This is a genomic window from Pseudomonas sp. VI4.1, from assembly GCF_002029345.1.
Taxonomy (GTDB): domain Bacteria; phylum Pseudomonadota; class Gammaproteobacteria; order Pseudomonadales; family Pseudomonadaceae; genus Aquipseudomonas.
Genome location: NZ_MULM01000180.1, coordinates 113,905 through 166,380, shown reverse-complemented (window position 1 = coordinate 166,380; position 52,476 = coordinate 113,905). Strand labels below are relative to the sequence as shown.

General features: G+C 61.2%; 46 protein-coding genes and 1 pseudogene (1 of these 47 only partly in view). 23 read left to right on the top strand and 24 right to left on the bottom strand.

Annotation, left to right across the window (positions count from 1 at the left end; all coding sequences use genetic code 11):
* Positions 1–355 precede the first annotated feature (355 nt).
* From BZ163_RS29100 to rlmF, 5 genes are all read left to right on the top strand, one after another.
* Positions 356–1,846 carry a leucyl aminopeptidase gene (locus BZ163_RS29100; protein ID WP_128873786.1) on the top strand — a complete coding sequence of 497 codons (1,491 nt, stop codon included), beginning with the start codon at positions 356–358 and terminating at the stop codon, positions 1,844–1,846.
* A 149-nt stretch (positions 1,847–1,995) separates the two neighbouring features.
* Positions 1,996–2,424, top strand: a complete 429-nt coding sequence (locus BZ163_RS29095; protein WP_128873785.1) for a DNA polymerase III subunit chi — start codon at positions 1,996–1,998, stop codon at positions 2,422–2,424.
* 8 nt (positions 2,425–2,432) lie between these two features.
* Complete coding sequence (locus BZ163_RS29090) at positions 2,433–2,816, top strand: DNA polymerase III subunit chi (RefSeq protein ID WP_128873784.1); 384 nt, start codon at positions 2,433–2,435, stop codon at positions 2,814–2,816.
* A 223-nt stretch (positions 2,817–3,039) separates the two neighbouring features.
* A complete protein-coding gene (locus tag BZ163_RS29085; protein WP_128873783.1) occupies positions 3,040–5,886 on the top strand; it encodes a valine--tRNA ligase in 2,847 nt (948 codons plus the stop codon).
* A gap of 238 nt (positions 5,887–6,124) precedes the next feature.
* A complete protein-coding gene (gene rlmF, locus BZ163_RS29080) occupies positions 6,125–7,147 on the top strand; it encodes a 23S rRNA (adenine(1618)-N(6))-methyltransferase RlmF (RefSeq protein WP_128873782.1) in 1,023 nt (340 codons plus the stop codon).
* A 191-nt stretch (positions 7,148–7,338) separates the two neighbouring features.
* Here the strand turns inward: rlmF and BZ163_RS29075 are convergent, their stop codons facing one another.
* Entirely contained in the window at positions 7,339–7,620 is a 282-nt protein-coding gene (locus BZ163_RS29075; RefSeq protein ID WP_007905514.1) for an HU family DNA-binding protein, read from the bottom strand.
* A 394-nt stretch (positions 7,621–8,014) separates the two neighbouring features.
* Between BZ163_RS29075 and yejK the strand changes: the two genes are divergently transcribed.
* Positions 8,015–9,019 (top strand): nucleoid-associated protein YejK, encoded by a 1,005-nt coding sequence (gene yejK / locus BZ163_RS29070; RefSeq protein WP_128873781.1) that lies wholly within the window; start codon positions 8,015–8,017, stop codon positions 9,017–9,019.
* Positions 9,019–9,369, top strand: coding sequence for a glutaredoxin family protein (locus BZ163_RS29065; protein WP_128873780.1), 351 nt, complete (start codon positions 9,019–9,021; stop codon positions 9,367–9,369). Before yejK ends, BZ163_RS29065 begins: the two co-directional genes overlap by 1 nt.
* 148 nt (positions 9,370–9,517) lie before the next feature.
* Here BZ163_RS29065 and BZ163_RS29060 read toward each other — a convergent pair whose 3' ends face one another.
* From BZ163_RS29060 to BZ163_RS29020, 9 genes are all read right to left on the bottom strand, one after another.
* Positions 9,518–10,453: a glutathione S-transferase family protein gene (locus tag BZ163_RS29060; protein WP_128873779.1), complete on the bottom strand. Its 936-nt coding sequence runs from the start codon at positions 10,451–10,453 to the stop codon at positions 9,518–9,520.
* 202 nt (positions 10,454–10,655) lie between these two features.
* Entirely contained in the window at positions 10,656–10,964 is a 309-nt protein-coding gene (locus BZ163_RS29055) for a GIY-YIG nuclease family protein (RefSeq protein WP_128873778.1), read from the bottom strand.
* A 40-nt stretch (positions 10,965–11,004) separates the two neighbouring features.
* A complete protein-coding gene (locus tag BZ163_RS29050) occupies positions 11,005–11,475 on the bottom strand; it encodes a nuclear transport factor 2 family protein (protein WP_128873777.1) in 471 nt (156 codons plus the stop codon).
* A 113-nt stretch (positions 11,476–11,588) separates the two neighbouring features.
* Positions 11,589–12,905, bottom strand: a complete 1,317-nt coding sequence (locus BZ163_RS29045) for a CynX/NimT family MFS transporter (RefSeq protein WP_128873776.1) — start codon at positions 12,903–12,905, stop codon at positions 11,589–11,591.
* Positions 12,895–13,554, bottom strand: coding sequence for a FadR/GntR family transcriptional regulator (locus BZ163_RS29040; protein ID WP_128873775.1), 660 nt, complete (start codon positions 13,552–13,554; stop codon positions 12,895–12,897). The genes BZ163_RS29045 and BZ163_RS29040 overlap by 11 nt, the downstream gene beginning before the upstream one ends.
* Positions 13,555–13,821: 267 nt before the next feature.
* Positions 13,822–14,586, bottom strand: a complete 765-nt coding sequence (locus tag BZ163_RS29035) for an amino acid ABC transporter ATP-binding protein (RefSeq protein WP_064676004.1) — start codon at positions 14,584–14,586, stop codon at positions 13,822–13,824.
* Positions 14,587–14,597: 11 nt separating this feature from the next.
* Entirely contained in the window at positions 14,598–15,695 is a 1,098-nt protein-coding gene (locus BZ163_RS29030) for an amino acid ABC transporter permease (protein ID WP_128873774.1), read from the bottom strand.
* Between the two features lie 10 nt (positions 15,696–15,705).
* Complete coding sequence (locus tag BZ163_RS29025) at positions 15,706–16,887, bottom strand: amino acid ABC transporter permease (protein WP_064676002.1); 1,182 nt, start codon at positions 16,885–16,887, stop codon at positions 15,706–15,708.
* 65 nt (positions 16,888–16,952) lie between these two features.
* Positions 16,953–17,981, bottom strand: coding sequence for an amino acid ABC transporter substrate-binding protein (locus tag BZ163_RS29020; protein WP_128873773.1), 1,029 nt, complete (start codon positions 17,979–17,981; stop codon positions 16,953–16,955).
* A gap of 466 nt (positions 17,982–18,447) precedes the next feature.
* Here BZ163_RS29020 and BZ163_RS29015 point away from each other — a divergent pair, with 466 nt between their 5' ends.
* The 5 genes from BZ163_RS29015 (at position 18,448) to BZ163_RS28995 (ending at position 23,786) form a co-directional block, all read left to right on the top strand.
* Entirely contained in the window at positions 18,448–19,104 is a 657-nt protein-coding gene (locus BZ163_RS29015; RefSeq protein ID WP_128873772.1) for an alpha/beta hydrolase, read from the top strand.
* A 98-nt stretch (positions 19,105–19,202) separates the two neighbouring features.
* Positions 19,203–20,690 carry an ATP-dependent RNA helicase RhlB gene (rhlB, locus tag BZ163_RS29010; protein WP_128873771.1) on the top strand — a complete coding sequence of 496 codons (1,488 nt, stop codon included), beginning with the start codon at positions 19,203–19,205 and terminating at the stop codon, positions 20,688–20,690.
* A 124-nt stretch (positions 20,691–20,814) separates the two neighbouring features.
* Positions 20,815–21,762: an ornithine cyclodeaminase family protein gene (locus BZ163_RS29005; RefSeq protein ID WP_178110513.1), complete on the top strand. Its 948-nt coding sequence runs from the start codon at positions 20,815–20,817 to the stop codon at positions 21,760–21,762.
* Between the two features lie 150 nt (positions 21,763–21,912).
* Positions 21,913–23,040 carry an FAD-binding oxidoreductase gene (locus BZ163_RS29000; protein WP_128873769.1) on the top strand — a complete coding sequence of 376 codons (1,128 nt, stop codon included), beginning with the start codon at positions 21,913–21,915 and terminating at the stop codon, positions 23,038–23,040.
* 116 nt (positions 23,041–23,156) lie between these two features.
* The gene (locus BZ163_RS28995; protein WP_371916837.1) at positions 23,157–23,786 is read left to right on the top strand and encodes a transcriptional regulator; all 630 of its coding nucleotides are present in this window, start codon (positions 23,157–23,159) and stop codon (positions 23,784–23,786) included.
* Between the two features lie 343 nt (positions 23,787–24,129).
* On the opposite strand, the gene hmpA is transcribed toward BZ163_RS28995, so the two are convergent.
* On the bottom strand, positions 24,130–25,311 hold the full coding sequence (hmpA, locus tag BZ163_RS28990; protein ID WP_128873767.1) for an NO-inducible flavohemoprotein: 1,182 nt from the start codon (positions 25,309–25,311) through the stop codon (positions 24,130–24,132).
* Between the two features lie 154 nt (positions 25,312–25,465).
* Between hmpA and norR the strand changes: the two genes are divergently transcribed.
* From norR to BZ163_RS28965, 5 genes are all read left to right on the top strand, one after another.
* Positions 25,466–27,019, top strand: coding sequence for a nitric oxide reductase transcriptional regulator NorR (gene norR / locus BZ163_RS28985; RefSeq protein WP_128873766.1), 1,554 nt, complete (start codon positions 25,466–25,468; stop codon positions 27,017–27,019).
* A gap of 146 nt (positions 27,020–27,165) precedes the next feature.
* A complete protein-coding gene (locus BZ163_RS28980; RefSeq protein WP_128873765.1) occupies positions 27,166–28,068 on the top strand; it encodes a chemotaxis protein CheV in 903 nt (300 codons plus the stop codon).
* A 27-nt stretch (positions 28,069–28,095) separates the two neighbouring features.
* Complete coding sequence (locus tag BZ163_RS28975) at positions 28,096–28,554, top strand: N-acetyltransferase (protein WP_128873790.1); 459 nt, start codon at positions 28,096–28,098, stop codon at positions 28,552–28,554.
* 179 nt (positions 28,555–28,733) lie between these two features.
* Positions 28,734–29,057 carry a hypothetical protein gene (locus BZ163_RS28970; protein ID WP_128873764.1) on the top strand — a complete coding sequence of 108 codons (324 nt, stop codon included), beginning with the start codon at positions 28,734–28,736 and terminating at the stop codon, positions 29,055–29,057.
* Between the two features lie 83 nt (positions 29,058–29,140).
* On the top strand, positions 29,141–29,890 hold the full coding sequence (locus BZ163_RS28965) for a YkgJ family cysteine cluster protein (protein ID WP_128873763.1): 750 nt from the start codon (positions 29,141–29,143) through the stop codon (positions 29,888–29,890).
* Between the two features lie 143 nt (positions 29,891–30,033).
* Here the strand turns inward: BZ163_RS28965 and BZ163_RS28960 are convergent, their stop codons facing one another.
* Positions 30,034–30,291, bottom strand: a complete 258-nt coding sequence (locus tag BZ163_RS28960; protein WP_007943495.1) for a hypothetical protein — start codon at positions 30,289–30,291, stop codon at positions 30,034–30,036.
* Positions 30,292–30,636: 345 nt separating this feature from the next.
* Between BZ163_RS28960 and BZ163_RS28955 the strand changes: the two genes are divergently transcribed.
* From BZ163_RS28955 to BZ163_RS28930, 6 genes and pseudogenes are all read left to right on the top strand, one after another.
* A complete protein-coding gene (locus BZ163_RS28955; RefSeq protein ID WP_128873762.1) occupies positions 30,637–31,797 on the top strand; it encodes an efflux RND transporter periplasmic adaptor subunit in 1,161 nt (386 codons plus the stop codon).
* A pseudogene (locus BZ163_RS28950) lies at positions 31,794–34,894 on the top strand (multidrug efflux RND transporter permease subunit). The gene BZ163_RS28955 and the pseudogene BZ163_RS28950 overlap by 4 nt, the downstream one beginning before the upstream one ends.
* 9 nt (positions 34,895–34,903) lie before the next feature.
* Positions 34,904–35,581: a heavy metal response regulator transcription factor gene (locus tag BZ163_RS28945; protein ID WP_128873761.1), complete on the top strand. Its 678-nt coding sequence runs from the start codon at positions 34,904–34,906 to the stop codon at positions 35,579–35,581.
* Positions 35,571–36,935, top strand: a complete 1,365-nt coding sequence (locus BZ163_RS28940) for a heavy metal sensor histidine kinase (RefSeq protein ID WP_128873760.1) — start codon at positions 35,571–35,573, stop codon at positions 36,933–36,935. The genes BZ163_RS28945 and BZ163_RS28940 overlap by 11 nt, the downstream gene beginning before the upstream one ends.
* A 210-nt stretch (positions 36,936–37,145) precedes the next feature.
* Positions 37,146–37,370 carry a hypothetical protein gene (locus tag BZ163_RS28935; protein WP_128873789.1) on the top strand — a complete coding sequence of 75 codons (225 nt, stop codon included), beginning with the start codon at positions 37,146–37,148 and terminating at the stop codon, positions 37,368–37,370.
* Between the two features lie 308 nt (positions 37,371–37,678).
* The gene (locus BZ163_RS28930) at positions 37,679–39,175 is read left to right on the top strand and encodes a sensor domain-containing diguanylate cyclase (protein ID WP_128873759.1); all 1,497 of its coding nucleotides are present in this window, start codon (positions 37,679–37,681) and stop codon (positions 39,173–39,175) included.
* Between the two features lie 102 nt (positions 39,176–39,277).
* Here BZ163_RS28930 and lpxC read toward each other — a convergent pair whose 3' ends face one another.
* The 12 genes from lpxC to BZ163_RS28870 form a co-directional block, all read right to left on the bottom strand.
* Positions 39,278–40,189, bottom strand: coding sequence for a UDP-3-O-acyl-N-acetylglucosamine deacetylase (gene lpxC, locus BZ163_RS28925; protein WP_095130494.1), 912 nt, complete (start codon positions 40,187–40,189; stop codon positions 39,278–39,280).
* A 112-nt stretch (positions 40,190–40,301) separates the two neighbouring features.
* Complete coding sequence (ftsZ, locus tag BZ163_RS28920) at positions 40,302–41,495, bottom strand: cell division protein FtsZ (protein ID WP_064675982.1); 1,194 nt, start codon at positions 41,493–41,495, stop codon at positions 40,302–40,304.
* A 71-nt stretch (positions 41,496–41,566) separates the two neighbouring features.
* Positions 41,567–42,826: a cell division protein FtsA gene (gene ftsA, locus BZ163_RS28915; RefSeq protein ID WP_128873758.1), complete on the bottom strand. Its 1,260-nt coding sequence runs from the start codon at positions 42,824–42,826 to the stop codon at positions 41,567–41,569.
* 15 nt (positions 42,827–42,841) lie between these two features.
* Positions 42,842–43,711, bottom strand: a complete 870-nt coding sequence (locus tag BZ163_RS28910) for a cell division protein FtsQ/DivIB (RefSeq protein ID WP_128873757.1) — start codon at positions 43,709–43,711, stop codon at positions 42,842–42,844.
* Between the two features lie 4 nt (positions 43,712–43,715).
* Positions 43,716–44,708, bottom strand: coding sequence for a D-alanine--D-alanine ligase (locus tag BZ163_RS28905; RefSeq protein ID WP_128873756.1), 993 nt, complete (start codon positions 44,706–44,708; stop codon positions 43,716–43,718).
* Positions 44,705–46,165: a UDP-N-acetylmuramate--L-alanine ligase gene (gene murC, locus BZ163_RS28900; RefSeq protein WP_128873755.1), complete on the bottom strand. Its 1,461-nt coding sequence runs from the start codon at positions 46,163–46,165 to the stop codon at positions 44,705–44,707. Before murC ends, BZ163_RS28905 begins: the two co-directional genes overlap by 4 nt.
* A complete protein-coding gene (murG, locus tag BZ163_RS28895) occupies positions 46,158–47,228 on the bottom strand; it encodes an undecaprenyldiphospho-muramoylpentapeptide beta-N-acetylglucosaminyltransferase (protein WP_128873754.1) in 1,071 nt (356 codons plus the stop codon). Before murG ends, murC begins: the two co-directional genes overlap by 8 nt.
* Positions 47,218–48,435, bottom strand: coding sequence for a putative lipid II flippase FtsW (gene ftsW / locus BZ163_RS28890; protein WP_128873753.1), 1,218 nt, complete (start codon positions 48,433–48,435; stop codon positions 47,218–47,220). The genes murG and ftsW overlap by 11 nt, the downstream gene beginning before the upstream one ends.
* Positions 48,432–49,778, bottom strand: a complete 1,347-nt coding sequence (murD, locus tag BZ163_RS28885; RefSeq protein WP_128873752.1) for a UDP-N-acetylmuramoyl-L-alanine--D-glutamate ligase — start codon at positions 49,776–49,778, stop codon at positions 48,432–48,434. Before murD ends, ftsW begins: the two co-directional genes overlap by 4 nt.
* 5 nt (positions 49,779–49,783) lie before the next feature.
* Positions 49,784–50,866, bottom strand: coding sequence for a phospho-N-acetylmuramoyl-pentapeptide-transferase (mraY, locus tag BZ163_RS28880; RefSeq protein ID WP_128873751.1), 1,083 nt, complete (start codon positions 50,864–50,866; stop codon positions 49,784–49,786).
* On the bottom strand, positions 50,866–52,233 hold the full coding sequence (murF, locus tag BZ163_RS28875; protein WP_128873750.1) for a UDP-N-acetylmuramoyl-tripeptide--D-alanyl-D-alanine ligase: 1,368 nt from the start codon (positions 52,231–52,233) through the stop codon (positions 50,866–50,868). Before murF ends, mraY begins: the two co-directional genes overlap by 1 nt.
* Positions 52,226–52,476 carry the final stretch of a UDP-N-acetylmuramoyl-L-alanyl-D-glutamate--2,6-diaminopimelate ligase gene (locus tag BZ163_RS28870; protein WP_128873749.1) on the bottom strand. The gene runs 1,213 nt beyond the window's last position, so the window shows 251 of its 1,464 coding nt (coding positions 1,214–1,464); its start codon lies off the right edge, out of view; it ends in the stop codon at positions 52,226–52,228. The genes murF and BZ163_RS28870 overlap by 8 nt, the downstream gene beginning before the upstream one ends.

Below are 52,476 nucleotides of genomic sequence, written 5' to 3'. Positions count from 1 at the left end.
CGATGAATTCCTTATCGGCGCTTCGGGTAGAAAGGGCGGGACGAGAAGTCTCCCACGGTCCGTACTGGTCAGAGTCGGAATCGAGCTTTTAGTCCCGCCCACCCCTTCAAGTCTAAACATACAAGCGAGCTCGCTCGCGATGGACGTCAACGATAACGCAGGTAGCCTGATCCCCCCCAGCGGCCTCGGGTTTTTCGCGAGCAAGCTCGCTCCTACAATCGTAAGGCCAAGGGTTGTCAGGCGCGGGCAGCGAGGTTCAAACTGCGGCCTTTGTCGCAGACCGCGTCTTGCGTCTTTCTATTTATAAGCAAGTTCATACGCTTGCGTTGTTGACCATTCATTCAGGGACCCGGACATGGAACTGGTTGTAAAAAGCGTTAACCCAGAAACGTTGAAGACCGCCACGCTGGTAGTCGCCGTTGGCGAAGGCCGCAAGCTTGGCGCTACTGCTCGCCTGCTCGACGAACTGAGCGGTGGCGCCATCAGCGCGGTGCTCAAGCGCGGCGACCTGGCCGGCAAGGTCGGCCAGAGCCTGTTGCTGCACAGCCTGCCGAACCTCAAGGCCGAACGCGTGCTGCTGGTGGGCGTGGGCAAGGACGAAGAGCTGGGCGACCGCCCGTTCCGCAAGATCATCGCCGGCATCCTCAATACCCTTAAAGGCCTGGGCGGCAGCGATGCCGTGCTGGCCCTGGACGAAGTCGCGGTCAAAGGCCGTGACAGCTACGGCAAGACCCGCCTGCTGGCCGAAACCCTGGTGGACGGCGAATACTCCTTCGATCAGTTCAAGAGCCAGAAAGCCGAGCCTCGCACCCTGAAGAAAGTCACCCTGGTGACCATCAAGGCAGCCCAGGCCGAAGTCGAGCGCGCCGTGGCCCATGCCACCGCCATCGCCAATGGCATGGCGTTTACCCGCGACCTGGGCAACCTGCCGCCGAACATCTGCCACCCGACCTTCCTCGGCGAACAAGCCAAGAACCTGGGCAAGGAATTCAAGAGCCTGAAAGTCGAAGTCCTCGATGAGAAGAAGATCAAGGACCTGGGCATGGGCTCGTTCTACGCCGTCGGCCAGGGCAGTGCCCAGCCACCGCGCCTGATCGTCATGCAGTACAACGGCGGCAAGAAATCCGAGAAGCCGTACGCACTGGTCGGCAAAGGCATCACCTTCGACACCGGCGGCATCAGCCTGAAACCAGGCGCCGGCATGGATGAAATGAAGTACGACATGGGCGGCGCCGCCAGCGTCTTCGGCACCCTGCGAGCCGTGCTCGAACTGAAACTGCCGATCAACCTGGTGTGCATCCTGGCCTGCGCCGAGAACATGCCGAGCGGCAACGCTGCGCGCCCTGGCGATATCGTCACCACCATGAGCGGCCAGACCGTGGAAATCCTCAACACCGACGCCGAAGGCCGCCTGGTGCTGTGCGACGCCCTGACCTACTCCGAGCGCTTCAAGCCGCAAGCGGTCATCGACATCGCCACCCTGACCGGCGCTTGCGTCGTCGCACTGGGCTCCCATACCTCGGGCCTGCTGGGCAACAACGACGAACTGATCGGCCAACTGTTGAGCGCCGGCCAGTCCGCCGACGACCGCGCCTGGCAACTGCCGTTGTTCGATGAGTACCAGGAACAGCTGGACAGCCCGTTCGCCGACATCGCCAACATTGGCGGCCCGAAAGCCGGCACCATCACCGCGGCCTGCTTCCTGTCGCGCTTCACCAAGAACCTGAACTGGGCGCACCTGGACATCGCCGGCACGGCGTGGACCAGTGGCGGCAAGGACAAGGGCGCCACTGGCCGTCCGGTTCCACTGCTGACCCAATACCTGCTGGACCGCGCCAAAGCCTAAATATCGCTCACTGACCACTGTAGGAGCGAGCTTGCTCGCGAAAAACTCAAGATCGCCGCGATTAACCTGGTTTCCCGCGTAATCGTTGACGACCTTCGCGAGCAAGCTCGCTCCTACAGATTCCGCGGAAGTTGATTCCAGGAACCGCAATGACCAAAGTCGACTTCTACATCCTGCCCAGCGCCGATCCGTCGGCGCGGCTGGATTTCGCCTGCAAGCTCACCGAGAAAGCCTGGCGCATGGGCCACCGCATCTACCTGCATTGCAGCGATGCCGCCCAGCGTGACGATCTCGATGCGCGCCTGTGGGCCTTCAAGGGCGAAAGCTTCGTGCCTCATGGTCCCGCCGAAAGCGAGCCCGAGGGGGTGATCGTGCTCGGCCTTGGCGATGACTGCGGTCTGCACCAGGATCTGCTGGTCAACCTCGACTTGAAAATCCCGACCTTCGCCGGGCAATTCGCCCGCGTGGCGGAAGTGGTGGTTGAAGATCCGACAATTCGTCAGGCCGCGCGGGAGAGTTTCCGCTTCTACCGCGAACAGGGCTATCCTCTGCAAGATCACCGTCTACAGCGACTCTGAGCATTCCGATGGACACTCCAAAACAGCAACAGTCCGCGCACCTGCTGGACGACCTCGAGTCGATCCGGCAACTGCTCGGCGACGACAACCTGCAACCGCCCCTGCTGACCGATACGGTCGAGGACGATGACCAGGAACAGATTCCGATGTTGTTCGATGCGGTCAGCGCCTCCCAGCCTACAGCCGAACCGACGCCACCCACCCCTGCCGCCGAGCCTTCACCTGCGGCCGATAAAGGCCCGGACGCCCTGCTGCATCTGGACGGAGAACTGCGCTCCGCCGCCATGCTGATCATGCAAGACGTGATCGACGACTTCGCCCCGCACATCGAAACCGAAATCAAACGCCGGCTCGCTGCGCGGATGGATCGGCTGCTCAGCCAGTACGAATAGACACCACCATTCCAATGTGGGAGCGGGCTTGCTCGCGAAGAGGCAGTAACATGCAACATTTGTGTTGGATGACAGGCTGCCTTCGCGAGCAAGCCCGGCTCCCACATTGTTTTTGTGCAATGGCTGATAGTCAGCTCATCCCGCGATCAACTCGCCCTCTGCCCCATGCCCCGCTATACTTGCCGGCTTTTCCTGAATAAATGCCAATAGGGTCCCGCCGCGCATGGATAAGACCTACCAGCCGCACGCCATTGAAACTTCCTGGTACAACACCTGGGAGTCAGAGAATTACTTCGCCCCGCAAGGCGCGGGCGAGTCCTACACCATCATGATCCCGCCGCCGAACGTCACCGGCAGCCTGCACATGGGTCACGGCTTCAATAACGCGATCATGGACGCCCTGATCCGTTTCCGCCGCATGCAGGGTCGCAACACCCTGTGGCAGCCGGGCACCGACCATGCCGGTATCGCCACGCAAATGCTGGTGGAGCGTCAACTCGAAGCCCAGGGCCAGAATCGCCATGATCTGGGTCGCGAAAAATTCCTCGAGAAAGTCTGGGAGTGGAAGGATCAGTCCGGCGGCAACATCAGCCGTCAGATCCGCCGTCTCGGCTCGTCCGTGGACTGGAGCCGCGAGCGCTTCACCATGGACGACGGCCTCTCGGAAGCGGTGAAAGAAGCGTTCGTGCGCCTGCACGAAGACGGCCTGATCTATCGCGGCAAGCGCCTGGTCAACTGGGACACCAAGCTGCACACGGCGATTTCCGACCTCGAAGTGGAAAACCACGACGAGAAAGGCTTCCTGTGGAACCTGAAGTACCCGCTGGCCGACGGCGCCAAGACCGCTGAAGGCAACGATTACCTGATCGTCGCGACCACTCGCCCGGAAACCATGCTCGGCGACGCCGCCGTCGCCGTGAACCCGAACGATGAACGCTACAAAGCCCTGATCGGCCAATTTGTCGAGCTGCCGCTGGTCGGCCGCCGCATCCCGATCATTGCCGACGATTACTGCGACCCCGAATTCGGCACCGGCTGCGTGAAAATCACCCCGGCCCACGATTTCAACGACTACGAAGTCGGCAAGCGCCACAACCTGCCGCTGCTGAACATCTTCGACAAGAACGCCGCTGTGTTGCCCGCCTGCCAGGTGTTCAACCTCGATGGCACGCTGAACGAAAGCATCGACGGCAAGATCCCGGCCGAATACGCCGGCCTGGACCGCTTCGAAGCGCGCAAGCAGATCGTTGCTGCATTCGACGCCGCCGGCCTGCTGGTCAGCGTCGACGATCACGGTCTGAAAGTACCCAAGGGCGACCGCTCCGGCACCATCATCGAGCCGTGGCTGACCGACCAGTGGTACGTGTCGACCAAGCCATTGGCCGAGCCTGCGATTGCTGCCGTTGAAGACGGCCGTATCCAGTTCGTGCCCAAGCAGTACGAAAACATGTACTTCTCGTGGATGCGCGACATCCAGGATTGGTGCATCAGCCGTCAGTTGTGGTGGGGCCACCGGATCCCGGCCTGGTACGACGAGTCGGGCAAGGTCTACGTCGGTCGCGACGAAGCCGAAGTACGTGCCAAGCACAACCTCGGCCCGGACGTTGCGCTGCAACAGGACAATGACGTTCTCGACACCTGGTTCAGTTCGGGGCTGTGGACCTTCTCCACCCTCGGCTGGCCCGAGCAGACCGAATTCCTGAAGAAATTCCACTCCACCGACGTGCTGGTGACTGGCTTCGACATCATTTTCTTCTGGGTTGCCCGGATGATCATGCTCACCATGCACCTGGTGAAAAATGAAGACGGCACGCCACAGGTTCCGTTCAAGACCGTTTATGTGCACGGTCTGGTACGTGACGGCCAGGGCCAGAAGATGTCCAAGTCCAAGGGCAACGTCCTGGACCCGCTGGACATCATCGACGGTATCGAGCTGGAAGAACTGGTGCAGAAGCGCACCTCCGGCATGATGCAGCCGAAGCTGGCGAAGAAGATCGAGAAGCAGACCCGCGACGAGTTCGCCGACGGCATCGCCAGCTACGGCACCGACGCCCTGCGCTTTACCTTCTGCTCGCTGGCGTCCACCGGTCGCGACATCAAGTTCGACATGGGCCGCGTCGAAGGCTATCGCAACTTCTGCAACAAGATCTGGAACGCCGCGCGCTATGTGCTGGACAAGGGCGAAGACTGCGGCCAGAACGGCGAAGCCTTTGAGCTGTCGCTGGCCGATCGCTGGATCATCTCGCAGCTGCAACGCACCGAAGCCGAAGTGACCCGTCAGCTCGACCAGTTCCGCTTCGACCTGGCGGCGCAAGCCTTGTACGAGTTCATCTGGAACCAGTATTGCGACTGGTACCTGGAACTGTCCAAGCCTGTGCTGTGGGACGAAAACGCGCCGGTCGAACGTCAGCGCGGTACGCGTCGCACGCTGGTTCGGGTGCTGGAAGTCGCGCTGCGCCTGGCACACCCGTTCATGCCGTTCATCACCGAAGAAATCTGGCAGCGCATCGCGCCGCTGGCTGGCATCGAAGGCAAGACGATCATGCTGCAACCTTGGCCAGTGGCCAATGAAGAGCGCATCGATCAGGGCGCCGAAGATGACATCGAATGGCTGAAGACGCTGATGCTCGGCACGCGCAACATTCGCGCCGAGATGAACATCGGTCCGGGCAAGCCGCTGAACCTGTTCCTGAAAAACGTCAGCGCCGAAGATCAGCGTCGTCTCACCGAGAACGAAGCCTTGCTGAAAAAGCTGGCCCGCCTGGAGTCGATCACCGTATTGGCGGCCGGCGAAGAAGCACCATTGTCCGCCACCGCGCTGGTGGGCGAGATGGAAGTGCTGGTGCCAATGGCCGGCTTGATCGACAAGGCCGCCGAGCTGGCACGCCTGGACAAGGAAATCCTGCGCCTGCAGGGCGAAGTCCAGCGGGTGGGCGGCAAACTGTCCAACGCCGGTTTCGTCGACAAGGCTCCGGCCGAAGTCATCGACAAGGAACGCGCCAAACTGGCTGAAGCCGAACAGGCTTTGGGCAAATTGGCCGAGCAGCATGCGCGGATTGCCAGCCTGTAACGGCGAATCGCACTGAAAAAGGGAGGCCAGATGGCCTCCCTTTTTCATGCCCGCCAAACACCAAAACCCGCTTTCTGTAGGAGCGAGGCTTGCCCGCGAAGGCGCGACCCGGTCAAACAGACATACCGCGTTATCGTTCTTCGCGGGCAAGCCTCGCTCCTACGGGGGATCCCCCGCGCGGCCATTGTCTGTGGGACAATACCCGCCACTTTTAGCCATACCCGAATCGACCACGCCCATGAACGCCCCCCGCACACCCCGCCCTGCGCGCAAGAAGCCCGAATCCGCGACCCCGGCCAAAGCCGTGGAACCACGCGAGAAGGCCAGCCTGCACCCGCGCAACCGCCACCAGGGTCGCTACGACTTCCCGGCGCTGATCAAAACCACGCCGGAACTGGCGCAGTTCGTGATCATCAATCCGTATGGCAAGGAAAGCATCGACTTCGCCAGCCCCGACGCGGTGCGGGTGTTCAACCGGGCGCTGCTCAAGTCGTTCTACGGCATTGCCCATTGGGACATCCCGGCCGATTACCTCTGCCCGCCGGTCCCGGGCCGTGCCGATTACGTGCACTTCCTGGCCGACCTGCTGGCCAGCGTCAATGATGGCGAGATCCCTCGGGGTGCGCCGGTCAAGGTGCTCGATATCGGCATGGGCGCCAACTGCGTCTATCCGTTGATCGGCTACAGCGATTACCGCTGGCACTTCCTCGGTTCGGAAATCGACCCGACGGCCGTGGCCGCTGCCAAAGCCATCGTGCAGTCCAACGGGCTGAACAAAGCCATCCAGTTGCGCCAGCAGAGTAATCCCAAGCACATCCTGCTGGGCCTGCTCGAACCCGGCGAACGCTTCGACCTGACCATGTGCAACCCGCCGTTCCACGCGTCGATGGATGAGGCCACCAAGGGCAGCGAGCGTAAATGGCGCGCGCTGGGCCGGGCCGACCCGAAACGCAAACTGCCGGTGCTGAACTTTGGCGGTCAGTCGGCTGAATTGTGGTGTGAAGGTGGCGAAGCACGCTTCGTGACGCAACTGATCGCCGAAAGCGCGCATTTTCAACACAAGGTGCTGTGGTTCAGCACCCTGGTGTCGAAGGCCTCCAACCTGCCGGTGATCCAGACCGCGCTGAAAAAGGCTGGCGTACTGGAAAGCCAGGTGGTGGAAATGTCCCAGGGGCAGAAGCAGAGCCGCTTCGTCGCCTGGACCTTCCAGACCAAGTCCGAGCAGCAGACCTGGCGCGAACGCTGGGTTCGCAAGGGCTAACGCAGGTCAACTGTGGGAGCGGGCTTGCTCGCGAAAGCGGTGTGTCAGTCACTATATAATCGACTGATACACCGCCTTCGCGAGCAAGCCCGCTCCCACATTGGTTTTGCGGTGTTCTTGGCATTCGCCAAATCGCAGACACAAAAAAACCGTGCCCCGGATTGCTCCGTCGCACGGTTTTTTAACAAATCTTACTTGTTGACAGCGTCGGTCAGGCCTTTGGCCACAACCAGCTTGATCACTTTCTTGGCAGCGATTTCGATGGCAGCGCCAGTCGAAGGGTTACGGCCAGTACGGGCAGGACGCTCGGTCACTTTCAGCTTGCCGATACCTGGCAGAGTGATTTCGCCGCCGTTTTCCAGCTGATCGGCAACGATTTGGCCCAGTTGGTCCAGAGCGTTACGCGCGGTGGTTTTTGGCGCGTCGATAGCTTCAGCGATGTCGGCGATCAGTTGGTCTTTAGTAAGAGCCATGTAGTGTTCCTTCCCTATCAAATTCATATGGATTGCAGAGTGCAGTGTCAGCCATCGAGCCCGATCTTCTGGATCTGGCACCCTCGGCCAATAACCACGGGATCGGGGTTATAGATACCGAAATCAGGGTTTGGTTCGACCTGACAAATGCTGAATGCACGCTTAACGCAGTGACTTCGCGCAAGACCGGGCAAAACTAGCACAGAGACGGGGAAATATCCGCCTCTTGCTACCCAATTGGTCAGCTTTATTACACTAAAACTGTAAAAAACCGCATAAGCACCGTCGCGAGGGCTGGAATTGCCCTTCGTGCCGCGCCATAACCAGTGGTTGCGGTACACTGAGCGCTTTTTCGGGGAGCACGCCCTCCTCTCTTCAATCAGCCGAGAAGCCCATGCCGATCCGTCATTGCATCGTCCACCTGATCGACAAAAAACCCGACGGCACACCTGCAGTTCTCCATGCCCGCGACGAAGCACTGCCCGAGTCGAGCGCCATCGAGAACATGCTTGCCGACCTCAACGAGAGCTACAACGCCAAACAAGGCAAGGCCTGGGGTTTGTTCCATGCCGAGTCCGGGGCACATCCTTTCAGCGGCTGGCTGAAGGAATACCTCGATGGCGGCAAGGATTTCACGGCGTTCAGCCGGGTGGCGGTGGAACATCTGCAGAAGCTGATGGAAGAGTCCAACCTCTCTGTGGGCGGCCACGTGCTGTTTGCGCATTACCAGCAAGGCATGACCGATTACCTGGCGATCGCCTTGCTGCACCACAGTGAAGGCGTCGCAGTGACCGAACAGCTGGACGTGACACCGTCGCGGCACCTGGACCTGGGTCAGTTGCACCTGGCGGCGCGGATCAACGTCTCCGAGTGGCAGAACAACAAGCAATCCAGGCAGTACATTTCGTTTATCAAAGGCAAGAACGGGAAAAAGGTTTCGGAGTATTTCCGCGACTTCATCGGCTGCCAGGAAGGCGTCGACGGTCCGGGCGAAACCCGCACCTTGCTCAAGGCCTTCAGCGACTTCGTCGAAAGCGAAGACCTGCCGGAAGAGTCCGCCCGCGAGAAGACCAAGACCCTGGTCGACTACGCCAGCAGCCAGGCCAAAATGGGCGAACCCATGGGCCTGGAAGAGCTCTCGGAGCTGATCGACGAAGAACGGCCGAAAGCCTTCTACGATCACATTCGCAACAAGGACTACGGCCTGTCACCGGAGATACCGGCGGATAAACGCACCCTGAACCAGTTCCGCCGCTTCACGGGCCGTGCCGAAGGCCTGTCGATCAGCTTCGAAGCGCACCTGCTGGGCTCGAAGATCGAATATGACGAAGAAGCCGGCACGCTGATCATCAAAGGCCTGCCCACCCAACTCACCGACCAGCTCAAGCGACGCAACTGATGCTGACCGGGGTCCTGAAAAAATGCCTGCTGATCCTGTTGGTGGTTGTGGTCTATCAGCACTGGGGCAAGATCGAGCGGCTGTTCAACCCGTCACAAGTGGTATCCGAGCAAACTCAGGCCAAGGCCAACGTCGTACTCTACGCCACCGAATGGTGTGGTTACTGCAAACTGGCCCGACGCTTTCTTGATCAGAAAGGCATTCCATACAAGGAATTCGATATCGAGAAGGATGCCGAGGCGCGCAAGGCCTATGAGGCGTTGGGTGGCGGCGGGATTCCGATCCTCGATGTGAACGGGACGTTGATTCGCGGGTATGACCCGGACGCCATTCTCGCCGCCTTGAAATAACCCTCAAGAACGACACGTAACCCTGTAGGAGCTGGCTTGCCAGCGAAGGCGTCGTGTCAGGCGACACAGTGGGTGTCTGACCCACCGCTTTCGCTGGCAAGCCAGGTCCTACAGGGGGCCGTGTATCACCGGGGATCCGTGTTGGCGCTTATTGCGCTTCGATACGGAATCCAAACCGCGGAAAGTGCACATGCACTACGCCGCCACGTTCGTCTTCGCGCCGCACGATCAACTCTTCGCAGCCCGCAAACATCAACTCACCGGCCACCGGGTCAACCCCGTAATCGGTTGCGGCAATCACTACCTGCTGGCCTGCCTCGAACCCGTTTGGCTCATCGAACTGCTCATCCGGCAACGCCGCCGGCGTGGCATTGCGCGCAACCTCCAACGCCTCCCCGGACGTCATCTCGCTGAACGCGCCATGACCGAAGCCCGTTACGCGCCCCAACCACGCCGAAACCGCCGGATACGCGTCAACCCACGCAGAGGTAATCGCCGTCGCCTTGAGGAACCACAACGAATGCGCCAGGGCAAAGTCGGCGATCGAGGGCTCGCCCAACAGGAAGTCGCCCTGCTCGCGCTGAAGCTGTTGCTCCAGGCGTGCCATGATCGTTGGCCATTGATGCCGGGCCTGCTCGGCCGACAGGCGTGTGGCGCTGCCACCGCTGAACAACCCGGCGCGGTCGGCAATGAACGCCTTGATCGCTTCCGGCGGCATAGAGCCGAAGCGTACGGCGATCGATTCCGGTTGAAACACCAGGCTGACCGCATGCTGGAATACCACCGAATCCGCCCAGGCCGCGAATGTCGCAGCGATCATTTCCTGACCTTCCGGAAAGAACGCCGGCAAGGCTTTTTCCTGTTCCAGACGACGGGCGATCAGGGCCGTGTCGCAATAAACATCAGCGCCGATCTGCAACACCGGCGTCTTGCGATAGCCGCCGGTCAACGCCGTCAGATCGGGTTTTGGCATCACCGGCGAAATCTTCACCGAGCGCCAGGACAGCCCCTTGAAGCCCAACAGCAAGCGGGCCTTTTCGGAAAAAGGGGACGTCGGGTAATGATGAAGAATCAACTCGGACATGCTCGGCTCCGCCGCACGGGTAAGGAGTCCGCAGCTTAGCGCGCAATCCACACGCAGCCCACCCATCTGCCTGATGGGAACTCATCAGTCAGATTGATAACCTGTAGGCGCTGGCTTTTCGGATCGCCGCACCGCAACGAAGGCGGTGTGTCAGTCACCGTCAATGTTGGATGGAATATCGCCTTCGCTGGCAAGCCAGCTCCTACAGGGGTGCGCGTGCTTCACTAGCCACCAGGCATTCCTTGGCGCTTTTTTTCAGTTTTTTGATCAGCCGCTCCTGCCGCAGGGCGTCGCTTTTGTCGCGGCAGACTTCGGTGTACACCAATGCCACGGCCGGGCTGGACAGGAAAAACCGCGCACCTTTGCCACGCTGGTGGGTGGCAAAGCGGCGGACCGGGTCGTCGCTGACCCCGCAGTAAAGCGATCCGTTGGCCGCGCGCACGAGGTAAACGAACCAGGATTTGCTCACCGGGATATCGGCGTCGACAGGATTTTCGCTGTGGCTGGTCATGTAACGATCAAGGCTGGCAAGTAAACAAGCGCTGATCTTATCAGCGACTGGCCTGGAATGCCTTCAGCCCCTTCAAGGCCTGAGCGCGGACGGCGTTGCGCACCGCGGGTGTCCAGCCCAGCAACAGCCCCTTGAAACCCAGCGCCTGTCGGGACCAGGCCCACAGATCGAAACTGTCGTGATGCTCGCAAATCTTGCCGTCGCGAAACACGAAACGCGCCTGAATGTCATTGACCACGGTGTTGCCGGTCTGGCTGAACAGGTAGGTCGCCACCCAGTGCGCACCGCCGGTGCGTTCATCACTGCGCACGTTATCGAATGTCAGGGAGAAATCCCTGGCCCGCGTGGTGAGCATGCGCCACATGTCACCGGCATCGCGGCCGCGCAGTTCACCGAACGCCGGATCACTGAACACCACGTCATCGCTGTAGCAGGCGCTCATGGCCTCGGCATCGAGCCGCTGGAAGGCTTGGTAGAACTGGGTGATCAATGCGTTATGGGCATCACTCATGGGCAGGCTCCCCGGGTTTGCAGGATGACAACGAAAGATTGCCTGCACGATAGTCTGCCAATGGGCGGAACACTATCGGCATTCGTGGGCCGAATACCGAGAGTGCGGGGTCGTCAGACCTTTTCGCTGACCGCCTGAACGTACAACGAACGCCCGGCACCGAGGCCGGCAATGATCGCGCCGAGGCCGATGACCCCGAAAATCCAGCCCAGGGCCGTCCAGCCACCAGTCCAGTCATGCACGATGCCGACCGCGAACGGTCCCATGGATGCCAGGGTGTAACCGAAGCCCTGGGCCATGCTCGACAGGTTGGCCGCGACATGGGCATCCCGCGAACGCAACACGATCAGGGTCAAGGCCAGGCTGAACGTAGCGCCCTGCCCCAGACCCAGCAGGATCGCCCAGCCCCACAAGCCGTCGATCGGTGCATAAAGGCAACCGAACAAACCGCCGAGGGTCATTGCCATGACGATCACGATCGCCAGCCGCTGATCCTTGCCGCGTGTTGCCAGCCAAGGTGCTGCCAGCGAGCTGATCAACTGGATAATCACCGAACCCGACAACACCAGACCGGCCTGGGTTGGCGTCAGGCCGCGCCCGATCAGAATCGACGGCAGCCAGCCAAACACGATGTAGGCCAAAGACGATTGCAGGCCCATGTACAAGGTCACTTGCCAGGCCAACGGATCACGCAACAGCCCTCGGACCCGATAGGCAGCATGATGCGCGCCGTGTTGCTGACCGACTTGCGGCAGCCAGAAAATCGCCGCGACCAACGCTGGAACTACCCAGAAGCCGAGGCCAAGGGCCCAGCTTTTGTCGAAATGTTCGCTCAAGGGCACGGTCGCGCCTGCCGCCATGGCCGCGCCCAGACACAGGGCCATGGTGTAGACGCCGGTCATGGTGCCGGCTTGTTTCGGGAAGTCGCGTTTGACGATGCCGGGCAGCAGCACGCCGATCACCCCGATGCTGGCGCCGGCCAGCACGCTGCCGGCGAATAGGCCGACCTCACCGAAAGAGCTGCGCAAAATGATCCCGCCGGCCAGCATCAGAAGAATCCCCAACACCACTCGCTCGGCACCAAAACGTCGTGCCAGCACCGGCGCCAGTGGGGCGAACAACCCGAGGCAAAGGACCGGCAAGGTCGTCAGCAAACCGGCCTGGGCAGCCGATAACCCCAGCGTCTTCGAGATCTCGCTGAGCATCGGCGCCATGCTCGACAACGCTGGACGTAGATTCAGCGCCACCAGAATCAGGCCGAGCAATAATAACCACGGCCGCCGCAGGACAGGGTGGGCTTGCTGAACCTGTTCGTCATCGGCCTCGGCGTCGATCAACAGCTCTTCGAGCTCCGCCGTACGCTTGAGCTCCGTGATGCTGCTGTTGCTGGCCTGCTGGGTGGACATGGGTTTCTCGGTTTCAAGGTTCATTGATCAACTGCCTCGACAGGGCTTTGGCCCGTTCCGGGTCGCGTTGCTCGACGGCATCGAGCAGTTCGACATGAAGGTCGAACACCGCTTGGCGTCGGGGTGAGATGTTCAGGGTCTGGCGCAACTGCGCGCCGACGATGCTGGAAAAATAACGATACAACTCGCTGAGGGTCGGGTTGTGCGCCGCATCCACCAGACGCCGGTGGAACACCAGATCGCAGGCGATGTAGGTATCGAGATCACCGTGGTAGTGACTGCCGCTGACGCCCAACGCTTCGCGCAATGCCACCAGGTCTTCATCGGTGCGGCGCAACGCCGCCAGGCCAATGGCTTCGACTTCCAGGATGTGCCGGGTCTCCCGCGCCTGCTCATGGGAGCAGCGGGACAGGGCTTTCATGGTGTCCAGGGGGTCAATGACTGCCCGCAGATAGCTGCCGTCGCCCTGGCGGATCTCGATCAAACCGGAAAACGCCAACACACGCATGGCTTCACGCACGGTGTTGCGGCTGATACCCAGCTCGGCAGACAGCTCAGGTTCGGTGGGCAGGCGCTGGCCGATGGTCCAGGTGCCTGCATTGATGCGCTGGCGCAACTGGTCCAGCGCCTGATCGACGAGGGATCGTTTGATTAATGGAGACATGTCTGACATGGAATTCGCCCTTTCATCCAATCATAGGATGAATTTTCTGACATGGTAGTCAGCTTTATCCACGAGGGCAACCCGACGTTTCACAACCCCCGGTAGGAGCTGGCTTGCCAGCGAAAGCGGTGTGTCAGGCATAGTTAATGCTGAATGGAACATCGCCTTCGCTGGCAAGCCAGCTCCTACAGGGTTTGCGTCAACAAAGGCAGCGTGTTTCTGCGGGCAAAAATAAACCCGGAACAGGTCCGGGTTTATTTCACTCTCAGGCGTCGATCAATGCAGGATCTGGCTCAAGAACAACTTGGTCCGGTCATTCTGCGGGTTATCGAAGAAGTCGTTCGGCGCGGCCTGTTCGACGATTTCCCCTTTGTCCATGAAGATCACGCGGTTGGCCACGGTGCGGGCGAAGCCCATTTCGTGGGTCACGCAGAGCATGGTCATGCCGTCTTCGGCCAGGCCGATCATGGTGTCCAACACCTCTTTCACCATCTCCGGGTCGAGCGCCGAGGTCGGTTCGTCGAACAGCATGATTTTCGGTTTCATGCACAGCGCACGGGCAATCGCCACGCGCTGTTGCTGGCCGCCGGACAGTTGCCCCGGGTATTTATGCGCCTGCTCCGGAATGCGCACGCGCTCCAGGTAGTGCATGGCGATTTCCTCGGCCTTGCGCTTGGGCATCTTGCGCACCCACATCGGCGCCAGGGTGCAGTTCTGCAGGATGGTCAGGTGCGGAAACAGGTTGAAGTGCTGGAACACCATGCCGACTTCACGGCGCACCGATTCGATCTGCTTGAGATCGTTGGTCAGCTCCACGCCATCGACCACGATCCGGCCCTGCTGGTGCTCTTCCAGGCGGTTGAGGCAGCGGATGGTGGTGGATTTTCCTGAACCCGACGGGCCACACAGGACAATTCGCTCGCCCTGCTTGACGTTCAGGTTGATGTCTTTCAGCACATGGAACTGGCCATACCACTTGTTCACGCCCTGCATCTGAATAATGCCTTCAGGGCTCACAGGCTGTTTGATCGCTTCACTCATAAACTACGCTCCTAACGCTTGTGGCCAGTGTCCAGCTTACGTTCCAAATGCATGGAGTAGCGGGACATACCAAAACAGAAAATCCAGAACACCAGGGCCGCGAACACATAGCCTTCAGTGGCCATGCCCAGCCATTTCGGATCGGCGGCGGCTTGCTTGACGCTGTTGAGCAGGTCGAACAGGCCGATGATGATCACCAGGCTGGTGTCCTTGAACAGCGCAATGAAGGTGTTGACGATGCCGGGGATCACCAGCTTCAGGGCTTGCGGCAGGATCACCAGGCCCATGCTGCGCCAGTAGCCCAGGCCCATCGCCGCGGCCGCTTCGTACTGGCCTTTGGGAATCGCTTGCAGACCGCCGCGCACCACTTCGGCCACGTAGGCCGACTGGAACAGGATCACGCCGATCAGCGCCCGCAGCAGTTTGTCGAAGTTCATGCCTTCGGGCAGGAACAACGGCAGCATCACCGAGGACATGAACAGCACCGTGATCAACGGCACGCCGCGCCAGAACTCGATGAAGGTCACGCAGACCACCCGAATCGCCGGCATGTTCGAACGCCGTCCCAGCGCCAGGACAATCCCCAGCGGCAAGGCACCGGCGATACCGACGGTGGCGATCACCAGGGTCAACATCAGGCCGCCCCACTGGCTGGTCGCCACCTGGGTCAGGCCGAACACCCCGCCGTGCAACAGGCACCAGGCAATGATCGGGTACAGCACCAGAAAGCTCAGCCCGTACACCGCTTTACGCGGGAAGCGCGAGATGAACAACGGGGCCACGCCGATCACCGCCAGCCACACGGTCAGGTCCACGCGCCAGCGCAGTTCCGGTGGATAGTAGCCGTACATGAACTGGCCGAAGCGCTGCTGGATGAACACCCAGCAGGCGCCTTCTTTGGTGCAGTCGGCCTGACTGGTACCGACCCAATTGGCGTCGAGGATCGCCCAGCTCAGGATCGGCGGCACCACCAGGTAGATCAGATAGAACGCGAACAAGGTCAACAGGGTGTTGAGCCAACTGGAGAACATGTTGGCGCGCATCCACGCCACCACGCCGATACTGCGGTTCGGCGGGGGCATGTCAGGTTTGAAAGTATGAGTACTCATGCGCTTTTCCTTACCGCTCGATCAGCGCAATGCGCTTGTTGTACCAGTTCATCAGCAGGGAAATGCTGATACTGATCGCCAGGTACACGCTCATGGTGATGGCAATCACCTCGATCGCCTGCCCGGTCTGGTTCAGCACCGTACCGGCAAACAGCGAGACCATTTCCGGGTAACCGATACCGGCCGCCAGCGAGGAGTTCTTCGCCAGGTTCAGGTATTGGCTGGTCAGCGGTGGAATGATCACGCGCAGGGCTTGCGGGATGATCACCTTGCGCAGGGTCGGGCCGTTGCGCAGCCCCAGGGAGTGTGCCGCTTCGGTCTGGCCGTGGCTGACCGACTTGATGCCCGAACGCACGATCTCGGCGATGAACGCCGCGGTGTAGACGGTCAGGGCCAAGGTCAGCGCCAGCAGTTCCGGGATCAGCACCCAGCCGCCGACGAAGTTGAAGCCCTTGAGCTGCGGCATTTCCCAGTGCACCGGCGCCCCGAAGATCAAGGCGCACAGCGCCGGGATCAGCAGGAACAGCGCCAGGCTGGCCCAGAACTTGTGGAATGGCACGCCGGTCGCTTCGAAGCGTTTGGTGGCCCAACGGTTCACCAGCACGATGGCGACAATGGCCACGACGATGCTCGCCACAAATGGCCAGAAACCGTCCGCCGCCAATGCCGCCGGCATGTTCAGGCCGCGACTGCTGACGAAGAAGGTGTCGCCGAAGTTATGGCTGTTGCGCGGCCCCGGCATGGTCAGGAACACCGCGAAGTACCAGAACAGGATTTGCAGCAGCGGCGGAATGTTACGGAAAACTTCTACGTACACCGTCGCCAGCTTGGCAATGATCCAGTTTTTCGACAGCCGTGATACTCCGACGATGAACCCGAGGATCGTCGCCAGGATCACGCCGATGAAGGTCACCAGCAGCGTGTTGAGCAGGCCGATGACAAACACCCGGGCATAGCTGTCCGATTCGGTGTAGTCGATCAGGTGTTGAGCGATGCCGAACCCGGCACTGCGCTCCAGGAAGCTGAAACCGGAGGTAATGCCCCGGTGCTCAAGGTTGGTCTGCGTATTGTCGAACAGGTACCAGCCCATCGAGACCACCGCCACGATGGTGATGATCTGAAATAGCCACGCACGCACTTTTGGATCGCTGAGGCTGAGCCTCTGCTTGGGTGCGCCGATTGAATTTTGCATGAAGTGCCCCGCTAAGAATGGAACAGAACATCACCCGGCGGTTGGCCCACCGGGTGATAGAACCATCAGCGCACTGGTGGTGCGTATTGAATGCCGCCGTTGTTCCACAGGGCGTTCAGCCCGCGGTCGATGGCCAGCGGAGTGCTCTTGCCGAGGTTTCTCTCGAACACTTCACCGTAGTTGCCCACTTGCTTGACGATCTGTACGACCCAGTCTTTCTTCACTTTCAGGTCTTTGCCGTATTCACCGTCAGCGCCCAGCAGACGAGCGACGTCCGGGTTCTTGGTGGCTTTGGCTTCGGCTTCGACGTTTTTCTGGGTGATCCCCATTTCTTCAGCGTTGAGCATGGCGAACAGGGTCCACTTGACGATGCTGAACCACTCTTCGTCGCCTTTACGCACGACCGGGCCCAGAGGCTCCTTGGAGATGGTTTCCGGCAGCACGACGTAGTCGGTCGGGGTGCCCAGCTTGCTGCGTTGTGCGTATAGCTGGGATTTGTCGGAGGTCAGCACGTCGCAACGACCGGATTCCAGCGACTTGGCGCTTTCATCGGAGGTGTCGAAGGTGATCGGGGTGTATTTCAGGCCGTTGCCGCGGAAGTAGTCGGAAACGTTGAGCTCGGTGGTGGTACCGGCTTGAATGCAGATGGTGGCGCCGTCGAGCTCTTTGGCGCTCTTCACGCCCAGCTTGTTGTTCACCAGGAAGCCGATGCCGTCGTAGTAAGTCACGCCGGCAAACACCAGGCCCATGCCCGAATCGCGGGAGCTGGTCCAGGTGGTGTTGCGCGACAGCACGTCGATTTCGCCGGACTGCAGCGCGGTGAAGCGCTCCTTGGCGTTCAGTTGACTGAATTTGACCTTGGTCGCGTCGCCGAATACGGCAGCGGCCACGGCGCGGCAGACGTCGGCGTCGATGCCGATGATTTTGCCCGTGGAATCCGGAACCGAGAAGCCCGGCAAACCGTCACTGACGCCGCACTGTACGAAACCTTTTTTCTGCACTGCATCCAGGGTCGCGCCCGCCTGAGCGAACCCACTGACACCGAGTACTGCGGCTGCAGTCACGATAGCCAGGGTGGATTTCAACATCTTCATTCAAACCTCCAGTTTTGCTCTTGTTGTGTCGGAGCGTAAGTCCTGTCGCACCCTTGTGAGGCGTTGTAGACCCGTGTTGGCTTTTTTTGGGTCAACCGACGTCGGACCTGCGCCATGAGTCTAGTAGGAGAAAATCCACAGCATGGATAACTCACTTCTCACCAATCGGCCGAACGGGCGGTAGCCCTTTCACGTTCGCGAAGCCCGTAGCAGCCACTGGCGAACATCCATCACCGGATTTTTTGCTATCCCACCGCCAGCGGTACACTGATAGTGTTACCGCCAGGCGCGGGATCGGTTGTACCGATTTCCCATAGCAAAGCCCGTACCAGAGCGCTCAGGAATGCGCTTAAGCGACAGGTCAATAGCAAAACTTGTAGCCTTGCGACATCTTCTTAACTGATCAACCAGACGCGCCCCCGGATCTCGCACTGATCGGGAGCGCACGCACATATATGGAGCACCCATGACCGAGCCCTTGATTCTTGAACCCGTCAAGCCCGCAGACGCCTGCGTTATCTGGCTGCACGGCCTGGGCGCCGACCGCTACGACTTCCTGCCGGTGGCCGAAGCGTTGCAGGAGACACTGCTGACCACTCGCTTCGTTTTCCCTCAGGCACCGACCTGCGCCGTGACCATCAACGGTGGTTACGAGATGCCGAGCTGGTACGACATATTGGCCATGAGCCCCGCGCGCGCGATCAACCGCGAGCAGCTGGAAGAGTCGGCCCAGAGGGTTATAAATCTGATCGAAGTGCAGCGCGCCGTCGGAATAGAAGCCTCGCGGATTTTCCTGGCAGGTTTTTCCCAGGGCGGCGCCGTGGTATTGCACACCGCGTTTGTGAAATGGCAGGGGCCGTTGGGTGGCGTACTTGCCCTCTCGACCTATGCACCGACCTTCAGCGACGAACTGGAACTGTCCGCCAGCCAGCAGCGCATTCCCGTGCTGTCCCTGCACGGCCAGTACGACGACGTGGTGCAAAATTCCATGGGCCGGACCGCCTACGAGCATCTGAAGCAGCGTGGTGTCACCGTGACATGGCAGGAATACCCAATGGGGCATGAAGTGTTACCCGAGGAGATTCGCGACATCGGCGTCTGGCTCGCCGAGCGTTTGCGTTAACGGTTCAGGTGAAAAACAGCCCATTGATCCATCCCACTACGCCGCGCCCGGTTCTTGCATTACACTGGCCGGCGTATATTCCTTAATCAATTGATGAGATGACCGTGCTCAAAGCACTCAAGAAAATGTTCGGTAAAAGCGAGACTGAGCAGCTCGCGCCAGTCTCCAGCGCTCCGTCTCACATCCCCAGCCACCGCACCGACGGTAATCAGCCTGGCCGGACCGCACCCGTAGCGGCACCGAAGCACGCGCCGACGCCCCCATCGGCCATCCCCTCTGCCCCGGCCATCGCCGCCGAGCCGCCGCGCAGCGAAGCGCCGAAACCCGCAAAACCGCGTCGCGAACCCAAGCCAAAAGCGCCGGTCATTCCCTGGAAACTCGAAGACTTCGCCGTCGAACCCCAGGAAGGCAAAACCCGTTTCCACGATTTCAAACTCGCCCCCGAACTGATGCATGCCATCCAGGACCTGGGCTTCCCGTATTGCACGCCGATCCAGGCGCAGGTGCTTGGCTTCACCCTCGCGGGCAAAGACGCCATCGGTCGCGCCCAGACCGGCACCGGCAAAACCGCGGCATTCCTGATCTCGATCATCACCCAATTGCTGGAAACCCCGCCGCCTAAAGAACGCTACATGGGCGAACCGCGGGCGCTGATCATCGCGCCGACCCGGGAACTGGTGGTGCAGATCGCCAAGGACGCGGCCGACCTGACCAAGTACACCGGCCTCAACGTCATGACGTTTGTTGGCGGCATGGACTTCGACAAGCAACTGAAAAACCTCGAAGCCCGTCACTGCGACATCCTCGTCGCCACACCGGGCCGTCTCCTGGACTTCAACCAGCGCGGCGACGTGCACCTGGACATGGTCGAAGTCATGGTCCTGGACGAAGCCGACCGGATGCTCGACATGGGTTTCATCCCACAAGTGCGTCAGATCATTCGCCAGACGCCGCCGAAGAACGAGCGTCAGACGCTGCTGTTCTCCGCGACCTTCACCGAAGACGTGATGAACCTCGCCAAGCAATGGACCACCGACCCGTCGATCGTCGAGATCGAGTCGCAGAACGTGGCCAGCGAAAACGTCGAACAGCACATCTACGCCGTAGCCGGTGCCGACAAGTACAAACTGCTCTACAACCTGGTCAACGATAACGGTTGGGAGCGGGTGATGGTGTTCGCCAACCGCAAGGATGAAGTGCGGCGCATCGAAGAACGCCTGGTGCGCGATGGCGTCAATGCCGCGCAGCTGTCCGGCGACGTGCCGCAGCACAAGCGCATCAAGACCCTGGAAGGTTTCCGCGAAGGCAAGATCCGCGTGCTGGTCGCCACCGATGTTGCCGGTCGCGGCATTCACATCGACGGCATCAGCCATGTGATCAACTTCACCCTGCCGGAAGTCCCGGACGACTACGTGCACCGCATCGGCCGTACCGGTCGGGCCGGCGCCGAAGGCGTATCCATCAGTTTTGCCGGTGAAGACGACTCCTACCAGCTACCGTCCATCGAGGCGCTGCTGGGCCGCAAGATCAGCTGTGAAACGCCTCCGACGCATTTGCTGCGGGCGGTAGAGCGCAAGCGCCCGTAACGCGGGCGCATTGAAAAAAGGCGCGGCCGGCAACGGACTGCGCTTTTTTTTTCGCTTGCATATTGCCCGCCGAAACTAAAAGTCCATAATGGACAAATTAGTTTATCCGCCTTCGGAGCCGACCATGTCCAGTACGCCTTACGTGATCACCCAACACCAGGCCCGCGAGCTGCTGGCACAGGTCGACGTGCCACAGATCCTGCGCAAACTGTTCCGCGACCTGGCCGCCGGGCAAGCGGTGCAACCGGCGCAGCAACTGGTGGAGTTTCCCCAGGGCGCTGGCGACTTCATCAACTATTTGGGTGTGCTGGCTGAAGACGGCGTTTACGGGGTCAAGACCTCGCCTTACATCGTGCGCGAGCAAGGTCCACTGGTGACGGCCTGGACGCTGTTGATGTCGATGCAGACCGGTCAGCCGCTGCTGCTGTGCGATGCCGGCGAACTGACCACCGCCCGCACTGCGGCGACGACGGCGGTGGCGGTCGATGCCCTCGCGCCGCTGAAGGCGCAGCGCCTGACGATTATCGGCAGTGGCAAGGTGGCCCAGGCGCATCTGCACTACGTCAAGGGTCTTCGCGACTGGCAGAGCATCAGCCTCTACTCGCCGAGCCTGAGCGGCAAGAATGCCCAGGCACTGGCATCGCTGCGAGCCCTCGACCCACGCCTGACCATCGTCGACAGTCGCGAGGCGGCCGTTCAAGACGCCGACGTGATCATGCTCTGCACCTCGTCCGCAGGCCCGGTGATCGACCCTTCAAGCTTGAGCAAACCGGCGCTGATCACCTCCATCAGCACCAACGCCCCGCGTGCCCACGAAGTGCCGCCGCAAAGCCTCAATGCCATGCAGGTGTTCTGCGACTATCGCCTGACCACGCCGGGTTCGGCCGGCGAGATGCTGATTGCCGGGGAACGGCATGGCTGGGACAAGGGCTCGATCATCGGCGATCTGCCGGATCTGCTCAGTGAAAAAGTCCAGCGTCCGGACTACGACCGTCACGTGTTCTTCCGCTCGATCGGCCTGGGCCTGGAAGACATTGCGCTGGCTAACGCCATCTATCACCTGCAGCCCTAACACCACAAAACCTGTGGGAGCGGGCTTGCTCGCGAATGCGGTCTGACATCCACCGCTAATGTCGACTGACAAATCGCATTCGCGAGCAAGCCCGCTCCCACTAGGGGATCTCCACAATTTTTGGCATTTGCGCCCCCACAGGAGACGTTCATGAGCCAGGCAGACTTCATCATCATCGGCGGCGGGATTGCCGGCGCTTCCACCGGCTTCTGGCTGTCCCGGCACGCCCGGGTGATTGTGCTCGAACGCGAGTCCCATCCGGCTTACCACTCCACCGGACGTTCGGCTGCCTTGTTCACCGCCGCCTATGGCACGCCTCAAGTGCGGGCGTTGACCCAGGCCAGCCGTGATTTCTTCGACGCCCCACCCGCCGGGTTCTGCGAGCACCCGCTGCTGACCCCGCGCGGTGAGATGACCGTGGATTTCACCGGCGATCCGGCCGAGTTGAACAATCAATACCTGAGCGCCAAAGCCACAGTGCCCGAGATGCAACTGCTCAGCGCCGACGAAGCCTGCGCGCACCTGCCGATCCTGCGCCGGGAAAAAGTCCACGGCGCGATCTACGACCCGACCGCCAGCGATATCGACACCGATGCCTTGCACCAGGGTTACCTGCGCGGTATCCGCCGCAACCAGGGTGAAGTGCATACCGACAGCGAAGTCCTGAGTCTGACCCGTGATGCCGAAGGCGTGTGGCAGGTGCAAACCAACGGCCAGACGTTCAGCGCCCCGATCATCATCAACGCCGCAGGCGCCTGGGCCGACAAGATCGGTGAACTGGCAGGCGCCAAACCACTGGGCCTGCAACCGAAGCGCCGCGCCGCCTTCATTTTCGCTGGCCCCGAAGGCGTGGACATCCACCACTGGCCAATGCTGGTCAGTCTCGACGAATCGTTCTACATGAAACCCGACGCCGGCATGTTCCTCGGCTCGCCGGCCAACGCCGACCCGGTAGAACCCCACGACGTGCAGCCTGAAGAACTGGACATCGCCATGGGCATCTACCAGATCGAAGAAGCTACCACCCTGACCATCCGCCGTCCGACCCGCACCTGGGCCGGCCTGCGCAGTTTCGTCCCTGACGGTGACTTGCTGTCCGGTTTCGATCCGCACGTGCCCGGGCTGTTCTGGGTCGCGGCACAGGGCGGTTACGGCATCCAGACTTCGCCCGCCATGGGTCAGGCGAGCGCCGCGCTGGTTCGCGGTGAAGCCTTGCCCGAGCCACTCACGCAATTCGGCCTGAACGCCGCCATGCTCTCCCCCGCCCGCCTGGGCTGAGTGGCGTCCTCAGGTGACGTCTGCCCACGATTGCGGCAAACTTCCGGCACCCTGTTTCACAGGGTGCCGATGCTGCCTGGAGCTCCACTATGAACGCCCACGAACAAGATCCGGCAATGGATGCCTCTGCGCCGGCAAGTTCGCCGCTGGACAACTTCCGCGCAATTGCCGATGCCATCGCCACGCTGTTCTTCCCTCATGCTGAAGTGGTGCTGCACGATCTGCGCACGCAAAAGGTCGACTACATCGCCAACAACCTGTCGAAACGGGAAATCGGTGACGATTCGGCACTGGAGGACATGCTCAGCGACGACATCAGCGAACGCAACATCGGGCCGTACGAAAAGCTCAATTGGGATGGCCAGAAAATTCGCAGCCTCAGCAGTGTGCTGCGCGACAGCGAAGGTCATCCGCTGGCCGTGCTGTGCATCAATCTGAATATTTCGCTGTTCGAGAATGCCAAGGCGGCGCTGGATCTATTCCTGTCGCCGAGCAAGTTGATTCCGCAGCCGGACTCACTGTTTCGCGATGACTGGCAGGAGCGGATCAATACCTTCCTCCACGCCTGGCTACGCGAGCGCCAGCTGAGCCTGAACCTGCTGACCCGCGACCACAAACGCGAACTGGTCCTGGCCCTGCACGCCGAAGGCGCCTTCAAAGGCAAAAGCGCCTCCAACTATGTGGCGAACGTGCTGAATATGGGGCGGGCGACGGTGTACAAGCATTTGAAGGAATTGAAGGGCTGATACGAATAGGCAGGTTCCACGCAGGTCGTGCGATTCGAATCCGTAGGAGCCGGCTTGCTGGCCAAGGCGTCTTCATTGGCGCGGCAAGGCTCAAGGCCGCGTTCGCTGGCAAGCCAGCTCCTACAGGGGATCGCGCCGGCCAGGGGATTTGATGCGAATCCGAACCTGTAGGAGCCGGCTTGCTGGCGAAGGCGCCTTCAAGATCGCCATCGCCAGCAAGCGAAGCCCCTGTAGGAGCGAGCTTGCTCGCGATGGTCGCCAACGATAACGCTGCTTGCCTGACACCTCGAGGCGTTCTCGGGTTTATCGCGAGCAAGCTCGCTCCTACAATTAATTTGCGGACTTATTCCAATGCCGAAGCCGGCCCGAAGAACTCGTAACGGCTTTGCTTCTCCGGCACACCCAGCGCTTTGAGGTGGCGCTTGACCGCCGTCATGAAACCCTTGGGCCCGAGGAAGTAAGCATCCAGGTCGCGCTGCTGCGGCAACCACTCGCCCAGTTGCTCCTGGCTCAACAGCCCGACCTTGTCCGCCGCCGGACTGACCCCATCGTCTTCGTCATAGCAATAGAAGCGCTTGAGCTGCGGATGACGCTCGGCCAAGCCGTCGATCCAGTCGCGGAAGGCGTGGACGCTACCGTTGCGGGCACAGTGGATGAAGTGCACCGGGCGCTCGGACGCCAGCGCGGCTTCGAGCATCGGCAGGGTCGGGGTGATGCCGACGCCGCCGCTGATCAATACCAGCGGCTTGTCACTGGCCGTCAGGGTGAACTCGCCCGATGGCGGGAACAGCTGGATGCTGGAGCCGACGTGCAGTTGATCGTGCAGGTGGTTGGAAGCGCGACCGCCCTCTTCGCGCTTGACGCTGATGCGGTATTGGCCTTTTTTGGCCAGGGCCGACAGCGAATAGTTACGGCGAATCTCTTCGCCATCGAGGATCAGCTTCATGCCTATGTACTGGCCTGGCTCTGCCGCCAGAATCGCGCCTTTGTCAGCCGGTTCGAAATAGAACGAAGTGATTTCCGCGCTCTCTTCAACCTTGGCCACCACGATGAATTCCCGCGCCCCGCGCCAGCCACCCGGCGCCTGTTCTTTCTGATCGTAGATGCTGGTTTCGGCACCGATCAGGATGTCGGCCAACTGACCGTAGGCAGCGCCCCAGGCCGCCATCACTTGCGGCGTGGCGATCTCGTCACCCAGCACTTCGGAAATGGCGCGCAACAGGCAGCTGCCGACGATCGGGTAGTGTTCCGGCAGAATCTGCAGGGCCACGTGCTTGTTGATGATCTTGGCCACCAGGTCGCCCAGTTGGTCGAGCTGGTCGATGTGCCGCGCGTACATCAGGACCCCGTTCGCCAGGGCGCGGGGCTGATCGCCGCTGGCCTGGTGGGCCTGGTTGAACAGCGGGCGTACTTCCGGGTATTCGGAGAGCATCATGCGGTAGAAGTGAGTGATCAAGGCTTCGCCACCGCTTTCCAGCAACGGCACGGTAGATTTGACGATTGCACGGTCTTGAACGCTAAGCATTAAGTGACTCCTGAACGACGGATATCTAATGGGATACCCTAGACTTATCAGCTTTCATGCCAACAATTAAATCGTTATAAATCAATAAGTTAAAAATAAGATAGTCATAACGACCTAGTCAGGCTTATAGTCATAACGACTACACGGAGTCACAATGACTGCAAAATCCCTGCTGACCGCCCTGCTGCCACTGGTTTCCGATTTGTCCCGCGAATTGCCCGAAGGCGAGCGCTATCGGCGCCTGCTCGAAGCCATGCGTGCCCTGCTGCCGTGCGACGCCGCCGCCCTGCTGCGCATCGATGGCGAGTGGCTGGTGCCGTTGGCCGTCGACGGGTTGAGCACCGACACCCTCGGTCGACGTTTCAAGATCAGCGAGCACCCACGATTCGAAGCGTTGCTCAGCAGCCCGGGGCCGACCCGGTTTGCAGCCGACAGCAACTTGCCCGACCCCTACGACGGGCTGGTCGATGGCCTCGAGGAGCATCTGGAAGTCCACGATTGCATCGGCTGCCCGCTGTTCATCGACGAGCGTCCCTGGGGCTTGCTGACCCTCGACGCCCTCGACCCCGAGCGCTTCGAACCCATCGAACTGGATGCCCTGCAAGCCTTCGCCAGCCTCGCCGCCGCCACGGTCAACGCCGCCGAGCGCATCGAGCGCCTGGCCAATCGTGTCGAAGACGAACATCAGCGTGCCGAAGTCTATCGCCAGGCCAGCGGTCAGCAGAACCGCGAGATGATCGGCCAGAGCAAGGCCCACAAACGGTTGGTGGAAGAGATCAATCTGGTGGGCGGCAGCGACCTGACCGTGCTGATCACCGGCGAAACCGGGGTCGGCAAGGAGCTGGTGGCCCAAGCCATCCACGCCGCCTCGCCTCGGGCGGACAAGCCGATCATCAGCCTCAACTGCGCCGCACTGCCGGAGACGTTGGTGGAGAGCGAACTGTTTGGTCACGTCCGCGGGGCTTTTACCGGGGCGATGAACGATCGGCGCGGCAAGTTCGAACTGGCCAATGGCGGCACGCTGTTTCTCGATGAAGTCGGCGAGCTGTCCCTGACCGTGCAGGCCAAATTGCTGCGCGTGTTGCAAAGCGGTCAGTTGCAGCGCCTGGGCTCGGACAAGGAGCATCAGGTCGACGTGCGATTGATTGCCGCGACCAACCGCGACCTGGCCGAGGAAGTGCGCAGCGGTCGCTACCGCGCCGACTTCTACCATCGGCTGAGTGTCTACCCCTTGCTGGTGCCGGCATTGCGTGATCGCGGGCGCGATGTGTTGCTGCTCAGCGGCTTTTTTCTGGAACAGAACCGCTCGCGCATGGGGCTCAACAGCCTGCGCCTGAGCAACGACGCCCAGGCTGCACTGCTGGCGTATGCGTGGCCAGGGAACGTGCGGGAGCTGGAACACTTGATCGGCCGCAGTGCGCTGAAGGCATTGGGTAGCTGCAAGGAACGGCCGAAGATCCTCAGTTTGAGTGCGGCGGACCTGGATTTGCCCAATGGCAGCGTTGAAGTCGCCTCCGAGCAACCGACTGCCGTTCCCGTGGCAGGGGGGGTATCGGGGGATTTACGCGAGGCCACCGAAAATTATCAGCGCCAATTGATCAGCGCATGCCTGGAACGCCACCATGACAACTGGGCGAGTGCGGCACGCGAGCTGGGCCTGGACCGGGCGAACCTTGGAAGGATGGCCAAACGATTGGGCATGAAGTAATGGCCCCATCGCGAGCAAGCTCGCTCCCTGGGGCCCTAAGGTTCACCCAAATTGCTAAAGCCTGCCCCGGACAAGTCGATAACCCGGCAACGATAGCTGTTGGCGATCCCGCGATCGCCCACCACCTTTTTCCACAGAAGGTATTTATGTCTTCCAACAAAGCCCGCGCAGACTCACTTTCGCTGTTGCTGTTTACCTTGCGCAGCGGCAAGCTGATGGCGATCAACCTGCTGAAAGTCAGTGAAATCATCCCCTGCCCGCCGCTGACCCGGTTGCCGGAATCGCATCCCCACGTCAAAGGCATCGCCACCCTGCGCGGGACTGCGTTGTCGGTGATCGACCTCAGCCGCGCCATCGGCGAGCGCCCCCTGGAAGACCCCAACGGTGGCTGCCTGATCGTCACCGACGTCAGCCGCTCCAAGCAGGGCCTGCACGTTCAGGCGGTGAGCAAGATCGTCCACTGCCTGTCCACCGACATCCGTCCGCCACCCTTCGGCTCCGGCGGCGGGCGCTCGTACATCACCGGCGTGACCTCGGTCGACGGTGCCCTGGTGCAGGTGCTGGACATCGAAAAAGTCATCCACGGCATCGCCCCGGCGCAGATCGAAACGGCCCCGACCGAACTGAGCATGGAAGATGCCGAAATCCTCGGCAATGCGCGGATCCTGGTGGTCGATGACAGCCAGGTCGCCCTGCAGCAATCGGTGCACACCCTGCGCAATCTCGGACTGCAGGTCCACACCGCCCGCAGTGCCAAGGAAGCCATCGACTGCCTGCTGGACCTGCAAGGCACCGCCCAGCAGATCAACCTGATCGTCTCCGACATCGAAATGTCGGAGATGGACGGCTATGCCTTCACCCGCACCCTGCGCGAAACGCCGGACTTTTCGCACCTGTATGTACTGCTGCACACCTCGCTCGACAGTGCGATGAACAGCGAGAAAGCCCGGCTGGCCGGGGCCAATGCGGTACTGACCAAGTTCTCCTCGCCAGAACTGACCAAATGCCTGATCGCAGCGGCCAAGGCCGTCGCCGAACAAGGTCATTGAGTTTTGGCCGAGGATTATTGCTTTCTGCTGCGGCGTAACCTTGCCGAGGTGCTACCCGCTACCCCCTGGCCTCAAGGGGTGGTCCTGAGCGACTATCGCCCCGAGCGAGCGAGCGCCGTGCATCACTTGATGCAACTGGGCTACCAGGAAGGTGGCGGTCGGGTGCCGGCGCTGGAAGTCTGGCAACAGCGCTTCGAGACCGACCCCGAATACGATCCGACCTTGTGCTTCATCGCCCTGGATGCCGAGGGCATCGTGGGCGTGTGCCAATGCTGGACCAGCGCCTTTATCAAGAGCCTGGTGGTGCATCCGCGAGCTCAGGGCCGGGGATTGGGGCGTGCTTTGCTGCTGCATGCTTTCAAGGTGTTTCAGCAGCGGCGCGAAGGTTATGTGGATTTGAAGGTATTGGAGGGCAATCTTCGGGCGCTGCGGCTGTATGAAAGTGCCGGGATGTATGTGGTTCGCCGGGAAACGGTTCCGGTCTGACACACCGCCATCGCGGGCAAGCCACGCTCCCACAGGTTTTGTGTCGTATTTATCCTTCGCGAACGACATACATCCTGTGGGAGCGTGGCTTGCCCGCGAAGGGGCCGACACATTCAACACAAAACCATCAGGCATACTTCAGGCATTCGGCCAACCAAATGCCCAAGGATGCCTCACCCATGAAAGCTGCAACCCTGACTTTCCTCTGCCTCGCCCTCGCCACCCACGCCCAGGCCTCCAGCCCCGACGCCTGGGCCGCCTACGACAAAGCCGTGCTCGCCGGCTGCACCAAGGCCAGCGGCCTGAAGAATGCCAAACCCGTCGGCAACGCCGCTCAGTTCGATGACCGGGTCGGCTACACCGCACTGCTGCTGCAAGGCCAATACCCGCAAAAACACATGAAAGGTCAGCAAGGCACCGAACTGTGCCTGTTCAACAAAAAAAGCAAAACCGCCTACGTGACCGAGTGGGACTCCATCCGCCCAACCGCCAAGGCGCAGTGACTGGCGCATTACTTGCTTTGACCTCCGCCTCAACGGTGGCTTTCTGTCGCCATTTCCTACCCTCAAATGCGACCGACTGCTCAATGAATACGACGTTTTCCTGCGTAGGGTGTGGCAAATGCTGCAACGACCACCACGTCCCCCTGACCCTGGCCGAGACCCGGATGTGGGTGGCCGACGGCGGTCAAGTCATCGTGCTGGTGGAAGGTTTCCTGGGCAATGGCCTGGGCTTGCCGGTGGATCAACGCGAACACGCCGAACGCCGTTCGGTGAGGGTTCGCAGTGGCGTATCCGAGGCCTGCGTGGCGATCACCTTTGCCGCCTACAACGCCGGTCCCTGCCGGAATCTTGACGACGATAACCGCTGCCGCATCTATGATCGCCGGCCGCTGGTGTGCCGCATCTATCCGATGGAAATCAATCCGCACATACCCCTGAACACGGCGGTGAAGGAATGTCCGCCCGAGTCATGGGAAAAAGGGCCAGATCTGATAGTGGGTAACCAATTGGTCGATCAGGGGTTGGTGGACCTGATTCAGCGCTCCCGTCAGGCGGACCGTGACGATATCCGGACCAAGGATGCCATTTGCGCGCTGTTGGGCATTCGCACGACAGCACTGAAGGGCGATGGATTCACCGCTTACCTGCCGGATATGGCTGCGTTTGCTTCAGTGATCGACCAGGTGGCTGGACAGACGCTGGATGACTGGGGCAGCGAATGGCTGTTCCATCTGTCGGGCGACGACATCGCCGGGCAAGTGCTGGAGGCTGGGGCGCAAGTGGCGACTGATACGCCGTTGAACTATGCGTTTATTTCGTTGCGGGCGGCTTGATTCAAGGGGTGTGCCGCCTGTGATGGCCCCTTCGCGAGCAAGCCCGCTCCCACATTTTGACCGCGTTCCAAGGATGGGATGCGGTCAGAACTGTGGGCTTGCTCGCGAAGACGGCAGATCAGGCGCCGCAGGAATCAAAAAACTTAACGCTTGCCCATCGAACGACGCGTGCCGGGAGGCGCAGCGCCCGGCGTCTTGGTATGGCCATTCTTCGCGCCATTCTTGTACCAGGGCTGACTGGCATTCTTCGCTGCAGCCAGATCGCCCGGTTTGAACGGGAACTTGAATGCCGGAATCGCGGCTTTGGTTTCGCTGTCTGCGCTGGAGTCGACGCTGTCTGGCAGGTCTGCCTGGTCGTCGCTCAAGGCGTCGGCAACCGGCGGTTGTGTCGGGGAAGTCATGAAAGCTCCGGGTGATGCAAAAGAGTCGGGCCCGGTCAGCGAGCCACGAAAGGCGGCAGTATACCTGTCTCGGGAGCGGCAAGCTTCACGCCGCAGGAAAGTCTGTCGGGTTTTGGGGTGACGGGGCTGACGCCTTCGCTGGCAAGCCAGCGCCTACAGGGATCGTGGTGTACGCAAATCCCGTGTAGGAGCTGGCTCGCCAGCGAAGAGGCCAGAACAGGCACCACAGCACCCAAACTGACAGCGCCGTCAGTTAGCCGTCACCTTCCTGACGGGCGAACAGGTTTATAAAGGAAGGTATAAACCTGACAACACTCCGACCACCCAGCCCGGCGCCCCACTCGCATGCGAATTCAGAAAAAACCCGCCTTGATCGCCGGTCTGCTGATTGCCCTGGCAGCGCTGGGCACCTGGTACCTGACCAAGCCCGCCACGGCAAAACTGGCCGCCCCCACCGCCATCCCCGTGCGGGTGGTCGCCGTCGCTGAAAAAGATGTGCCTCGCTACGTCAGCGGGATTGGCTCGGTGTTGTCCCTGCACAGCGTCGTCGTGCGCCCGCAGATCGACGGCATTCTCACCAAAATCCTGGTCAAGGAAGGCCAACTGGTGAACAAAGGCGACCTGCTGGCGACCATCGACGACCGTTCGATCCGCGCCAGCCTCGACCTGGCCCGGGCGCAACTGGGCGAAAGCCAGGCGCAGTTGCAGGTCGCGCTGGTCAACCTCAAGCGCTACAAACTGCTGAGTGTCGACGACGGCGTGTCCAAGCAGACCTACGACCAGCAACAAGCCCTGGTCAATCAACTCAAGGCCACCGCCCAGGGCAATCAGGCCTCGATCGACGCCGCCCAGGTGCAGCTTTCCTACACACAGATTCGCTCCCCCGTCAGCGGTCGCGTCGGGATTCGTACAGTGGACGAAGGCAACTTCCTGCGCATGAGCGATACCCAAGGCTTGTTCACCGTGACCCAGATCGACCCCATCGCCGTGGAGTTTTCCCTGCCGCAGCAAATGCTGCCGACCCTGCAAGGCCTGATCAACGATCCACAGCGTGCCCGGGTCAAGGCCTACATCGGCGCCGACACCGATGGCGAAACCGGCAACCTGCTGGGCGAAGGCCATCTGACCCTGATCGACAACCAGATCAACGCCAACACCGGAACGATCCGCGCCAAGGCCGAATTCAACAACGCCGGGCAAAAACTCTGGCCGGGCCTGTTGGTGACGGTAAAGATTCAGACAGCGCTGGATAAAGACGCGCTGGTAGTGCCACCCACTGTCGTACAACGCGGTCTCGATCAACATTTCGTCTACCGGGTCAACGGTGACAAGGTCGAAACCGTCCAGGTGCAAATGGTTTACCAAGGCAGCGGCCAGGACATCATCAAAGGCGTCAAGCCGGGCGACGTGCTCGTCAGCGATGGCCAGTCGCGCCTCAAGCAAGGCTCCACCGTCCAGGTCCTGACCGAGCCACCACAAGTGGTCCAGTCGCAGGTGCAACCATGAAAGGGCACGGCTCGGTTTCAGCCTGGTGTATCGATCATCCGGTGGCGACAATTTTGCTGACCTTCGCTCTGGTAATGCTCGGTGTCATCGCCTTCCCGCGACTGCCGATCGCGCCGCTGCCGGAAGCTGAATTCCCGACCATCCAGGTGGCCGCGCAACTGCCCGGCGCCAGCCCGGAAACCATGGCGTCATCGGTCGCCACACCGCTTGAAGTGCAATTCAGTGCCATTCCCGGCGTGACCCAGATGACCTCGAGCAGCGCCCTGGGCTCGACCAACCTGACCCTGCAGTTCACCCTCGACAAAAGCATCGACACCGCGGCCCAGGAAGTCCAGGCAGCGATCAACACCGCCGCTGGCAAACTGCCCAAGGACATGCCGACCCTGCCCACCTGGCGCAAGGCAACCCGGCGGACAGCCCGGTGCTGATCCTCAGCGTCAACTCGTCCCAAATGCCCGGCACGGAACTCAGCGACCTGGTCGAAACCCTGCTGTCCCGTCAGATCAGCCAGATCGATGGTGTAGGCCAGATCAACATCACTGGTCAGCAACGTCCGGCCATCCGCGTCCAGGCGTCGGCGGATAAACTCGCGGCCATCGGCCTGACCCTGGCGGACATTCGCCTGGCGCTGCAACAGACCAGCCTCAACCTGGCCAAAGGTGCGTTGTACGGTGAGTCGAGCATTTCGACCCTGTCCACCAACGACCAGTTGTTCCACCCTGAGGAATACAGCCAACTCATCGTTTCCTACAAAGACGGAGCACCGGTTCATCTCAGAGATGTGGCGAAAGTGGTCAACGGCGCGGAAAACGCCTACGTCCAGGCGTGGTCTGGCGATCAACCGGGGGTCAACCTGGTGATCTTCCGGCAACCAGGCGCCAACATCGTCGAGACCGTGGACCGGATTCAGGCAGCCTTGCCGACGCTGGAGGCCATGCTGCCCGCCTCGGTCCAGGTCGGGGTGCTGGTCGACCGGACCCAGACCATCCGCGCCTCGTTGCACGAAGTGGAAATCACCTTGCTGATTGCGATCATGCTGGTGGTGGCAGTGATGGCGATGTTCCTGCGCCAACTCTCGGCGACCTTGATCGTGACCGCCGTGCTCGGTGTGTCGTTGATCGCCAGTTTCGCCCTGATGTACATCATGGGGTTCAGCCTGAACAACCTGACGCTGGTGGCGATTGTGGTGGCCGTGGGGTTTGTGGTCGACGATGCGATCGTGGTCGTGGAGAACATCCACCGGCACCTGGAGGCGGGCGACGGCATGCGCGAGGCGGCGATCAAGGGCGCCGGCGAGATCGGGTTTACCGTGGTCTCGATCAGTGTCTCGCTGGTGGCGGCGTTCATTCCGTTGCTGTTCATGGGCGGCGTGGTCGGGCGATTGTTCAAGGAATTTGCCCTGACCGCGACCTCGACCATCATGATCTCGGTGGTGGTGTCCCTGACCCTGGCGCCGACCCTCGCCGCATTGTTCATGCGTGCGCCGGTGCATCACCCCCACGACAAACCGGGTTTCGGCGAGCGCTTGCTGGCGTGGTATGAGAAAGGCCTGCGTCGCGCCCTCGCCCATCAGAAATTGATGATCGGCGTGTTCGGCTTGTCCCTCGTGCTGGCCGTCACCGGTTACATCTTTATTCCCAAGGGTTTCTTCCCGGTGCAGGACACTGGCTTTGTCCTCGGCACCACCGAGGCCGCCGCTGATATTTCCTACGGCGACATGGTGAAAAAACACCTGGCAATGGCCGAAATCGTCGCTGCCGACCCGGCCGTGGAGGCGTTTTCCCACTCGGTCGGCGTCTCGGGCAGTAACCAGACGATTGCCAACGGACGCTTCTGGATCTCCCTGAAAAAACGCGGCGATCGCGACGTCTCCGCCAGCGAGTTCATCGACCGGATTCGCCCGCAACTGATGAAAGTCCCGGGCATCGTGCTGTACCTGCGCGCCGGCCAGGACATCAACCTCAGTTCCGGCCCGAGTCGCGCCCAGTACCAATACGTGCTCAAGAGCAACGACGGCGCGACCCTCAGCACCTGGACCCAGCGCCTGACGGAAAAACTGCGCGGCAACCCGGCCTTTCGCGACATTTCCAACGACTTGCAGCTGGGCGGCAGCATTACCCACATCAACATCGACCGCAGCGCGGCGGCACGATTCGGCCTGACGGCCAGTGATGTCGACGAAGCGCTGTATGACGCCTTCGGTCAGCGGCAAATCAATGAGTTCCAGACCCAGACCAACCAGTACAACGTGATCCTGGAGCTGGACACCCAGCAACGCGGCAAAGCCGAAAGCCTCAACTACTTCTACCTGCGCTCGCCGCTCAGTGGGGAAATGGTGCCGCTCTCGGCGCTGGCGAAATTCGATGCGCCGACCATCGGTCCGCTGTCCATCGCCCACGACGGCATGTTTCCGGCCGCCAACCTGTCGTTCAACCTGGCACCCGGCGTGGCCCTGGGCGATGCGGTGATCATGCTCAATCAGGCCAAGGCCGACATCGGCATGCCGACGGCCATCAGCGGCAACTTCCAGGGCGCGGCCCAGGCGTTCCAGAGTTCGCTGGCCAGCCAGCCCTGGCTGATTCTGGCGGCGCTGGTGGCGGTGTACATCATTCTCGGCGTGCTCTACGAGAGCTTCGTGCACCCGCTGACGATCATCTCGACCCTGCCGTCGGCGGGGCTCGGCGCGGTGATCATGCTGTGGATCTGGGGCCAGGACTTTTCGATCATGGCGCTGATCGGGCTGGTGCTGTTGATCGGGATCGTCAAGAAAAACGGCATCCTGATGATCGACTTCGCCCTCGAAGCCCAGCGCAAAGGCGGCTTGCCACCGGAAGAGGCGATTTACCAGGCCTGTCTTACCCGGTTCCGGCCGATCATCATGACCACCCTCGCCGCCCTGCTCGGCGCACTGCCGCTGATGCTCGGTTACGGCACCGGTGCCGAACTGCGCCAGCCCCTGGGGATCGCGGTCGTCGGCGGCTTGCTGGTAAGCCAGGCGCTGACGCTGTTCACCACTCCGGTCATATACTTGTGGCTCGAGCGGCTATTCCATAGGCCCAAGCCAACGCCGGTACCGGTGCTGGCGACCACAGACTGAGGCGGGGTCATGCGCGTTCTGATTATCGAAGACGAGGAAAAAACCGCGGACTACCTGCATCGCGGCCTGACGGAACAGGGCTACACCGTGGACCTGGCGCGCGACGGCGTCGGCGGCTTGCACCTGGCGCTGGAAAGCGACTACGCGGTGATCGTCCTCGACGTCATGCTGCCGGGCCTGGACGGCTTCGGCGTATTGCGCGCGTTGCGTGCGCGCAAGCAAACCCCGGTGATCATGCTCACCGCCCGCGAGCGCGTGGAAGACCGCATCAGAGGCCTGCGCGACGGCGCCGACGATTACCTCGGCAAACCTTTTTCCTTCCTCGAACTGGTGGCACGGCTACAGGCGTTGACGCGTCGCAGCGGCGGCCATGAACCGGTGCAAGTCAGCGTCGCCGACCTGTGGATCGATTTGATCAGCCGCAAGGCCACCCGCGCCGGCATGCGCCTGGACCTGACGGCCAAGGAGTTCTCGCTGCTCAGTGTGCTGGCCCGTCGACAAGGTGAAATCCTCTCGAAAACCGCCATTGCCGAGATGGTCTGGGACATCAATTTCGACAGCGACGCCAACGTGGTCGAAGTCGCGATCAAGCGCCTGCGGGCCAAGCTCGACGGGCCGTTCGAGGAGAAATTGCTGCACACCATCCGTGGCATGGGTTATGTGCTGGAGAGCCGTGGTGTCCAGTAATTCGATTGCCCTGCGCTTGAGCGGGATGTTCACCCTGGTCGCGCTGCTGGTGTTCCTGTTGATCGGCGGGGCGCTCTATCAGCAAGTCGACAAAGGCCTGGGCTTGTTGCCCGAAGCCGAGCTGGATGCGCGCTACAGCGTGCTCGAATCCACCGTCGGCCGTTACGGCACGCCGGAGCATTGGGTGAAGATCAACAACAAGCTCAAGCTGCTGGGTGAAGAAGACAAGCGCATCAGTTTCTGGATCATCAGCGGCGACCCCCATTACGAATACGGCAACCTGACGCCGCAGATCCGCGCCTTTGCCCAGGGGCCGCTGGGCATGCGCGACCTGAAACTGCCGGATCAGCCTTATCCATTGAAGGTGCTGGTCAGCCAGTTTCCCGCCAAGGATCAGCGACCGCCGCTGCGTTTCATGATCGGCATCGACACCGAAACGTTTTTCCAGACTCAGCACCACTTGTTGATCGCCTTGATCAGCCTGGCGATCATCGGGGTGTTACTGGCCTCGGCACTTGGCTATTGGGTGGCACGGATCGGCCTCAAGCCATTGATCAAGCTGTCCCAGGAAGCCCAGCGCCTGGCCCCGCCATTGCGTTCCGGGCGGTTGCGACTGGCCTCGCTGCCGCCGGAACTCAATCAGTTCGTCAACTCATTCAACTCCACGCTGGAACGCGTCGAACAGGCCTACTCGCGCCTGGAATCATTCAACGCCGACGTTGCCCACGAACTGCGCTCGCCACTGACCAACCTGATCGGCCAGACGCAGGTGGCACTGACCCGTGGCCGTTCAGCCGAACACTACTTCGAAGTGCTGCAATCGAACCTCGAAGAGCTGGAACGGCTGCGTTCGATCATCAATGACATGCTGTTTCTCGCCAGCGCCGACCAGGGCAGCAAGGCCACCAAACTGATGTCCACCTCCCTGGCGGATGAAGTGGCAACCACCCTGGAATACCTGGATTTCATCCTCGAAGACGCCCAGGTCCAGGTGCAGGTCAGTGGCGATGCCCAGGTGCGGATCGAAATCGCTCATCTGCGTCGGGCGTTGATCAACCTGCTGAGCAATGCCGTGCAGCATACCGAACCCGGCCAAGTGATTCAGGTGCGGATCGAGGTCGAGGCGCATCAGGTCAGCATCGGTGTCGCAAACCCGGGATCGCCGATTGCCAGCGAGCATCTGCCGCGACTGTTCGAGCGCTTCTATCGGGTCGATGCGTCGCGCAGCAACAGTGGCAACAACCACGGCCTGGGCCTGGCGATCGTCAAGGCGATTGCACTGATGCATGGCGGGGACGTGTTTGTGCGCAGTGATCACGGCATGAATACCTTCGGTATCCACCTCCCCGTCTGACGCCCCCCTGTAGGAGCTGGCTTGCCAGCGAAGAGGCTCTCGAGCCTTGCACCGCCCATGAGGACGCCTTCGCCAGCAAGCCGGCTCCTACAGACTCGATCCTTGTATTTTCCGCAACAGTCCTTTCATGAATTCGCTCTTTTTCCCCGCCTGATTGCGCCTTATCTTTGCCGCACCAAACAGCACTTGCCAAGCAAGAAGGTTTTAGAGATGTCCAACACCATGGGTATTGCCAGCGCTTTCGTTTTGTCCTCGTTGTTCCTGTCTCCGGTCGCCATGGCTGAAGAGTCGCAGACTTTCGCCGCGCACAACACCGCACGAGCCGCGGCGTTCGAAGAGTATCAGAGCGAAATGACGGCCAAGGCTCAGGATGCCGCGCTAACCCCTCAGGCGTCGACCAGCCGGTCCCAGACAGGACTCGAGAACGACAGCTGACCGCTAGAAACCACTCTGTTTCCCTCGACACTTTTATCGGCTCTTTCCGTTGAAAGTTGTCTTCAAGCCGCTGCTATCAGCGGCTTTTTTTCGCCGGTTCGTTGCAATTGATGTAACGATAACCGAGCGATCATCGACGACCCGTTCAGCTTTTTCTGACCCCCGTTTCAAAAAAGGCCTGCATGTTTTGCTGGCCTTTTTTTTGCTTGGGATTTATACAGGCGCTGTATACGCAATCGGTGTCCGGCGCTCTGCCCCGGCGCTTGCACCAGAAGTCTCTTATCGCCTTGTCAGTAGAAGTCAGAACCATGAGTGTGCGCCATGCGATACCTCACCACTCGATCCGTTCGACGCGACCGGAACGGATTCTGACTCTCGGCAGTTTACTGCTGGCGATTGCAATCATGAGCATTGTCGCCTTCCTGCTGATCCGTGAACGCGCCAACGCCGAGCTGTCCGCCACTCGCGCAGCATCCAATATCGTGCAGTTGATCGACGCCGACGTCCTGCGCAACATACAACTCTATGATCTGTCGTTGCTGGGCTTGATTGCCGCCTCGCAGCGTGAAGACCTCAAATCCGTATCCCCGCTCATCCGTCACCTGGCCTTGTTCGACCGCGCCACGGCTGCGCCCTATAAAGGCGACATTCTGTTGCTCGACAACCAGGGCGACGTGATGGCCGACTCGGCCTCGGTAGTACCCAGAAAGGGCAACTTTGCCGACCGTGAATTTTTCCGCTCCCATGTGAATGAGCGGACCCCGGGCATGCTCATCAGCCGCCCGTTCAAGTCCGCAGAGGCAGGACAGGAATGGCGTATCAGCTTCAGCCGCCGGATCAGTGGCGCCCAAGGCGAATTCCTGGGTGTGGCCGAAGCCGCGATGCGCTTGAACTACTTTGATCAGTTGTTCAACAGTTTGAACATAGGTCGGGACAGCACCATCACCCTGATCAGCAAGGACGGGATCCTCCTGGCCCTGCAACCGCGCCCGGCCGAGGACATGACCGGCAAGGACTTCAGCAGCCGTCCTAACTTCCAGCGCATCGTCAAAGAAGGCAACGGCAGCTTCACCGGCACTTCAAGCCTCTACCAGGATGAACGCCTGTACACGTTCTCCCAGGTGGGCGACTTGCCGTTGATCGTCATCGTTGCCCTGTCCAGCGACGAAGTCTATGCGGCGTGGAAGCGCACGGCGCTGGTGGTCAGCCTGGCGACCCTGGCCCTGTGCGTGAGCCTGCTCTGGTTGACCTGGTTGTTCAGCCGGGAATTGCGCCTGCGGCATAACGCCGAGCAGGAACTGGCGCAACTGGCCGCCACGGATGCGTTGACCGGCCTGGCCAACCGCCGAACCCTGGATCAGGTCCTGCGCCATGAATGGTTTCGTGCCCAACGCTCGGGCTTGCCGCTGTCGCTGCTGATGATCGATGCCGACCACTTCAAGGCGTTCAACGATCGCCACGGGCATCAGGCTGGCGACGATGCGCTGCGCACGGTGGCCCGGGTGATCAGCGCCCATGTCCGACGGCCGGCGGATCTGGTTGCCCGTTATGGCGGCGAGGAGTTTTCGGTGATTCTTGCCGAAACCGACAGCCAGGGTGCGCTGCGGATTGCCGAACAGCTCCGTTCAGCGGTCGAGCAGTTGCCGTTGAGGGCGGATGCAGAGTCGCCGATGACTGTCAGTATCGGGATCAGCACCTGGACCCCGCAGAGCGACTTGAGCCTGGAGCAATTGCTGTTTGCCGCGGACAAGGCGTTGTATCAGGCCAAGGAAAGTGGGCGTAATCGGGTCGTCGCTACCGGCTGAGAAATAATGCTGTGGCGATGAGGCCCTTCCAGACACCGCCAATTCGGGGCATAAAAAAAGGCCACCCGAAGGCAGCCTTGAAAAACTAGAGAGGTTTTTTACTTACACGGCCGCAACTGGGCGCATGTAAGAGATCGGTGCAGTGCTGGCGTCTTCAAAAGTCACGACTTCCCAGGCATCTGTCTGCTCAATCAACTTGCGCAGCAGCTGGTTGTTCAAAGCATGTCCGGACTTGAAGCCCTTGAACTCACCAATCAGGCTATTGCCCAACAGGTAGAGGTCACCAATAGCATCGAGGATCTTGTGCTTCACGAATTCGTCTTCATAACGAAGGCCGTCTTCGTTCAGTACACCATCCGCGTCGACCACAATAGCGTTTTCAACGCTGCCGCCGAGTGCGAGGTTGTGCTTGCGCAGATACTCGATGTCACTCATGAAACCAAAGGTACGGGCGCGGCTGACTTCTTTTACGAACGAAGTACTGGAAAAATCCACGCTTGCACTTTGTGTGCGGTCACGGAAAACCGGGTGATCGAAATCGATCTCGAAACTCACCTTGAAGCCTTCGAAAGGGACGAAAGTGGCGCGCTTGTCGCCGTCTTCCACTGTCACTTCGCGCAGGATGCGGATGAATTTCTTGGCGGCGTCCTGTTCTTCCAGGCCCGCCGACTGAATCAGGAATACGAAAGGTCCAGCGCTACCATCCATGATCGGGACTTCGGACGCGGAGAGCTCGACGTAGGCGTTATCGATGCCCAGGCCAGCCATGGCCGAGAGCAAGTGCTCCACCGTATCCACTTTGGTGTCACCACTGACCAATGTGGTCGACATCGTGGTTTCACCAACGTTTTCCGCGCGAGCAGGGATCTGCACCACAGGGTCCAGATCGGCACGAACAAACACGATGCCGGTGTCGATAGGTGCAGGCTTGAGGGTCAGGTATACCTTCTCCCCGGAGTGCAGACCTACACCTGTGGCACGGATAATATTTTTCAGTGTGCGTTGTTTAATCATGGCTTGGGCCGCTTCAGCGCAAATTGCGAACTGGTATCAACAAAGGCTGGCGATAATAGCAGACCGCGCCTTTGCTGAACACCAATCACCTTCATAGCCCTGATACATTCCATCAATCGGCCTGACGACGCAGGAAAGCCGGAATGTCCAGGTAGTCCAGGTCGTCTTGCGGATTCATCTTCGCGGCAGCCGCAGCACCGGCCTGAGCCTGGTTGCGCATGACGGTCGGACGGTCCAGGTCACGGTAGTTTACCGCTGGCTGTTCCTGGCGTGCAGGGGCTTGTTGTTGTGGCTGGGAAGCCATGGAGGTATGAACGGTATTGTCGATGAGCTTCACAGCCTTCTCGATTTTCGCGCCCAGACCTGTGGCAACCACAGTCACGTGCAGCTCGTCGCGCATGTCCGGATCGATAACGGTACCGACCTTGACCATCGCGTGCTCGGAAGCGAAGGCTTCGATGATGCTACCCACGTCGGAGTACTCACCCAGGGACAGGTCAGGACCGGCGGTGATGTTCACCAGGATGCCGCGTGCACCTTGCAGGTTCACGTCTTCGAGCAACGGGTTGCGAATGGCCGCTTCGGTGGCCTCGCGTGCACGGTTCGGACCGCTGGCGCAGCCAGTGCCCATCATTGCCATGCCCATTTCGCTCATCACGGTACGGACGTCGGCGAAGTCGACGTTGATCATGCCCGGACGCTTGATGATGTCGGAGATACCGCGAACGGCTCCAGCCAGTACATCGTCGGCCTTGGCGAAAGCCGACAGCAGGCTCGCGTCTTTACCGAGGATGGTCAGCAACTTCTCGTTGGGAATGGTGATCAACGAGTCGACGCTTTCAGACAGCAGACGGATACCTTCGTCGGCGATCTGCATGCGCTTGCGGCCTTCGAACGGGAACGGACGGGTCACCACCGCAACGGTGAGGATCCCCATTTCCTTGGCCACTTCAGCAATGATCGGCGCAGCACCGGTACCGGTACCGCCGCCCATGCCAGTGGTGATGAACACCATGTTGGTGCCCTGCAGGACTTCGGCAATGCGCTCACGGTCTTCGAGAGCGGCCTGACGACCTACTTCAGGGTTGGCGCCAGCGCCGAGACCTTTGGTCACGCCGGTGCCCAGTTGCAGGATGGTCCGCGCGCCGATGCTTTTCAGCGCCTGGGCATCAGTGTTGGCGCAGATGAATTCAACGCCTTCAATGTTGCTCTTGACCATGTGGTTGACGGCGTTGCCGCCGCCTCCGCCAACACCGATAACTTTAATAACCGGGCTTGCGGGGATGTTGTCTACGAGTTCGAACATTTTCCCTCTCCTTTCATTTCTCTAGTTTTTGCGCCTACTGCCTGTATCTACAACGGTGCTGCGGTAAATCTTTAGAAGTTGCCCTGGACCCAGCTCTTGAAGCGATCGAGCAAGGCGACTTTCGGCTCTTCATTGCTGTAGCTGTCGCGGCTGCTGATGCCCGAGAACGAAATCCCGTCGGACTGCTTCTGCAGGCCGTACATCAACAGGCCGACGCCGGTGGAATAGATCGGGTTGCGGACGACGTCGTCCAGGCCCTTGACGCCATGGGGCACGCCCAGGCGGACCGGCATGTGGAAGATTTCTTCGGCCAGTTCGACCGCGCCTTCCATTTTCGAAGTACCGCCGGTCAGCACGATGCCGGCCGGGATCAGGTCTTCGTAGCCGCTGCGACGCAGTTCGGCCTGGATCAGCGTGAACAGCTCGTCGTAACGCGGCTCGACCACTTCGGCCAGGGCCTGGCGGGACAGCTCGCGCGGCGGACGGTCGCCGACACTTGGCACCTTGATGGTTTCACCGGCACCGGCCAGCTTGGCCAGGGCGCAGGCGTAGCGAATCTTGATTTCTTCGGCGTACTGGGTCGGGGTGCGCAACGCCATGGCGATGTCGTTGGTCACCTGGTCGCCCGCAATCGGGATCACCGCGGTGTGACGGATCGCGCCTTCGGTGAAGATCGCGATGTCGGTGGTGCCGCCGCCGATGTCCACCAGGCACACGCCCAGCTCTTTCTCGTCGTCGGTCAGCACCGAGTACGCGGATGCCAGCTGCTCGAGAATGATGTCGTCGATTTCCAGGCCGCAGCGACGCACGCATTTTTCAATGTTCTGTGCAGCGTTGACGGCACAGGTGACCACGTGGACCTTGGCTTCCAGGCGTACGCCGGACATGCCCAGCGGCTCACGCACGCCTTCCTGGTTATCGATCACATAATCCTGCGGCAGGGTATGCAGCACGCGCTGGTCGGCCGGGATCGCCACAGCCTGGGCGGCGTCGAGCACACGCTCAAGGTCGGCGGCGCTGACTTCGCGATCGCGGATAGCCACGATGCCGTGGGAGTTCAGGCTGCGGATGTGATTGCCCGCCACGCCAACGAACGCCGAGTGGATCCGGCAACCGGCCATCAACTGCGCTTCTTCGATCGCGCGCTGGATCGACTGCACGGTGGACTCGATGTTCACCACCACGCCTTTCTTCAGGCCACGGGACGGATGAGTACCGATCCCGACAATTTCCAGCGTGCCGTCGTCCGAGACCTCGCCGACCAGCGCCACCACCTTGGAGGTGCCGATATCGAGACCGACGATCATTTTGCCGCTTTGCACGTTTGCCATTGGTCCTGCCTCTTCTTAATTCTTCGCGACAGCGGGTTGGGCCGTCGTGGGCGCTACAGGTTCCCGCCAGCCAACAGCGAGGCCGTTGGCGTAGCGCAGATCGATGCGCGCAATGTTCGTAATCTGTTCTTTGAGCGTCTTGTCATAGATGGCAATGAAGCGGCGCATCTTTTCCACCTGGTTGCCGCGTCCCAGCAGCAGTTCAATCCCCGGACCCGCGCTACCGGCGCCGGTGGTCAGGAACCAGCTGCCTCGATCACGCAACTCCAGCCGTGCAATCGAGAAGCCCAATGGCCTGAGCATCTGGCTCAGCACCTGGTATTGCTGCATCACTTTCTGTTGAGCCCGTTGTGGACCGAACAACTGTGGCAAGTGTTCGTAGTTCGCCAGTTCACGCGGGGTGAACGCCTGACCCTGGTTGTTCAACAGCGATTCATCACCCCAACGGGCCACCGGCAGTTGTTCTTCCAGGCGGATCACCACTTGATCCGGCCACACCCTGCGCACTTCCGCGTGGGCAATCCATGGCATCTGTTCCAGCTCGGTGCGCATGCCCGCCAGGTCGATGGTGAAGAAGCTCGCCGCCACGAATGGCGCTATCCGCTGCTGCACCGCTTGCTGGCTGATGTAACTCAAGTCGCCCTGCACGGCGATTTTGCTGATCGGCCGATCGGCATACGGCAACAAGCGCTGCGTGCCTTCGTAGGTGCCGAAACCCAGCACTACCAGCAGCACCGGCCAGAACAGGCTTTTGACAAAAGCAAAATTGGCTTTCGGCAGGCGCGCAGACATCGGCTCTTTGGCCACCATTCGGCTGGCACCCCGCGGCACCGGCTTGCGGCCGGTCGGTGCGGGGGGCTGATGTCTCAGCTGGGCGCCTTGCATGGTCTTAACCTCGCGGCTCTTTGTTATTGGCTACGTGGCTGGCAGCGTTACCGGCAACACTGGCCGCCAGGATCGCCAATACCAGTTGCTGGAAATCCAGGCCGGCGGCACGGGCCGCCATCGGCACCAGACTGTGATCGGTCATGCCCGGCGCGGTGTTGACTTCCAGGAACCAGAACTGCCCGTCGGCGTCCTGCATCACGTCCGCCCTGCCCCAACCGGCGATACCCAGCGCCTCACAGGCTTTGGCCGTGAGGTCCATGAGTTCTTGTTCTTTGCTGCTGTCCAGGCCACAGGGGATCCGGTACTGGGTATCGGATGCCACGTACTTGGCGTCGTAGTCGTAGAAGCTGTGCGTCGTGCCCAGGGCAATCGGTGGCAACACCTGGTCACGCAGGGTGGCGATGGTGAACTCCGGACCTTGAATCCATTGCTCGACCAACACTTGCGAATCGTAGGTACTGGCCGCTTTCCACGCGTCGATCAATTCAGACGCGGAGGTCACTTTGGCCATCCCGATACTTGAACCTTCATGGGCCGGTTTGACGATCAAAGGGAAGCCCAGTTCCGTCGCCGCCGAAATACAATCGGCTTCGCAGCTCAGCACCGCATGGCGTGGCGTCGGAATGCCGAGGCTGTGCCAGACCTGTTTGGTGCGCAGCTTGTCCATCGCCAGTGCCGAGGCCAGGATGCCGCTGCCGGTGTACGGAATGCCCAGGCATTCCAGCAGGCCCTGCATGCTGCCGTCTTCACCGCCACGGCCGTGGAGGATGATGAAGGCGCGGTCGATTTTTTCGTTGAGCAGACGCTGCAACAGGTCATCGCCGACGTCGAGACCGAACGCATCCACACCGGCGCTCAGCAGCGCGTCGAGCACGGCGTTACCCGACTTCAGGGAGACCTCACGCTCGGCACTCTTGCCGCCGAAGAGCACGGCGACGCGGCCGAAGTCTTTCGGTGCAATAGTGGAGACGAGGTTGGCGTAAGCAGCAGTCATTTCAACTTCCCCACGCTCGGCGCAGCAACGGCGCCAGCGAACAACGGACTCTTCAACAGCTTCGGTGCGAGACCACCGATGTCACCGGCGCCCTGGCACAGCAGGATGTCGCCGGCACGCAGCAGTGGCTTGACGATCGGCGCGAGGTCGACCCCGCGCTCGATGTAGATCGGGTCGAGTTGGCCGCGCTGGCGGATGCTGTTGCACAGCTTGCGGCTGTCTGCGCCCGGAATCGGCTCTTCACCGGCCGGGTAGACTTCCATCAGCAGCAGCACGTTGGCATCGGCCAATACATTGACGAAATCGTCGTAGAGGTCGCGGGTACGGCTGTAGCGGTGCGGCTGGTAAACCATCACCAGGCGGCGCTCCGGCCAGCCACCGCGCACGGCTTTAATGACCGCTGCCACTTCGGTCGGGTGGTGACCGTAGTCGTCGACCAGCATCACGCTGCCGCCTTCTACCGGCAGTTCGCCGTAGACCTGGAAGCGTCGGCCGACACCCTGGAACCCGGACAGGCCCTGGACGATGGCTTCATCGCTGACGCCCTCGTCAGTGGCGATGCAGATGGTCGCGAGCGAGTTGAGCACGTTGTGGTTGCCCGGCATGTTCACCGAGACATCCAGCGGTTCACGGTCAGGGCGCAACACGGTGAAGAAGGTCTGCATGCCTTGCTGGCGTACATTGATCGCGCGCACGTCGGCGTCGTCGTCGAAGCCGTACGTGACGGTCGGGCGCTTGACCAATGGCAGGATTTCGCGCACCACCGGATCGTCCAGGCACACCACCGCCAGACCGTAGAACGGCAGGTTGTGCAGGAACTCGACGAAGGTTTTCTTCAGCTTGTTGAAGTCACCGTCGTAGGTCGCCATGTGATCGGCGTCGATGTTGGTGACCACGGCCACCAGCGGCTGCAAGTGCAGGAAACTGGCGTCGCTTTCATCGGCTTCGGCAATCAGGTAACGACTGGAACCGAGCTGGGCATTGGTGCCCGCTGCATTCAGACGGCCACCGATCACGAATGTCGGGTCCAGGCCACCGGCGGCGAACACCGAAGCGATCAGGCTGGTGGTGGTGGTTTTGCCGTGGGTACCGGCGACGGCGATGCCGTGGCGATAACGCATCAGCTCGGCGAGCATTTCTGCCCGCGGCACCACCGGAATCCGGCGTTCCAGGGCGGTGGCGACTTCCGGGTTGGACGTGTTCACGGCACTGGAGGTGACCAGTACATCGGCGGTCGCGGCGTTCTCGGCACGGTGGCCGATAAAAATCTGGGCGCCAAAGGACTCGAGACGCTCGGTGACCGGCGAAGCCTTAAGGTCCGAACCGGACACTTGATAGCCCAGGTTCAGCAGCACTTCGGCGATGCCGCACATGCCCACGCCGCCGATACCGACGAAGTGGATGCGACGGATGCGGCGCATTTCCGGATGCGGCATGGCTTTCTGATTCTCAACCATGGGCCACCTCCAGGCAGGTATCGACCACGTTACGGGTGGCATCGGGTTTGGCCAGGCGGCGGGCGGCGGTGGCCATGTCGGCGAGTCGTTGTGGTTGCATCAGGACCTCTGTCAGGCGTGCGGCAAGATCCGCTGCGCCAGTCGTTCTTTGCGGCATCAGGAAGGCAGCGCCTTCACGGGCCAAATAATCGGCGTTGCGGGTCTGGTGATCGTCGATTGCATGGGGCAATGGCACCAGCATCGAGGGCAGACCGGCGGCAGCCAGTTCACTGATGGTCAGCGCGCCTGCGCGGCACACCACCAGGTCGGCCCAGCCATAGGCTTGGGCCATGTCTTTGATGAAAGGCTCTACTTGCGCCTCGACGCCAGCCGCGCGATAGCGCTCTGCAGTCACTTCATCGTGGTTTTTGCCGGCCTGATGGAACACTTCCGGACGCAGGTCGGGGACGACTTGCGACAGGGCTTCAGGCAGCAACTTGTTCAACGGTTCTGCGCCCAGGCTTCCGCCCAGGATCAGCAAACGCGCCTTGCGCCCCGCCAGGGCGGGTCGCGGTGTGTCGAGGAACAGCTCGGTGCGCACCGGGTTACCGGTGGTCCTACGGCTGCCCGACAGGGTAAAGGTGTCGGGGAACGCTTCACAGACCCGGGCGGCCAACGGCACCAGCAACCGATTGGCGGTACCGGCCACGGCGTTCTGCTCGTGAACGATCACCGGCACGCCCGCCAGTTTGGCCGCGACACCGCCAGGACCGGTCACAAAACCACCAAAGCCGACCACACACACCGGCTGCAGCTGGCGAATGATCGCCCGTGCCTGCCAAATGGACTTGAGCACCATGAACGGGGCCTTGAGCAGGGACAACTTGCCCTTGCCGCGCACGCCACTGGCGTTGATCCGGTGCAGCTCGATACCGGCCATCGGCACCAGTTCATTCTCGATGCCGCGCGGGGTCCCCAGCCAATGCACGGTGTAGCCCCGGGCCTGGAATTCGCGGGCACAGGCCAGCGCCGGGAACACGTGGCCACCGGTGCCGCCCGCCATGATCAAGACGTTAGCGACCATGGGGCGGCTCCTCGGCGAAGTCGCTCTCCTGGAACTCCATCTCTTCACTGCCCAGGTGGGTTCGACTCTCCCACTCGATGCGCAGCAACAAGCCGAGACAGGCACAGCAGATCACCAGCGAACTGCCGCCATAACTGAGGAACGGCAGGGTCAGGCCTTTGGTCGGCAACAGGCCGACATTCACCCCGATGTTGATCAGGAACTGACCGATCCACAGGAACGACAGGCCGTAGGCCACATACGCCGCGAAATACTGCTTGGCTTTTTCAGCCCACAAGCCGATGTACATGCCGCGCACACACACGAACACGAACAGGCCGACGGTGCACAGGGAACCCACCATGCCGAGCTCTTCGGCCAGGACCGAGAACACGAAGTCAGTGTGAGCTTCCGGCAGGTAGAACTGCTTCTGCACGCTGTTGCCCAGGCCAACGCCCAGCCACTCGCCACGACCGAAGGCGATCAGCGCCTGGGTCAGTTGGTAGCCGGAACCGAACTGGTCGGCCCAGGGGTCGGTGAAGGTAATCAGACGAGCCATCCGGTAGGGTTGCGCCTGCACCAGGACGGTCACCGCCCCGACTGCCAGCGCCACCATCAAGGTGAAACGGAACAGCCCGACCCCGCCGAGGAACAGCATCGCGGCCGCCGCGCCCATCATGACCACGGTGGCACCGAAGTCCGGCTCCATCAGCAGCAGGCCGGCCATCGGCAACAGCACGATGAAGGGCTTGAAGAACCCCATCCAGCTTTCACGCACTTCTTTCTGGCGACGCACGAGGTAACCGGCGAGGTAAATGACGACAAATACCTTGGCGATTTCCGATGGCTGCACGTTGAAGAAACTGAAACCGATCCAGCGCATCGAGCCGTTCACCTCACGGCCGATCCCCGGGATGATCACCATTATCAGCAAACCGAAGGCACCGAGCAGCATCAGCCAGCCGAGGCGTTGCCAGGTGGCAATCGGAATCATCATGGTGACGATGCACGCCCCCAGGCCGAGGACCAGGTAAATCAGGTGGCGGATCATGTGGTACAGGGTATTGCCCGACTGTACTGCGGCCACTTCCGACGACGCGGAAGTGATCATGACCAGCCCCAGGCCGAGCAGCGCCAGGCAACCGGCGAGCATCGGGAAGTCGAGGTCGATACCGCGCCCGGTGATGATCGGCGATGGATACGGCTTGATGATGTTTCTCAGGCTCATGCCAGTTCCTCCACGGCGCGGACGAACTGGTGACCACGGTCTTCGTAATTCTTGAACATGTCGAAACTGGCGCAGGCCGGCGACAGCAGCACCGCGTCGCCCTGTTCCGCGATGGCGCGGCATTGCGCCACGGCTTCGACCAGCGAACCGACGCGAATCAGCGGCACGGCATCGCCAACGGCCTCACCGATCCTGTCGGCGTCACGGCCCAGCAGAATGACGGCACGGCAGTTGGCCGCGACCGGATCGCGCAGGTCCTTGAATTCGGCACCCTTGCCGTCGCCACCGGCGATCAGCACGAGTTTGCCGTCGATGTCCGCGCCCAGGCCTTCGATGGCGGCCAGTGCGGCGCCGACGTTGGTGGCCTTGGAATCGTTGTAGTAGCTCACGCCATCCAGGTCGCGGACCCATTGGCAGCGATGTTCGAGACCGGCGAAGGTGCGCAGGCTTGCGAGCATGGCGTCGAACGGCAGGCCCACGGCATGGCCCAGCGCCAATGCGGCCAGGGCGTTGGACTGGTTATGCGCGCCGCGGATTTTCAGTTCGCGCACCGGCATCAGGTTCTGGAATTCGAAGGCCAGGTACTTCTCGCCATCTTCTTCACGGATACCGAACGCCTTGAAATCGGGCTTGCCCAAGCCGAAGGTCCAGCACGGCTGGCCCTCGCCCATCAACGGACGGCTCAGGGCATCCTGGCGGTTGACCACGAACTGCCTGGCGCCACGAAAAATCCGGTGCTTGGCCAGGTGATAGGCCGGCAGTCCGCTGTAGCGGTCCATGTGGTCTTCGCTGACATTGAGCACAGTCGCCACTTCAGCGCCGAGGTTATCGGTGGTCTCAAGCTGGAAACTCGACAGTTCCATCACGTACAGCTCGACATCGTCGCTGAGCAGGTCCAGCGCTGGCGTGCCGAGGTTGCCCCCGACAGCGACACGCTTGCCTGCCGCAGCCGCCATCTCGCCGACCAGGGTAGTGACGGTGCTTTTCGCGTTGGAACCGCTGATGGCGACAATCGGCGCTTTCGCGTTACGCGCGAACAGCTCGATGTCGCCGGACAATTTCACGCCACGGGCGGCGGCAGCCTGCAGGGCCGGGGTCGCCAGCGCCAGGCCGGGGCTCACGTAGAGCTCGTCGGCACGGCACAGGAACTCGACGTCCAGCTCGCCACAACGCACTTCCACGTGCGGATAGTCACGCTTGAGCGTGGCCAGTTCCGGTGGAGTTTCCCGCGTATCGGCCACGGCAAACGACACGCCCCGGTTCGCCAGGAAGCGAACCAGGGACATGCCGCTCTTGCCGAGGCCGACAACGATGCGGAAGTGGTCAGAAGCGATCAGAGACACTCGTTCTACCTCAGCTTCAGGGTGGCAAGGCCGACCAGTACCAGAATCACGGTGATGATCCAGAATCGGACGATCACACGCGGCTCGGGCCAGCCCTTGAGTTCAAAGTGGTGGTGAATCGGTGCCATGCGAAACACACGGCGACCGGTCAGCTTGAAGGATGCAACCTGGATGACGACCGACAGGGTCTCCATCACGAACACGCCGCCCATGATGAACAGGACGATTTCCTGACGGACGATCACCGCGATAGTGCCCAGGGCCGCGCCCAGCGCCAGCGCGCCAACGTCGCCCATGAACACCTGGGCCGGATAGGTGTTGAACCAGAGGAAACCCAGGCCCGCGCCGATCAGCGCGCCGCAGAATACGATCAACTCGCCGGCACCCGGTACATAAGGAATCAGCAGGTATTCAGCGAACTTCACGTTACCCGAGAGGTAGCAGAAGATCCCCAGGCCGCCGCCAACCATCACGGTCGGCATGATCGCCAGGCCGTCGAGGCCGTCGGTCAGGTTGACCGCGTTGCTCGACCCGACAATCACGAAATAGGTCAGCACGATGAAGCCTGCGCCCAGCGCAATGCTGTGGTCCTTGAGCATCGGCAGGATCAGGGTGGTTTCCACCGGCGTTGTGGCGGTCATGAACAGGAAGATCGCCGCTCCCAGGCCGAACACCGATTGCCAGAAGTATTTCCAGCGACTCGGCAGACCACGGGAGTTCTTCTCGATCACCTTGCGGTAGTCGTCGACCCAGCCGATGGCGCCGAACAGCAAGGTCACCAGCAGCACGGTCCAGACATAACGGTTGCTCAGGTCAGCCCAAAGCAAGGTGCTGACGCCGATGGACGAAAGAATCAGCGCGCCGCCCATGGTCGGGGTGCCGGATTTGGACAGGTGCGATTGTGGACCGTCGTTGCGAACGGATTGACCGATCTGACGGTTCTGCAAAGTACGGATCATCCACGGGCCATAGCACAGCGACAAAACCAGCGCGGTCAGCACACCGAGGATCCCGCGCAGGGTCAGGTACTGGAAGACCGCGAAGCCTTTGTAGAACTGTTGCAGATACTCCGCTAGCAGCAGCAGCATTAATGTTTCTCCAGACGCGTCCCGCACAAAGCGGCGACGATGTTTTCCATCGCCGCGCTGCGCGAGCCTTTGATCAAAATGGTGGTGTTTGTATCTTGCTCGGCGTCGAGGGCCTTGATCAGTTCAGCCTGTGTGCTGAAGTGCCAGGCCTGTTCACCAAAAGCGTTCACGGCGTGAGCCATCATTGGCCCTACGGCATACAGCGCGGATACCTTGCCGCGGGCGTACTCGCCCACATCGCGGTGCCCCTGCTCCGCCCATTCGCCCAACTCGCCGATATCCCCGAGCACCAGGACGGTGCGACCGGAAAAGCCGGCCAGTATATCAACGGCGGCACACATGGAGGTGGGGTTCGCGTTATATGTGTCATCGATCACGCGCATGCCATTGCTGGCCAGTTGCGCAACAGTGCGGCCCTTGACCGGTTGCACCGCGCCAAGGCCGGTGACGATGCCGGACAGCGATACACCCAGCGCATGGGCTGCCGCTGCGGCGGCCAGGGCATTGGCGACGTTATGGGTACCAAGCAGGTTCAGCTGAACCCGCGCCTCGCCTTCGGGACTGTGCAGAATGAAGGCCGGGCACCCGCGAGCGTCGCGGTCCAGATCGCTGGCATGGAAGTCGGCGCTGACATTGCTCAGGGCGAACGTCAGCACTTGGCGACCGGCAGCGCGGGCGTTCCAGATGGCGAACGCCTTGTCGTCGAGATTGAGCACGGCGACACCATCGGCTTCCAGCCCATCGATGATCTCGCCCTTGGCCTCGACGATTTTTTCCGGCCCGCCGAACTCGCCGACGTGGGCCGTGCCTGCGTTGTTGAGCACGGCCACATGCGGCTTGGTCATGGCGACGGTGTAGGCAATTTCACCGAGCCGTGAAGCGCCCAGCTCGATCACTGCCGCGGTGTGTTCCGGCGCAAGTTCGAGCAAGGTCAGCGGCACGCCGAGGTCATTGTTCAGGTTGCCACGGGTCGCCAGTACCGAACCGCGCGTGCGCAGGATGCCGGCGAGCATTTCCTTGACCGTGGTCTTGCCGCTGGAACCGGTGATGGCGGCCACGGGATGGGTGAACGCGACACGATTCATCGCGCCCAGTTGCCCAAGCGCCTGGCGGGCATCCTTGACCAGCAATTGCGGCAGTGCGCTGTCGGCGACTTCACGCTCGACCAATGCACCGGCGGCGCCCAGGCTGGCCACCTCGTTCAAATAGTCATGGCCGTCGAAGCGCGGACCGGTCAGGGCGATAAACAGTTGGCCGGGCTTGATGGCGCGGCTGTCGATGCTGACGCCATCGAACGTGGCATCGGCCACGAGCAGTCGGCCATTCAGCGCGCCGGTCAGTTCGCTCAGTTTCAACGCTTTAAGCATGGGCCACCTCCCACGCGGTCAAGGCATGATCGGCCTCGACCAGATCGGAGAATGGGTGACGCTCGCCGTTGATTTCCTGATAGTCCTCATGCCCTTTTCCGGCCAGGACAATCACGTCTTCGGCCGAAGCGCCGGCAATCAGCTGGGCGATCGCCTGCCCACGGCCAGCGACGAACGTGACGTTATCCACAGCCGTGAAGCCGGCGCGGATGTCAGCGAAAATCACTGCCGGGTCTTCGGTAC

Bases quoted from the DNA above. Each gene is read 5' to 3' on its own strand.
- BZ163_RS29000 (WP_128873769.1), top strand. From the start codon at position 21,913: ATGAGCCAGGCAGACTTCATCATCATCGGCGGCGGGATTGCCGGCGCT.
- BZ163_RS29030 (WP_128873774.1), bottom strand. From the start codon at position 15,695: ATGAGTACTCATACTTTCAAACCTGACATGCCCCCGCCGAACCGCAGT.
- BZ163_RS29055 (WP_128873778.1), bottom strand. From the start codon at position 10,964: ATGACCAGCCACAGCGAAAATCCTGTCGACGCCGATATCCCGGTGAGC.
- murC (WP_128873755.1), bottom strand. From the start codon at position 46,165: ATGGTTGAGAATCAGAAAGCCATGCCGCATCCGGAAATGCGCCGCATC.
- BZ163_RS28960 (WP_007943495.1), bottom strand. From the start codon at position 30,291: ATGACTTCCCCGACACAACCGCCGGTTGCCGACGCCTTGAGCGACGAC.
- rhlB (WP_128873771.1), top strand. From the start codon at position 19,203: ATGACCGTGCTCAAAGCACTCAAGAAAATGTTCGGTAAAAGCGAGACT.
- BZ163_RS29020 (WP_128873773.1), bottom strand. From the start codon at position 17,981: ATGAAGATGTTGAAATCCACCCTGGCTATCGTGACTGCAGCCGCAGTA.
- BZ163_RS28945 (WP_128873761.1), top strand. From the start codon at position 34,904: ATGCGCGTTCTGATTATCGAAGACGAGGAAAAAACCGCGGACTACCTG.
- ftsZ (WP_064675982.1), bottom strand. From the start codon at position 41,495: ATGTTCGAACTCGTAGACAACATCCCCGCAAGCCCGGTTATTAAAGTT.
- BZ163_RS29045 (WP_128873776.1), bottom strand. From the start codon at position 12,905: ATGAACCTTGAAACCGAGAAACCCATGTCCACCCAGCAGGCCAGCAAC.
- BZ163_RS29035 (WP_064676004.1), bottom strand. From the start codon at position 14,586: ATGAGTGAAGCGATCAAACAGCCTGTGAGCCCTGAAGGCATTATTCAG.
- BZ163_RS29090 (WP_128873784.1), top strand. From the start codon at position 2,433: ATGGACACTCCAAAACAGCAACAGTCCGCGCACCTGCTGGACGACCTC.
- norR (WP_128873766.1), top strand. From the start codon at position 25,466: ATGACTGCAAAATCCCTGCTGACCGCCCTGCTGCCACTGGTTTCCGAT.
- ftsW (WP_128873753.1), bottom strand. From the start codon at position 48,435: ATGAGCCTGAGAAACATCATCAAGCCGTATCCATCGCCGATCATCACC.
- yejK (WP_128873781.1), top strand. From the start codon at position 8,015: ATGCCGATCCGTCATTGCATCGTCCACCTGATCGACAAAAAACCCGAC.
- BZ163_RS28905 (WP_128873756.1), bottom strand. From the start codon at position 44,708: ATGACTGCTGCTTACGCCAACCTCGTCTCCACTATTGCACCGAAAGAC.
- BZ163_RS29100 (WP_128873786.1), top strand. From the start codon at position 356: ATGGAACTGGTTGTAAAAAGCGTTAACCCAGAAACGTTGAAGACCGCC.
- BZ163_RS29050 (WP_128873777.1), bottom strand. From the start codon at position 11,475: ATGAGTGATGCCCATAACGCATTGATCACCCAGTTCTACCAAGCCTTC.
- BZ163_RS29075 (WP_007905514.1), bottom strand. From the start codon at position 7,620: ATGGCTCTTACTAAAGACCAACTGATCGCCGACATCGCTGAAGCTATC.
- BZ163_RS29005 (WP_178110513.1), top strand. From the start codon at position 20,815: ATGTCCAGTACGCCTTACGTGATCACCCAACACCAGGCCCGCGAGCTG.
- BZ163_RS28970 (WP_128873764.1), top strand. From the start codon at position 28,734: ATGAAAGCTGCAACCCTGACTTTCCTCTGCCTCGCCCTCGCCACCCAC.
- BZ163_RS28935 (WP_128873789.1), top strand. From the start codon at position 37,146: ATGTCCAACACCATGGGTATTGCCAGCGCTTTCGTTTTGTCCTCGTTG.
- BZ163_RS28955 (WP_128873762.1), top strand. From the start codon at position 30,637: ATGCGAATTCAGAAAAAACCCGCCTTGATCGCCGGTCTGCTGATTGCC.
- murG (WP_128873754.1), bottom strand. From the start codon at position 47,228: ATGGTCGCTAACGTCTTGATCATGGCGGGCGGCACCGGTGGCCACGTG.
- ftsA (WP_128873758.1), bottom strand. From the start codon at position 42,826: ATGGCAAACGTGCAAAGCGGCAAAATGATCGTCGGTCTCGATATCGGC.
- BZ163_RS28965 (WP_128873763.1), top strand. From the start codon at position 29,141: ATGAATACGACGTTTTCCTGCGTAGGGTGTGGCAAATGCTGCAACGAC.
- BZ163_RS28980 (WP_128873765.1), top strand. From the start codon at position 27,166: ATGTCTTCCAACAAAGCCCGCGCAGACTCACTTTCGCTGTTGCTGTTT.
- BZ163_RS28910 (WP_128873757.1), bottom strand. From the start codon at position 43,711: ATGCAAGGCGCCCAGCTGAGACATCAGCCCCCCGCACCGACCGGCCGC.
- lpxC (WP_095130494.1), bottom strand. From the start codon at position 40,189: ATGATTAAACAACGCACACTGAAAAATATTATCCGTGCCACAGGTGTA.
- BZ163_RS29085 (WP_128873783.1), top strand. From the start codon at position 3,040: ATGGATAAGACCTACCAGCCGCACGCCATTGAAACTTCCTGGTACAAC.
- BZ163_RS29060 (WP_128873779.1), bottom strand. From the start codon at position 10,453: ATGTCCGAGTTGATTCTTCATCATTACCCGACGTCCCCTTTTTCCGAA.
- mraY (WP_128873751.1), bottom strand. From the start codon at position 50,866: ATGCTGCTGCTGCTAGCGGAGTATCTGCAACAGTTCTACAAAGGCTTC.
- BZ163_RS28995 (WP_371916837.1), top strand. From the start codon at position 23,157: ATGGATGCCTCTGCGCCGGCAAGTTCGCCGCTGGACAACTTCCGCGCA.
- BZ163_RS29015 (WP_128873772.1), top strand. From the start codon at position 18,448: ATGACCGAGCCCTTGATTCTTGAACCCGTCAAGCCCGCAGACGCCTGC.
- BZ163_RS29065 (WP_128873780.1), top strand. From the start codon at position 9,019: ATGCTGACCGGGGTCCTGAAAAAATGCCTGCTGATCCTGTTGGTGGTT.
- BZ163_RS29040 (WP_128873775.1), bottom strand. From the start codon at position 13,554: ATGTCAGACATGTCTCCATTAATCAAACGATCCCTCGTCGATCAGGCG.
- rlmF (WP_128873782.1), top strand. From the start codon at position 6,125: ATGAACGCCCCCCGCACACCCCGCCCTGCGCGCAAGAAGCCCGAATCC.
- BZ163_RS29025 (WP_064676002.1), bottom strand. From the start codon at position 16,887: ATGCAAAATTCAATCGGCGCACCCAAGCAGAGGCTCAGCCTCAGCGAT.
- hmpA (WP_128873767.1), bottom strand. From the start codon at position 25,311: ATGCTTAGCGTTCAAGACCGTGCAATCGTCAAATCTACCGTGCCGTTG.
- murF (WP_128873750.1), bottom strand. From the start codon at position 52,233: ATGCTTAAAGCGTTGAAACTGAGCGAACTGACCGGCGCGCTGAATGGC.
- BZ163_RS28930 (WP_128873759.1), top strand. From the start codon at position 37,679: ATGAGTGTGCGCCATGCGATACCTCACCACTCGATCCGTTCGACGCGA.
- BZ163_RS29095 (WP_128873785.1), top strand. From the start codon at position 1,996: ATGACCAAAGTCGACTTCTACATCCTGCCCAGCGCCGATCCGTCGGCG.